The sequence below is a fragment of the Micromonospora sp. WMMD708 genome, from assembly GCF_049315245.1.
Lineage (GTDB): Bacteria > Actinomycetota > Actinomycetes > Mycobacteriales > Micromonosporaceae > Micromonospora > Micromonospora wenchangensis.
Window position 1 is genome coordinate 3189497 of record NZ_CP186060.1, and the last position, 57671, is coordinate 3247167.

General features: G+C 73.7%; 50 protein-coding genes (1 of these 50 cut by a window edge). 19 read left to right on the forward strand and 31 right to left on the reverse strand.

From position 1 onward, the window contains the following. Positions 1–132: 132 nt before the first annotated feature. The 6 genes from ACN260_RS14115 to ACN260_RS14140 are packed head-to-tail and all read right to left on the reverse strand — an operon-like array spanning position 133 to position 6852. On the reverse strand, positions 133–1479 hold the full coding sequence (locus tag ACN260_RS14115; protein WP_422756400.1) for a glutamate mutase L: 1347 nt from the start codon (positions 1477–1479) through the stop codon (positions 133–135). After that, the gene (locus ACN260_RS14120) at positions 1476–1868 is read right to left on the reverse strand and encodes a hotdog domain-containing protein (RefSeq protein WP_422756401.1); all 393 of its coding nucleotides are present in this window, start codon (positions 1866–1868) and stop codon (positions 1476–1478) included. The genes ACN260_RS14115 and ACN260_RS14120 overlap by 4 nt, the downstream gene beginning before the upstream one ends. Beyond that, the gene (locus tag ACN260_RS14125; RefSeq protein WP_422756402.1) at positions 1865–2617 is read right to left on the reverse strand and encodes an OAM dimerization domain-containing protein; all 753 of its coding nucleotides are present in this window, start codon (positions 2615–2617) and stop codon (positions 1865–1867) included. Before ACN260_RS14125 ends, ACN260_RS14120 begins: the two co-directional genes overlap by 4 nt. Next, positions 2614–4173 carry a lysine 5,6-aminomutase subunit alpha gene (locus tag ACN260_RS14130; protein WP_422756403.1) on the reverse strand — a complete coding sequence of 520 codons (1560 nt, stop codon included), beginning with the start codon at positions 4171–4173 and terminating at the stop codon, positions 2614–2616. Before ACN260_RS14130 ends, ACN260_RS14125 begins: the two co-directional genes overlap by 4 nt. A 58-nt stretch (positions 4174–4231) precedes the next feature. After that, the gene (locus ACN260_RS14135) at positions 4232–5797 is read right to left on the reverse strand and encodes an amidohydrolase (RefSeq protein ID WP_422756404.1); all 1566 of its coding nucleotides are present in this window, start codon (positions 5795–5797) and stop codon (positions 4232–4234) included. Between the two features lie 5 nt (positions 5798–5802). Next, entirely contained in the window at positions 5803–6852 is a 1050-nt protein-coding gene (locus ACN260_RS14140; RefSeq protein ID WP_422756711.1) for a zinc-binding alcohol dehydrogenase, read from the reverse strand. Positions 6853–7026: 174 nt separating this feature from the next. Between ACN260_RS14140 and ACN260_RS14145 the strand changes: the two genes are divergently transcribed. After that, positions 7027–8433, forward strand: coding sequence for a KamA family radical SAM protein (locus tag ACN260_RS14145; RefSeq protein ID WP_422756405.1), 1407 nt, complete (start codon positions 7027–7029; stop codon positions 8431–8433). A gap of 55 nt (positions 8434–8488) precedes the next feature. Here the strand turns inward: ACN260_RS14145 and ACN260_RS14150 are convergent, their stop codons facing one another. Continuing rightward, the gene (locus ACN260_RS14150; protein WP_421482056.1) at positions 8489–8824 is read right to left on the reverse strand and encodes a YnfA family protein; all 336 of its coding nucleotides are present in this window, start codon (positions 8822–8824) and stop codon (positions 8489–8491) included. A gap of 64 nt (positions 8825–8888) precedes the next feature. Continuing rightward, a complete protein-coding gene (locus ACN260_RS14155; protein WP_088647084.1) occupies positions 8889–9080 on the reverse strand; it encodes a CsbD family protein in 192 nt (63 codons plus the stop codon). 190 nt (positions 9081–9270) lie between these two features. On the opposite strand from ACN260_RS14155, the gene ACN260_RS14160 reads away from it, so the two are divergent. Further along, on the forward strand, positions 9271–9837 hold the full coding sequence (locus tag ACN260_RS14160) for a histidine phosphatase family protein (protein WP_422756406.1): 567 nt from the start codon (positions 9271–9273) through the stop codon (positions 9835–9837). A gap of 7 nt (positions 9838–9844) precedes the next feature. Here ACN260_RS14160 and ACN260_RS14165 read toward each other — a convergent pair whose 3' ends face one another. The 3 genes from ACN260_RS14165 to ACN260_RS14175 are packed head-to-tail and all read right to left on the reverse strand — an operon-like array spanning position 9845 to position 11763. After that, the gene (locus ACN260_RS14165) at positions 9845–10336 is read right to left on the reverse strand and encodes an Lrp/AsnC family transcriptional regulator (protein ID WP_422756407.1); all 492 of its coding nucleotides are present in this window, start codon (positions 10334–10336) and stop codon (positions 9845–9847) included. Between the two features lie 59 nt (positions 10337–10395). Further along, positions 10396–10611, reverse strand: a complete 216-nt coding sequence (locus ACN260_RS14170) for a DUF433 domain-containing protein (RefSeq protein ID WP_088647100.1) — start codon at positions 10609–10611, stop codon at positions 10396–10398. Between the two features lie 9 nt (positions 10612–10620). Beyond that, entirely contained in the window at positions 10621–11763 is a 1143-nt protein-coding gene (locus tag ACN260_RS14175; RefSeq protein WP_422756408.1) for an acyl-CoA dehydrogenase family protein, read from the reverse strand. A gap of 188 nt (positions 11764–11951) precedes the next feature. Here ACN260_RS14175 and ACN260_RS14180 point away from each other — a divergent pair, with 188 nt between their 5' ends. Continuing rightward, entirely contained in the window at positions 11952–13094 is a 1143-nt protein-coding gene (locus ACN260_RS14180) for a glycoside hydrolase family 5 protein (protein WP_422756409.1), read from the forward strand. A gap of 16 nt (positions 13095–13110) precedes the next feature. Here ACN260_RS14180 and ACN260_RS14185 read toward each other — a convergent pair whose 3' ends face one another. Together ACN260_RS14185 and ACN260_RS14190 are read right to left on the reverse strand one after the other, a co-directional pair. Continuing rightward, the gene (locus ACN260_RS14185) at positions 13111–14178 is read right to left on the reverse strand and encodes a DUF4037 domain-containing protein (protein ID WP_422756410.1); all 1068 of its coding nucleotides are present in this window, start codon (positions 14176–14178) and stop codon (positions 13111–13113) included. A 157-nt stretch (positions 14179–14335) separates the two neighbouring features. After that, the gene (locus tag ACN260_RS14190) at positions 14336–15328 is read right to left on the reverse strand and encodes a TerC family protein (RefSeq protein ID WP_422756411.1); all 993 of its coding nucleotides are present in this window, start codon (positions 15326–15328) and stop codon (positions 14336–14338) included. A 319-nt stretch (positions 15329–15647) separates the two neighbouring features. Here ACN260_RS14190 and ACN260_RS14195 point away from each other — a divergent pair, with 319 nt between their 5' ends. Continuing rightward, positions 15648–16598, forward strand: coding sequence for a 5'-3' exonuclease (locus tag ACN260_RS14195; protein WP_422756412.1), 951 nt, complete (start codon positions 15648–15650; stop codon positions 16596–16598). A gap of 89 nt (positions 16599–16687) precedes the next feature. Here the strand turns inward: ACN260_RS14195 and ACN260_RS14200 are convergent, their stop codons facing one another. Both ACN260_RS14200 and ACN260_RS14205 read right to left on the reverse strand, forming a co-directional pair. After that, entirely contained in the window at positions 16688–17581 is an 894-nt protein-coding gene (locus ACN260_RS14200; RefSeq protein WP_422756413.1) for an MHYT domain-containing protein, read from the reverse strand. Positions 17582–17748: 167 nt separating this feature from the next. Next, positions 17749–20559, reverse strand: a complete 2811-nt coding sequence (locus tag ACN260_RS14205; RefSeq protein WP_422756414.1) for a DEAD/DEAH box helicase — start codon at positions 20557–20559, stop codon at positions 17749–17751. 85 nt (positions 20560–20644) lie between these two features. On the opposite strand from ACN260_RS14205, the gene ACN260_RS14210 reads away from it, so the two are divergent. Both ACN260_RS14210 and ACN260_RS14215 read left to right on the forward strand, forming a co-directional pair. After that, on the forward strand, positions 20645–21412 hold the full coding sequence (locus ACN260_RS14210) for an HAD family hydrolase (RefSeq protein ID WP_422756415.1): 768 nt from the start codon (positions 20645–20647) through the stop codon (positions 21410–21412). Further along, entirely contained in the window at positions 21409–22299 is an 891-nt protein-coding gene (locus tag ACN260_RS14215) for an EamA family transporter (protein WP_422756416.1), read from the forward strand. The genes ACN260_RS14210 and ACN260_RS14215 overlap by 4 nt, the downstream gene beginning before the upstream one ends. On the opposite strand, the gene ACN260_RS14220 is transcribed toward ACN260_RS14215, so the two are convergent. Both ACN260_RS14220 and ACN260_RS14225 read right to left on the reverse strand, forming a co-directional pair. Further along, a complete protein-coding gene (locus ACN260_RS14220) occupies positions 22262–23188 on the reverse strand; it encodes a diacylglycerol kinase family protein (protein WP_422756712.1) in 927 nt (308 codons plus the stop codon). The two genes, ACN260_RS14215 and ACN260_RS14220, sit on opposite strands and share 38 nt — an antisense overlap. A gap of 669 nt (positions 23189–23857) precedes the next feature. Then, complete coding sequence (locus tag ACN260_RS14225; RefSeq protein WP_422756417.1) at positions 23858–24181, reverse strand: TraR/DksA family transcriptional regulator; 324 nt, start codon at positions 24179–24181, stop codon at positions 23858–23860. A gap of 314 nt (positions 24182–24495) precedes the next feature. On the opposite strand from ACN260_RS14225, the gene ACN260_RS14230 reads away from it, so the two are divergent. The 3 genes from ACN260_RS14230 to ACN260_RS14240 all read left to right on the forward strand — a co-directional run bounded on the left by ACN260_RS14230 (position 24496) and on the right by ACN260_RS14240 (position 28558). Further along, a complete protein-coding gene (locus tag ACN260_RS14230) occupies positions 24496–26154 on the forward strand; it encodes an FAD-dependent oxidoreductase (RefSeq protein WP_422756418.1) in 1659 nt (552 codons plus the stop codon). Further along, entirely contained in the window at positions 26151–27602 is a 1452-nt protein-coding gene (locus ACN260_RS14235) for an ATP-binding protein (protein WP_422756419.1), read from the forward strand. The genes ACN260_RS14230 and ACN260_RS14235 overlap by 4 nt, the downstream gene beginning before the upstream one ends. A 200-nt stretch (positions 27603–27802) precedes the next feature. After that, complete coding sequence (locus tag ACN260_RS14240; RefSeq protein ID WP_422756420.1) at positions 27803–28558, forward strand: MerR family transcriptional regulator; 756 nt, start codon at positions 27803–27805, stop codon at positions 28556–28558. A gap of 34 nt (positions 28559–28592) precedes the next feature. On the opposite strand, the gene ACN260_RS14245 is transcribed toward ACN260_RS14240, so the two are convergent. The 8 genes from ACN260_RS14245 to ACN260_RS14280 all read right to left on the reverse strand — a co-directional run bounded on the left by ACN260_RS14245 (position 28593) and on the right by ACN260_RS14280 (position 37322). After that, complete coding sequence (locus ACN260_RS14245) at positions 28593–31436, reverse strand: ATP-binding protein (RefSeq protein ID WP_422756421.1); 2844 nt, start codon at positions 31434–31436, stop codon at positions 28593–28595. 180 nt (positions 31437–31616) lie between these two features. Beyond that, positions 31617–32150, reverse strand: a complete 534-nt coding sequence (locus tag ACN260_RS14250; RefSeq protein ID WP_422756422.1) for a DUF305 domain-containing protein — start codon at positions 32148–32150, stop codon at positions 31617–31619. A gap of 136 nt (positions 32151–32286) precedes the next feature. Then, positions 32287–33045, reverse strand: a complete 759-nt coding sequence (locus ACN260_RS14255) for a lytic polysaccharide monooxygenase (protein ID WP_422756423.1) — start codon at positions 33043–33045, stop codon at positions 32287–32289. 86 nt (positions 33046–33131) lie between these two features. After that, a complete protein-coding gene (locus tag ACN260_RS14260; RefSeq protein WP_422756424.1) occupies positions 33132–34124 on the reverse strand; it encodes a quinone oxidoreductase family protein in 993 nt (330 codons plus the stop codon). Beyond that, positions 34124–34486, reverse strand: coding sequence for a hypothetical protein (locus tag ACN260_RS14265; RefSeq protein WP_422756425.1), 363 nt, complete (start codon positions 34484–34486; stop codon positions 34124–34126). The genes ACN260_RS14260 and ACN260_RS14265 overlap by 1 nt, the downstream gene beginning before the upstream one ends. Beyond that, positions 34483–35346 carry an extradiol ring-cleavage dioxygenase gene (locus ACN260_RS14270; protein WP_145920058.1) on the reverse strand — a complete coding sequence of 288 codons (864 nt, stop codon included), beginning with the start codon at positions 35344–35346 and terminating at the stop codon, positions 34483–34485. Before ACN260_RS14270 ends, ACN260_RS14265 begins: the two co-directional genes overlap by 4 nt. A gap of 36 nt (positions 35347–35382) precedes the next feature. Further along, complete coding sequence (locus tag ACN260_RS14275; protein ID WP_422756426.1) at positions 35383–36180, reverse strand: citryl-CoA lyase; 798 nt, start codon at positions 36178–36180, stop codon at positions 35383–35385. Next, positions 36162–37322 carry a CaiB/BaiF CoA transferase family protein gene (locus tag ACN260_RS14280; RefSeq protein WP_422756427.1) on the reverse strand — a complete coding sequence of 387 codons (1161 nt, stop codon included), beginning with the start codon at positions 37320–37322 and terminating at the stop codon, positions 36162–36164. The genes ACN260_RS14275 and ACN260_RS14280 overlap by 19 nt, the downstream gene beginning before the upstream one ends. 247 nt (positions 37323–37569) lie before the next feature. Between ACN260_RS14280 and ACN260_RS14285 the strand changes: the two genes are divergently transcribed. Together ACN260_RS14285 and ACN260_RS14290 are read left to right on the forward strand one after the other, a co-directional pair. Beyond that, on the forward strand, positions 37570–39030 hold the full coding sequence (locus ACN260_RS14285; protein ID WP_422756428.1) for an amidohydrolase family protein: 1461 nt from the start codon (positions 37570–37572) through the stop codon (positions 39028–39030). A 62-nt stretch (positions 39031–39092) separates the two neighbouring features. Next, positions 39093–39911 carry an IclR family transcriptional regulator domain-containing protein gene (locus tag ACN260_RS14290; RefSeq protein ID WP_422756429.1) on the forward strand — a complete coding sequence of 273 codons (819 nt, stop codon included), beginning with the start codon at positions 39093–39095 and terminating at the stop codon, positions 39909–39911. Positions 39912–39971: 60 nt separating this feature from the next. On the opposite strand, the gene ACN260_RS14295 is transcribed toward ACN260_RS14290, so the two are convergent. Continuing rightward, positions 39972–40610, reverse strand: a complete 639-nt coding sequence (locus ACN260_RS14295; RefSeq protein ID WP_422756430.1) for a TetR/AcrR family transcriptional regulator — start codon at positions 40608–40610, stop codon at positions 39972–39974. 161 nt (positions 40611–40771) lie between these two features. Here ACN260_RS14295 and ACN260_RS14300 point away from each other — a divergent pair, with 161 nt between their 5' ends. Together ACN260_RS14300 and ACN260_RS14305 are read left to right on the forward strand one after the other, a co-directional pair. Then, positions 40772–41938: an acyl-CoA dehydrogenase family protein gene (locus tag ACN260_RS14300; protein WP_422756431.1), complete on the forward strand. Its 1167-nt coding sequence runs from the start codon at positions 40772–40774 to the stop codon at positions 41936–41938. Then, on the forward strand, positions 41928–43067 hold the full coding sequence (locus tag ACN260_RS14305) for a CaiB/BaiF CoA transferase family protein (protein WP_422756432.1): 1140 nt from the start codon (positions 41928–41930) through the stop codon (positions 43065–43067). The genes ACN260_RS14300 and ACN260_RS14305 overlap by 11 nt, the downstream gene beginning before the upstream one ends. Positions 43068–43163: 96 nt before the next feature. Here ACN260_RS14305 and ACN260_RS14310 read toward each other — a convergent pair whose 3' ends face one another. After that, the gene (locus tag ACN260_RS14310) at positions 43164–43811 is read right to left on the reverse strand and encodes a DUF2238 domain-containing protein (protein WP_422756433.1); all 648 of its coding nucleotides are present in this window, start codon (positions 43809–43811) and stop codon (positions 43164–43166) included. 201 nt (positions 43812–44012) lie between these two features. Between ACN260_RS14310 and ACN260_RS14315 the strand changes: the two genes are divergently transcribed. From ACN260_RS14315 to ACN260_RS14325, 3 genes are all read left to right on the forward strand, one after another. After that, positions 44013–45623, forward strand: coding sequence for an RICIN domain-containing protein (locus ACN260_RS14315; RefSeq protein ID WP_422756434.1), 1611 nt, complete (start codon positions 44013–44015; stop codon positions 45621–45623). 76 nt (positions 45624–45699) lie between these two features. Continuing rightward, positions 45700–46680: an ATP-binding cassette domain-containing protein gene (locus ACN260_RS14320; protein ID WP_422756435.1), complete on the forward strand. Its 981-nt coding sequence runs from the start codon at positions 45700–45702 to the stop codon at positions 46678–46680. Further along, positions 46677–47504: an ABC transporter permease gene (locus ACN260_RS14325; protein WP_422756436.1), complete on the forward strand. Its 828-nt coding sequence runs from the start codon at positions 46677–46679 to the stop codon at positions 47502–47504. The genes ACN260_RS14320 and ACN260_RS14325 overlap by 4 nt, the downstream gene beginning before the upstream one ends. Here ACN260_RS14325 and ACN260_RS14330 read toward each other — a convergent pair. Continuing rightward, a complete protein-coding gene (locus ACN260_RS14330; RefSeq protein WP_422756437.1) occupies positions 47464–50685 on the reverse strand; it encodes a BTAD domain-containing putative transcriptional regulator in 3222 nt (1073 codons plus the stop codon). The two genes, ACN260_RS14325 and ACN260_RS14330, sit on opposite strands and share 41 nt — an antisense overlap. A gap of 48 nt (positions 50686–50733) precedes the next feature. Then, positions 50734–51864, reverse strand: a complete 1131-nt coding sequence (locus tag ACN260_RS14335) for a hypothetical protein (protein ID WP_422756438.1) — start codon at positions 51862–51864, stop codon at positions 50734–50736. A 272-nt stretch (positions 51865–52136) separates the two neighbouring features. On the opposite strand from ACN260_RS14335, the gene ACN260_RS14340 reads away from it, so the two are divergent. From ACN260_RS14340 to ACN260_RS14350, 3 genes are all read left to right on the forward strand, one after another. Next, complete coding sequence (locus tag ACN260_RS14340; protein ID WP_422756713.1) at positions 52137–53783, forward strand: ABC transporter ATP-binding protein; 1647 nt, start codon at positions 52137–52139, stop codon at positions 53781–53783. Next, the gene (locus tag ACN260_RS14345) at positions 53780–55513 is read left to right on the forward strand and encodes an ABC transporter ATP-binding protein (protein ID WP_422756439.1); all 1734 of its coding nucleotides are present in this window, start codon (positions 53780–53782) and stop codon (positions 55511–55513) included. The genes ACN260_RS14340 and ACN260_RS14345 overlap by 4 nt, the downstream gene beginning before the upstream one ends. A gap of 67 nt (positions 55514–55580) precedes the next feature. Beyond that, positions 55581–56285 carry a VOC family protein gene (locus ACN260_RS14350; protein ID WP_422756440.1) on the forward strand — a complete coding sequence of 235 codons (705 nt, stop codon included), beginning with the start codon at positions 55581–55583 and terminating at the stop codon, positions 56283–56285. A gap of 45 nt (positions 56286–56330) precedes the next feature. Here the strand turns inward: ACN260_RS14350 and ACN260_RS14355 are convergent, their stop codons facing one another. Then, positions 56331–56630 (reverse strand): STAS domain-containing protein, encoded by a 300-nt coding sequence (locus tag ACN260_RS14355; protein ID WP_422756441.1) that lies wholly within the window; start codon positions 56628–56630, stop codon positions 56331–56333. Next, positions 56627–57671: the 3' portion of a SpoIIE family protein phosphatase gene (locus ACN260_RS14360; protein WP_422756442.1), read on the reverse strand. The gene runs 3065 nt beyond the window's last position; the window shows 1045 of its 4110 coding nt (coding positions 3066–4110); the start codon falls outside the window, past its right edge — the gene reads right to left on this strand; the stop codon is at positions 56627–56629. The genes ACN260_RS14355 and ACN260_RS14360 overlap by 4 nt, the downstream gene beginning before the upstream one ends.

Genomic DNA, 57671 nt, shown 5'->3' on the forward strand with positions numbered 1-57671 from the left:
ACGAAGGGACGAAGCGAACAACAGCCGCTTCCCGTAGTAGGACTCAAAGACGGTACGGCCTACACCCCCGCCGCTGTCAACCCACCCACGGCCAGTCGTCCCCACCGACCCGGCGTGTCGCGTCGGCAGGTCTCAATCCCCACCCAGATGCCGCCGCAGCAACGCCCCCGCCGCAGCCGGATGCTCCGCGGCGAGCAACCCACCGGCGGCCAGCACATAATCCACGTCCACCACCGGCCGCGCCGCCCGCGGCAACGGCCACCCCCCGGCATGATCGGTCAACACCCGCGTCAACACGCCCACCGCCGCCCCGGCGTCAGCGTGACGCAACACACCACCGGAACCCACCAGCAGCCGCACGTCCCGCAGATCCCGCCCCGCCCGCTCACCCGTCGCCGCACCCCGGGCGTGCCGCCGCAACGCCACCGTCGCCGCCAACCCCGCGATCCGCCCCTCCACCGCCCGGTCCCGGCCGTCGACCGGCAGGAACCCCGGATCGGCCGCCCGCGCCGCCGCCGCCACCCCCAACGTCTCCTGCTCCACCGCATCGAGCAGCCGCTCCTCCACCGCCGCCCGCACCACCCCCGGCGCACTCCACCGCATCCCCAGGTCACCCTCCACCGTGCGGGCCCGCCACAACGACCCCGCCACCTCCCGACCCGGCCCGTCGGCCCGCTCGTCGGGCGTCAACACCGAGTACACGTCGGTCGTCGCCCCACCCACGTCCACCACCACCAGGTCACCGCCCACCACATCGGCGAGGACCTCCACCCCCGTCAACACCGCGTCCGGGGTCGCCGCCCGCACCAACCGGCCGAACCGGGCCCCCCGCGACAACCGCTTCCCCCCGATCACGTGCCGCAGGAACACCTCCCGGATCGCCGCCCGCGCCGACGCCGGCGCCAACACCCCGATCCGGGGCAGCACGTTGTCCGCCACCGTCACCGGCACCCCCGCCGCCGCCAACACCCCCCGCAGCGTGTCACGCACCTCCACGTTGCCCGCCAACACCACCGGCACCCGCCACCGGGCCCGCGCCAACCGGGTCGCGTTGTGCGTCACCGTGTCGACGTCCCCACCGTCGGTGCCACCCACCAGCAACACCACGTCCGGGCGGGCCGCCCGCACCGCCGCCAACTCCGCCGCACCCAACCGGCCCGCCGCCACGTGCACCACGTTCGCGCCCGCCGACAACCCCACCCGCCGCCCCGCCTGCGCCGTCACCAACGGCTCGTAACCCACCACCGCCAGCCGCAACCCGCCCCCCGCCGACGAACACACGTACCACGGCAGCACCCCGGCCGGCCCCGCGCCGGCCCCGTCGGCCGCCGCGCCCACCGCCGCGTCCAACCCGTGCAGCACATCCGTACCGACCGACGTGGGCGCCGACGCCGCCCCCACCAACCGGCCCGCCTCCAGATCCACCACCGCCGCCTTCGTCCAGGTCGACCCGACGTCGGCGCAGACCGCCAGCCTCACGCCGCCGCCGCAACGACCACGGTGCCCGTCGCCGTCACCGCCACGAGCGGCTCCGCCAACACCTCCGCCGCCGACGCACCCCGCTCCGGCCGACCCCGGCACACCACCCGCGCCACGAAGTCGATCCCCCGACTGCGGGTACCCACCCGCACCACCGTCGCCGTCACCTCCACCACGTCACCCGCCCGCACCGACGACACGAACTGCACGTCCGAGTACGACGCGAACAAGCCCTCGTCACCATCGGTACGGATACACACCTCCGTCGCCACATCCCCGAACAACCCCAACACGTACGCCCCGTCCACCAGGTTCCCCGCATAGTGGGCATGCGCGTACGGCACGTACCGCCGGTGCGTCACCGTCAACCCCAACCGTGCACCACTCATCCCCGCGCCTCCCTGCTCGTCACCAACGCATGCACCAGGTACGACGCCACCTCACCCGGCGTGGTACCCCGACCGAAGATCCGGTCCACGCCCAGCTCCGCGGTCATCGTCTCGTCGAACCGCGGCCCACCCACGATCAGCAACGGCCGCTTCCCCGCCGGCATCGCCTCCCGGAACGCCGCCGACATCTCCCGCGTGTTGTGCAGATGCGCATCCCGCTGCGTCACCACCTGCGACACCAGCACCGCATCCGCCCGCTCCCGCCGGGCCGCCCCCACCAGCTCCGGCACACTCACCTGCGCACCCAGATTGGTGACCTTCAACTCCCGGTAGTACTCCAGCCCCTTCTCCCCGGCGATACCCTTCACGTTGAGGATCGCGTCGATGCCCACCGTGTGCGCGTCCGTGCCGATACACGCCCCCACCACCGACAGCTTGCGACGCAACCGCCGCTTCACCACCGCGTTGACCTCCTTGGCCGACAGCAGCGGATAATCCCGCTCCACCACCTGCACCGCCGACAGGTCCACCAGATGGTTCACCCGCCCGTACACCACGAAGAACGTGAACCCGTCACTCATCGGCTTCGCGTGCACCAGCATCGCCGGATCGATGCCCATCCTGTTCGCCAACTGCACCGCCGCACCCTCGGCCCGCTTGTCGTGCGACACCGGCAACGTGAACGACACCTGCACCATGCCGTCACCCGTGGTGTCCCCGTACGGCCGCACGATCGTCTTCTCACTCACGGGGTCTGCTCCAGGATCTCCGTGGCCGGGTTGTAGTAGTCCGCCTCGTGCCGCGCCACCCCGGACAGGCCCTTACCCCGGTCCGCCGGCCGCTTCATGATCCCGAACGTGCCCTCAGCGATCGCCGTCAACAACGACTGGTCACCGATCCGCTCCAGCAGATCCACCGCCTCACCCAGCACCCGGTGCGCCCGCTGCTGGATGAACCCACCCGGCGCCGGCACGAAATCCTCGTGCAACCCGCCCGCCGCACCCAACACGTACCGCACGTTCTGCAGGGCGATGTCCCGGTCCGACAACCACGGCGTCACCACCGCCTCGGTCATCATCCCCACCAGCAGGATCCCCTGCCCCGTCATCGTCCCCACCAGATTGAAGAACCCGTCCAGCAGATTCCCCCGGAACACGTCCCCCGTCATGTGCTTCGTCGGCGGCATCCACTTCAACGGCGCATCCGGGAACAACTCCCGCGCCAGCAACGCGTGCGCCAACTCCAACCGGAACGACTCCGGCACCTCCGGATTGATCTCGAACGCGTGCCCCAACCCCAACTGCGCGTCCGCCAACCCCGCCTCGTGCGCGAAGAACTCGTTCAACAACTGCGACACCGTCACCGTGTGCGCCTCATCCACCGCATCCGCCGTGGTCAGGTAATTGTCCTCACCGGTGTTGATAATGATCCCCGCCCGCGCATGCACCTGCCGCGAGAACCGCTGATCCACGAACGTCCGAATCGGGTTGATGTCCCGGAACAGAATCCCGTACATCGAATCGTTGAGCATCATGTCCAGCCGCTCCAGACCGGCCAACGTCGCCATCTCCGGCATGCACAACCCCGACGCGTAGTTCGTCAACCGCACGTACCGACCCAACTCCCTCGACGTCTCGTCCAACGCCGCCCGCATCAACCGGAAGTTCTCCTGCGTCGCGTACGTACCCGCGAAACCCTCCCGGGTCGCCCCCTCCGGCACGTAGTCCAACAACGACTGCCCCGTCGACCGGATCACCGCGATCACATCCGCGCCCGCCCGCGCCGCCGCCTGCGCCTGCGGAATGTCCTCGTAGATGTCCCCCGTCGCCACGATCAGATAGATCCACGGCCGCTGCTTCGGATCCCCGTACCGCTTCACGAGGCGCTCCCGCTCCACCCGCCGCCTGTCGATCCGCCGCACACCCGCACCGACCGCCTTACGGGCCGCCCTCCGGGCCGCCGTCGCCGCCCTACCGGTGGGCTGCGTGAACCGCACCGACCCCGCCGCCGCCTTCTGCGCCAGCAACGTCACGTCGTCCAACTGCTCCCGCACCAACGCGTCGAACACCGACACCGCCACCCCGTGCCCCAACCCCACATCCGCGACCACCGCGTCCACCAGACGGTTCACCCACGGAATACCGTCCGGGTCCGCACCCGCCACCCCCGCCAGGCGCAGCACCGCCCGCTCCACCGACACCGTGGTGTGGGTACGCGCCAACTCCACCACCGGCTGCCCGGCCCGCCGCGCCAACTCCCGCGCCCGCGCCACCAGCACCGGATCCAGGTCGAGCTTCCCGCTCACCACGTCAACCCGCCGCACCCGACGACGACGCCGACCCGCACCTCAATGGTCCGCTCGCTCACGACACGCCTTCCTCATAGATGACCTCACCACGCAGCACCGTCGCCCGACACACCGGCAACGGCGTCGGATCCTGCGGACCCCGCGCCTCCGGATCCTCGGCCTGCAACACCGGCAGACCCCGCTCCACCCCCGCAGGGGTGTCCCACACCGCGAACGTCGCCGGAGCGCCCTTGGCGATCACACCCTCGTTGTCCAGATGCACCGCCCGCCAGCCGCCCCGGGTGTGCGCCGCGAACGCCGCCCGCACACTCATCCGCTGCGCCGGATTGTGGTGCGCCGCCGCAGCCCGCACCGAACCCCACGGATCCAACGGCGTCACCGGCGAATCAGACCCGAACGCCAACGCCACCCCGACCGAGTGCATCGCCCCCATCGGGTTCGACTCCCACGACCGGTCCAACCCCAACCGCGACTCGTACATCCGACCCGCACCACCCCACAACCGGTCGAACGCCGGCTGCATGCTCGCCACGATCCCGTACTCCACGAACCCGGCGATCAACCGCTTGCTCATGATCTCCGCGTGCTCCACCCGGTGCCGCGCCGCCCGCACCCGATCCGTGCCCAACCGCGCCACCGCCCCCGCGAAGCCCGCAAGCACCGTCGCGATCGCCGCGTCACCGATCGCGTGGAACCCGCCCTGCACCCCGTGCGCCGCACAGTCCACCAGATGATCACGCACCTGATCAGCGCTCAGATACCCGTGCCCACACCCCTCACCATCGCGGTACGGCCCCGACAGATGCGCCGTGCGCGACCCCAACGCCCCGTCCGCGAACAGATCACCACCCGCCCCCACCGCCCCCAACTCCCGCGCCCGCGCCGCCCCCGACAACTCACCCCAGTACCCGTACACCTCCGGCCCACCGGCACCAGACAGACCCAACAGACCCGTGAAATCCTCCTCGTCGGAGATCTCCGGCCCACCACACTCGTGCACCGCCGCGATCCCCAACGACGCCGCCCGCGCCAACGCCACCCGCTGCGCCGCCACCCGCTGCCCCCGCGTCACCCCGGCCCGCGCCGCCGCCCGCACCACATGGTGCGCGTCCCGCCGCAACCACCCCGACGCGTCAAAACCCGGCAAACCCACCACCTGCGGACACGCCGCCAACAACGCCTGCGACACCAACGCCGAATGGATCGACGCCTGCGACAGATACACCCGCCGGCCACCCGCCGCCCGGTCCAACCCCGCCGCGTCCGGCAACGCCGCATCCACCCAACCCGACTCGTCCCAGCCGTGCCCCAACACCACCGCGTCCGACGGCAGACCCGCCGCGAACACCGCCACCGCGTCCAGCAACCCAGCCGCCGACCGCACCGACGACAGATCCAGACCCGACAACACCAACCCGGTGTCCGTCGCGTGCACGTGCGCGTCCACGAACGCCGGCGTCACCAGCGCCCCACCCAGCTCCACCACCCGGTCCGCGACCGGCGCGTCCGCGTCCACACCCAACCAGGCGATCTGCCCGTCCCGCACCAACAGCGCCGTCGCGCTCGGCTCCGCCGGACAGTGCAGCACTCCACCGCGGTACAACGTCGAGGGGTTCGTCATGGCACTCAGTCTGCCGCCAACCGGGACGCGAAGAGACCACGTACCCCCGGCTCCGACCGCACCAACCCCAACGCCAACTCCGCGTGCCCCGGCACGTAACCGTTGCCCACCAGCATCGTCACGTCCGCCGCCAACCCCTCCGCACCCAGGGCCGCCGCCGCGAAACTCGTCGCCATCGAGAAGAAGATCACCGTGCCGCCGTCCGCCGTGGCCAACACCGCGCCGTGCTCACACCCCGGCACGTCCACGCACACCACCGTCACGTCCGCCGGCCCACCCAACGCCGTCGTCACCGCCGACGACACCCCTACCGGATCCCGGGCGTCGGCCAACGCCACCACCGACGCCAGGTCGGCCGCCACCAGCGCGTCCCGCTCCCCCGCCACCGGCACCACCCCCACCGTACGACCGGCACCCGCCCGCCGCGCCGCCGCCAACGACAACGACCCGCTCTTGCCCGCCCCACCGATCACCGCCACCGTCACCGGCGACCCGTCACCGGCCCGCTCCCGCCGCGCCACCTGCTCGGCGACCACCCGGGCCGTCAACGCCGGCGCACCGCACACGTCCAGCACCGCCAACGCCAACTCCGGATGCAGATCCGCCGGCAGCACCGCCGCGATCGACCGGGCGAACAGGATCGCGTACCCGTCACACGGCACCTGCTCGCTACGCCCGTCCCAACGGGCCAGCCCGTCGAGGATCGCCAGCGGGGTCAGCGTCAACGACACCAACGTCGCCACCCGGTCACCCACCGCCAACCCCAACGGCGACCGCCGGCCGACCTCCTCCACGGTGCCGATAAGCATCCCACCCGACCCGGTCACCGGATTCTGCATCTTGCCCCGCGCCGACACGATCTCCAGCACCTCGGCACGGACCTTCTCCCCGTCCCCGCCGTGCTTCTGCGCCAGCTGCCGGAAACTCGCCGCGTCCAGGTTCAGCCGCTCCACCCGGATCCGCACCTCGTTGGGGGCGATCCGCGGGTCGGTGTCCAACCGCCGGGCCGCCTGCGGCAGCACCCCCGCCGGTTCCACGACGCGGTGCAGACCCACCGGTGACGTCACGCCGACCTCCCCCTCTCCACCGCCCGAAGCCCCGACCAGGACTCGCATCGCGGGAAAACTTACGGCAGACTAATTTCTTCGCCGGATATTTTCCAGTAGCCTTCGGATCCACCGATCATCGCCCGCCGGTCACCCCGGCCACACGCACCACGAGGAGGGGCCGTGACCCAGACCCAACCGATCGCGACCATCCCCGGGCCCCGCCCCGCCCCCGCCGCCGCACCCACCGCCGGGCAGCCCTACGAATACCGCCGCAGCCCCCTGGTCGAACCCGACTGGACCCGCTTCCCCGGCTGGCGGGACGTCACCCGCGAACAGTGGGAGAACGCCCAGTGGCAACGCGTCAACTGCGTCAAGAACATCAAGCAGCTACGCGCCGTCCTCGGCGACACCGTCGACGAGAGCTTCTACACCGACCTCGCCGCCGACCAGCAGGCCCTGGCCACCATGTCGATGCTGGTGCCACCCCAGATGATCAACACGATGGTGCCGTTCGCCCCGATGACCACCGAGGCGTTCCGCGCCGACCCCATCCGCCGCTACATGATCCCCGTCACCGCCGACCGGCGCACCGACTGGCCCTCGCACCCCTACGCCAGCCGCGACTCCCTGCACGAGCACGACATGTGGGTCGCCGAGGGCCTCACCCACCGCTACCCCACCAAGGTCCTCGCCGAACTGCTCTCCACCTGCCCCCAGTACTGCGGGCACTGCACCCGGATGGACCTGGTCGGCAACTCCACCCCCGCCGTCGACAAACTCAAGCTCACCCTCAAGCCCGTCGACCGCTACGACGCCCACATCGCCTACCTCAAGGCCCACCCCGGCGTCCGCGACGTGGTCGTCTCCGGCGGCGACGTGGCCAACGTCCCGTGGCGCAATCTCGAGTCGTACCTGATGCGGCTGCTCGAACTGGAAACCGTCCGCGACATCCGGCTCGCCACCAAGGCCCTGATGGGCCTGCCCCAGCACTGGCTCAAGAACGACGTCGTCGAGGGGCTGGAGCGGGTCGCCCGCACCGCCGCCCGACGCGGCGTCAACCTGGCCATCCACACCCACGTCAACCACGCCCAGTCGATCACCCCGCTGGTCGCGAAGGCCGCCCAGACCGCCCTCGACGTCGGCGTCCGCGACGTGCGCAACCAGGGCGTGCTCATGCGCGGCGTCAACGCCACCAGCGAGGACCTGCTCGACCTGTGCTTCGCCCTGCAGGGTGAGGCCGGCATCCTGCCGTACTACTTCTACATGTGCGACATGATCCCCAACGCCGAGCACTGGCGGGTCCCCGTCTGGCACGCCCAGCAGCTCCAGCACGACATCATGGGCTACCTGCCCGGCTACGCCACCCCCCGGATCGTCTGCGACGTGCCCTTCGTCGGCAAGCGCTGGGTGCACATGCTCACCGAGTACGACCGGGAACGCGGCATCTCCTACTGGACCAAGAACTACCGCACCTCCATCGAGTCGGCCGACCTGGAGGCGCTCAACAAGCGCTACGCCTACTACGACCCGATCGACACCCTCCCCGAGGCCGGCCAGCAGTGGTGGGCCGCCCACCGCGACGACTGACCCGCACCACCCCGTCGCCCCCGTGACCCGGACCTGGTCGCGGGGGCGACGGGCGTCACGCCCCGCGCGGGGCGTACATGATCACGGCGACCCCGAGCAGGCAGATCGCCGCGCCCGCCAGGTCCCACCGGTCCGGCCGGAAACCGTCGACCAGCACCCCCCACGCCAGCGACCCCGCCACGAACACCCCGCCGTACGCGGCCAGGATGCGCCCGAAGTTCGCCTCCGGCTGGAACGTCGCCACGAACCCGTAGACACCCAACGCGAGCACCCCGGCGGCAACCCACCACAGGCCCCGGTGCTCCCGCCAGCCCTGCCAGATCAGCCACGCCCCACCGATCTCGGCGAGCGCGGCCAGGACGAACAACACCAGCGAACGGGCGACCAGCATGCCCGCACGCTAACCCGGATGGCCCCCGCACCGTCCCCAGGGGCCACCCGGTGAGCGCGGATCGTCAGCGCATGGCGTCCCGGACGTCCCGACCGGCGTCCTTGACGTGCTCGCCGGCCTGCCGGGCCCGCGCCTCGCTCTGCTCGGTGGCGCCCTCGGCCCGCATCCGCTCGTTGTCGGTCATGTCGCCGAGCCGCTCCTTCGCGGCGCCGGTCAGCTCCTGGGCCTTGTTCTTCGCCTTGTCGGTGAAGCTCATGTCGCCTCCTGTCGCTGCGGCGGTCACGGGGCCGTCGCCCCGTACCTGTGGCGTCCCCGATCCGGCCGACCCGAAACAAACCGCGCCGTAGGCGCTCATCAGAAGGGGTGCGCCGGGGCGCACCATCTCTAAGGCATCCTAGGACAATAGGTGGTCGGCTGGGACCGGCGGATGCTGGTTGACTGGGCGGATGAGCGAGATCATCCTGATCCGGCACGGCGAGACGACGTGGAGCGCCAGCCGACGGCACACCTCGTACACCGACCTGGAGCTGACCCCCGACGGCGAACGGCAGGCCCGCGCCCTGGCCGGGGTGCTGGCCGGGCAGCGCTTCGCCACCGTGCTCGCCAGCCCCCGACGCCGGGCGCTGCGCACCGCGCAGCTCGCCGGCCTCACCGTCGACGACACCGACGACGACCTCACCGAGTGGAACTACGGCCGGTACGAGGGCCGCACCACCGCCGACATCCACACCGGGCGCCCCGACTGGGACCTCTGGACCGACGGCTGCCCCGGCGGGGAGGCCCCCGACCAGGTCGGGGCCCGGGTCGACCGGATACTCGCCCGGCTCACACCGCTGCTGGCCCAGGGCGACGTCGGGCTGGTCGGACACGCCCACCTGCTCCGGGTGGTCGGTGCCCGGTGGATCGGCCTGCCCCCCGCCGGCGGCGGCAAACTACGCCTGGACACCGCCACCGTCAGCGTGCTCGGCTACGAACACGGCCGCCCGGTGATCCTGCGCTGGAACGGCCGCTGAGCGGCAGCTACGCCGGGGCCTCCGGGCCGCTGCGGGTACGGCCCCGCAGCTCCCCCACCGCCACCTTCGGCGGACGCCCCTCGTACGGGGTGGACAGCACCACCGTCGTGCGGGTGGTGACGTTCGCGGCGGTGCGGATCTCCTGGAGCACCCGTTCCAGGTCGGCCGGCCCGGCCACCCGAACCAGCAGCAGGTAGAAGTCCTCCCCCGCCACCGAGTAGCAGGAGTCGATCTCGGGCAGGTGGGCCAGCCGCTCCGGCGCGTCGTCCGGCTGCGACGGGTCGAACGGCCGGATCGCCACGAACGCGGTCATCGGCAGGTCCAACGCCTCGAACGACACCCGGGCGGTGTACCCGTTGATCACGCCGCGCTGTTCCAGCCGGCGGACCCGCTGGTGCACGGCCGAGACCGACAGGCCGACCCGCTCCGCCAGATCCGTGTACGACAGACGGCCGTCGGCGGTCAGCGCGGCGACGATGGCACGGTCGATCTCCTCCACCCGTGCAACCTACCCGGTGGAGCGCTCCCCTGGCGACGACGTCCCGCCCGATGTGACGCTCAGCGGGCCGCCCGGTCGCGCACCGCGTCGGCCGCGAAGTTGAGCACCTCGGCCAGATCCTCCTCGTCGAGGAAGGGCAGATCGGTGAGGATGTCCGTCACCGACATGCCCTCCGCCATCATCGCCAGCAGGGTCGCCACCGGGACACGGGACTGCCGCACGCAGGGTGCGCCGCCCATCACCTCGGGGTCGATGGTGATCCGGGGAAACGTCACCGGCACAGGTTAGTCCCTCGCCAGCGCCCGGGAGATCACCAGCCGCTGGATCTGGTTGGTGCCCTCGACGATCTGGAGCACCTTCGCCTCGCGCATGTACCGCTCGACCGGGTGGTCAGCCACGTAGCCGGCCCCGCCGAGCACCTGCACCGCGTCGGTGGTCACCCGCATCGCCACGTCGGTGGCGAACAGCTTCGCCTTGGCCGCCTCGATCGAGTACGGCCGGCCGGCGTCGCGCAGCCGGGCCGCGGCCAGGGTCAGCGCCCGCGCGGCGGAGATCTGGGTGGCCGCGTCGGCCAGCAGGAACCCCACCCCCTGGAAGTCGACGATGGCCCGGCCGAACTGCTGCCGCTGGCGGGCGTAGCCCACGGCGTAGTCCAGCGCCGCCTGGGCCAGACCGACCGCGCAGGCGGCGATGCCCAGCCGCCCCGAATCCAGCGCGGACATCGCGATGGTGAAGCCCGCGCCCTCCCCGCCGATCAGCCGCTCGGCCGGCACCCGGGCGTCGTCGAAGGCGATCTGCGCCACCGGCGACGAACGCAGCCCCATCGTCCGCTCGGCCGCCTGCGGGGCGATGCCCGGCGTGCCCCGGTCGGCCAGCAGGCAGGAGATGCCCTTCGGGCCCGGCCCGCCCGTCCGGCAGAACACGTTGTAGAAGTCCGCCACCCGGGCGTGCGTGATCCACGCCTTGACCCCGGTGACCCGGTAGTCGTCGCCGTCGCGGACCGCCCGGGTGGTCAACCCGGCGGCGTCCGAGCCGCCCTGCGGCTCCGACAGGCAGTACGCCCCGAGCAGCTCCCCACCCACCAGCTCCGGCAGCAGCTTGCGCTGGGCGTCGGTGCCGAACTCGGCGAGCGGGTAGCAGGACAGGGTGTGCACGCTGACCGCCTCGGCGACCGCGAGCCACCGGCCGGCGAGGATCTCCAGCACCTGGAGGTATACCTCGTACGGCTGGGCCGCGCCGCCGTGCTCCTCGGCGTACGGCAGGCCCAGCAGGCCGGCCCGGCCCAGGGTGCGCAGCACGTCGCGGGGGAACTCGGCGCGCTCCTCGAAACCGGCGGCCCGGGGCGCGAGTTCCCGGTCGGCCAGTTCGGTGGCGAGGTCGAGCAGGTCGTGGGCCTCGTCGGTGGGGAGGATGCGGTCGACAGTCATAGCGCGATGAGCTCCAGAGGTGGGTGAGCCGCCGCCCGTCGTCCGTCGGGCGCCACCCCGCAAGCTTAACGGTCGTTCGGGTTCCGGCCCAGTCCGGCGGGGGCCGACGCCTCCGGTGAACCGCGCCCGCCGCGGCTACGTACCACCGGACGCCTTCCCCGGTCCCGACGAGCCCGACCGGAGTCCCCATGCACCGACGCGCAGCACTGACCTCGACGGCGGTGGCCCTCGCCGCGCTCGTCGCCGGCTGGGCGGCCCTGACCGTCCCCACCGCGAACGCCGAGACCGACACCGCACCACCGGCCGCCACCGGCCCGGCCCGCACCCGGGCGGCCGACCCGCCACCGGCCACCGCCGACGCCACGACCCCGGCCACGATCCCCGCCACCGGGGCACCGGCCGCCGCGCCCGTCGGGTCCCCGGTGGACCGGCACGGCCCGCTGCGGGTGTGCGGGGTGCACCTGTGCGACGCGGCCGGCGAGCCGGTCCAGTTGCGCGGGATGAGCAGCCACGGCCTGCAGTTCTTCCCGGACTGCCTCAACCCCGGCTCGCTGGCCGCGCTGCGCACCGACTGGCGGGCCGACTTCGTCCGGGTGGCGATGTACGTCCAGGAGGGAGGATTCGAGACCGACCCGGCCGGCTTCACCCGCCGGGTCGACGAGGCGGTGGAGACCGCCAGCGCGCTCGGCCTCTACGTGGTGGTCGACTTCCACGTCCTGACCCCCGGCGACCCGCTGGTCAACCTGGACCGGGCCCGGTCGTTCTTCGCCGAGGTCGCCGCCCGGCACGCCGCACGGACCAATGTGCTCTGGGAGATCGCCAACGAACCCAACGGGGTCGCCTGGGCCACCATCAAGAGCTACGCCGAGCAGGTCATCCCGGTGATCCGGGCCGCCGACCCGGACAGCGTGGTGCTGGTCGGCACCCGGGGCTTCTCCTCCCTCGGCGTCTCCGAGGGCGCCGACGAGACCGAGGTGACCGACGACCCGGTCGAGGCCGGGAACATCATGTACACGTTCCACTTCTACGCCGCGTCCCACCGGGACCTGCAACGCGAGACGGTGGCCCGGGCCGCCCGGAGCCTGCCGCTGTTCGTCAGCGAGTTCGGCACCCAGACCTTCACCGGCGACGGCCCCAACGATCTGGCCAGCGCCACCACCTGGCTGGACCTGCTGCAACGCCTGAAGATCAGCTACTCGATGTGGAGCTGGTCCGACGGCCCGGAGAGCAACTCGGTGTTCCGCCGGGGCACCTGCGCCGGCACCGACTTCACCGGCACCGCCGTGCTGACCGAGTCGGGAGCGTTCATCCGCTCCCGGCTGCGGGGCTGACCGGCCGCCGGGTCCGTCAGCCGGTGACGGCGGCACCGACCCGGCGGACCCGGTCGGCGTGGGTCAGCACGTCCACGCTGTCGACGTACTGGTCCACCGCGCCGACCAGGGGACGGTCCCGCAGGGACGGGTCGACGATCGAGTTGCGCAGCGCGGTGGCCAGGCGGGGCGCGTCGAGCACCAGGAAGGGCCGCCCGTGGAAGGGCCGGACCGTGACGTCGACCGGCCCGGCCAGCCCGGTGTCGTCGGTCCACCCGGCGACCGTCTCCAGCGCCCGCACCAGCCCCGCCTGCCGGTGCGGCCAGTCACCCGGACCGAGCGTGTCCGCCAGCGCCGCCACCACCGGGCCGGCGTCCGGTAGCGCGGCGAACACGCTGCCGAGCCACTTGTCGTACGGCGGCCAGCGGCGACGGGCCAGCAGACCGAGCCGCATCAGGTCCCGGGCGACGCGGGCGGCCACCAGCCGGCTGCCCAGCGCGTCGCCCACCTCGGCACACCGACCGACGAGATGCTCGGCCTGCCCCACCCGGGTCCACCCGGCGGCCAGCACGTGCCGCCACACGTCGTCCGGATACCAGGCCAGGGCGGCCCGGACCGCGCCGAGGGCACCGTGCAGCCCGTCGTGGAAGACCGCACCGCCGGTCAGCTCGGCCAACCGCTGGGTCGGCACGGCGAGCCAGTCGTCGGTGGTGACCGCGACGGTCGGATCGAAACCGAGCCGGTCCCGCAGCCAGTCCCGCAACAGGAACACCTGCACCCCGCTGCGGTCCCCGGCGACGTCGGGCACCCCCAGCCGGGCGGTCGGCCAACTGAGGAACCGGGTCGGCCGGCCCAGGAACGAGGCCGGCAGGTCGGCCAGTGCCGCGCGCACCGGTGCCGCGTCGGCCGGGTCGGCGACGAAGACCTGGGCCCGTGGCCCCCAGTCGTGGTCGGTGGAGCGCTCGGTGTCCAGACCCAGCAGCTCCGAACCGCCGTCGAGCAGTCCGGCGGAGTACCGCAGGCCGGGCAGGCGGTCCACCAGCAGCGGCGCGACCGCCTCGTCGTGGAAGCGGCGGCACAGGACAAGACCGGGCACGAACTCCATGCCCGGCAGTCTCACCCGGCGGCCACCGTGCCGTCACGCCGGTTCCCGACCGGCGCCCACCCCGGCGCGGGCGTTGGGGAGGACCGGCCCACGATGGCGGTGGCAGGTGGGTCGCGGTCACCGGTGTCCCTGTCGGGGTGGGCCCTCCGGACGTGGCTCAACGGCGTGAGGTGGGCGTGTTCGACGAGGTGGCCGGGTCGCCGGTGCCGGGAGCCGGGCCGTCGATCGCAGCGGTGCTGCCGCGGGTGGAACGCAGGCTCCACCCGATCGACACGGTGATCGTCACGACGATCACGCCGAGGGTGACCGGGATGGGCAGTTTCCCGACCGGGGTCTCGGACAGGATGAGCTTGACGCCGGCGAAGGCGAGCAGGACGGCGAGGCCGTAGTGCAGGTGGACGAAGCGGCGAAGCAGCCCGGCGAGGCAGAAGTACAGGCTGCGCAGGCCCAGGATGGCGAACGCGTTGGCGGTCCACACGATGAAGGTGCTGGTGGTGATGGCCAGGATTGCGGCCACGGAGTCGATGGCGAAGATCAGGTCGGTGGCCTCGATCGCGATGAGCACCACGAACAGCAGGGTGGCGACGCGCTTGCCGGAGACGCGGGTGAAGAACTTGTCGCCGTGGTAGGCGGCGTCGGTGGGGATGATCTTACGGACCAGGCGCACGACCGGGTTGCGGTCGGGTGATGTCTGCCCGCCGTGCCGGAAGGCCATCTTGTAGCCGGTGTAGATGAGGAAGACGCCGAACACGTAAGCGGTCCAGAAGAAGGTCTCCAGCAGTTCGGCCCCGACGAAGATGAACACCAGGCGGAAGACCAGGGCGCCGATGACGCCCCAGAACAGCACCTTGTGCTGGAACGCGGGCGGTACGGCGAAATAGGTGAAGATCAGCGCGAAGACGAAGACGTTGTCGATCGACAGGGCCTTCTCGATCAGGTAGCCGGCGTAGTAGGTGCCGGCCGCGTCGCTGCCCTGCCACGCCCACAGGATCACGCCGAACAGCAGCCCGGCGGTGATCCAGATGCCCGACCAGACTGCGGCCTCACGAAAGCCGATGACGTGGTTGTCGCGGTGCAGGAACAGATCGACGGCGAGCATCGCGGCCACCGCGACCATGAGCAGGGCCCAGATCCACCAGGAGACGGCCATCGGGATACCTTTCCGACCAGCCGAACCCGCGACCGCGGGCCGGCGTGCTGGTCGAAGGTCTCCCCGAGCCACCGCACCGGTGGCCTGGCCGCCGGAACCCGGATGGGCCGGATCCGTACTGACGACGGCGCATTGAGCGTCTGGGTACTCCCCCTCGAACTACGATCAATGATTCACGAAACGAGAATCGCGTGTCAACCGGATCCGGCTGACAGAACACTGTGAATTCGCAGCACCCCGGCAAGGCGCTGCCGACCTACGACCTCGGCGCGGGAGGCCATGCGCCCGTGACAGTGGAGACCGGGCCGACACGGTCCCCATGTCGTCGGTGGCATGTGCCAGGCTGTCGGGCGTGGCAGACCAACAGCCGATCCTGCTGATCGACGCCCCCAGCCTCTACTTCCGGGCCTACTTCGGGGTGCCCGAGTCGGCGGCGCGGACCGACGACGGCCAGCCGGTCAACGCCGTGCGCGGGTTCCTCGACATGCTCGCCCAACTGGTCCGCACCCGCCGGCCCGACCGGATGGTCTGCGCACTCGACCACGACTGGCGGCCCGCCTGGCGGGTGGAGCTGCTGCCGTCGTACAAGGCGCACCGGGTCGCCCCGGCCGGCGGCGAGGAGGTGCCGGACACCCTCTCCCCGCAGGTGCCGGTCATCCTCGACGTGCTGGCCGCGATCGGCATCACCGCCGTCGGCGCGACCGGCTACGAGGCCGACGACGTGCTGGGCACCCTGTCGGTCACCCAGCCCGGCCCGGTGGAGGTGGTCTCCGGCGACCGCGACCTGTTCCAGCTCGTCGACGACGACCGCCGGGTCCGGCTGCTCTACATCGGTCGCGGGGTGGCCAAGCTCGACGACTGCGACGACGCCGCCGTCCGGGCCCGCTACGGCGTACCCGCCGACCGGTACGCCGACTTCGCCGCCCTGCGCGGTGACCCGAGCGACGGGCTGCCCGGCGTGCCCGGGGTGGGCGAGAAGACGGCCGCCCGGCTCATCGACCGCTACGGCGGCCTGCCCGGCATCCTCGCCGCGCTCGACGACCCCGGCTCCGGGTTCGCCCCGGGGCTGCGCGCCAAGCTCGACGGTGCCCGCGACTACCTGGCGGTGGCCCCGAAGGTGGTGCGGGTCGCCACCGACGTCCCGCTGCCGGCGCTGCCGACCGCCCTGCCGGCCGCGCCCGCCGACCCCGACCGGCTGCTGGAGCTGGCCCAACGGTGGAACCTGGCCGGCTCGTGCCGGCGGCTGGTCGACGCCCTCGCCCAGCACTGACCGCGCGGAGACGGAGCGGGCGGCTCGTCCACCGGTCCGCCCGCACCACCGACCGGGCGGTCGGGTCCCGCCGTCGGAGCGCGCGGCGGTCAGCGCGACGACGGGGGTGGGGCGTCCCGGCGGGACGGGAACGGGGTGCCCGGCCGGCCCAGGGTGCTCGACCGGGCGCGCAGGCCCACCGGGTCCGGGGCCGTCTGCGGTTCGACGGCCGGCGCGTTGACCTGCCGGGCCTGCAGGTAGGCGGCGGCGGCCCGGTCGTCGTCGGTGGGCGCGGCCAGCAGCGCGTAGACCAGCCCCACCACCACGAAGATCACCGCGAGGACGATCGGCACCAGCAGGGTGCTCACCCCCGCGCCGGTCACCTCGCCGCGCTGCCCGTGCAGGTGCACCGACAGGGCGCTCATCCCGGTGAAGTGCATGCCGTTGACCGCCACCCCCATCAGCAGGGCGGACCCGACGATCGCCAGGCCCCGGCGGACGGTCATCGCCAGCCACAGGGCCACGGTGGCCGCGACGATGGCGATGGCCACCGACAGCCCGACCCGGATGGCGTCGTAGTTCAGGTCACCGTTGAGCCGCATCGCGGCCATCCCGGTGTAGTGCATGGCCGCGACGCCGATCCCGGTGAACAGGCCACCGCCGAGGACCTTCGCGGCGCTGAGCCGGCCGGTGCCGACGATGGCCAGGCCGATCCCGACGGCGGTGACGGCGATCACCGTGCTCGCGGCGGTCAGCGGCACGTCGTACCGGATGCGGGTGCCGGTGACCGCGAACCCGAGCATGGCCATGAAGTGCATCGCCCAGATCGCGGTGCCACCGATCGCCCAGGCTGCCAGCAGACCCCACCAGAACCGCTGACCGGACCCGGTTGCGGTACGGATCCGCCCGGCGCAGACCAGACCGAGGAACGAACCGAGCACGGACAGCGCGTAACTCAGCGCCGGTGTGATCCACCCGTACTCAAAGTGATTGATCTCCGCCACGGCGGTCTTCCCCCCACTCATTACCGGCGCGTAGGCGACCGCGCCCGAGCAATGATCGGGGAGCCTGCGAGCAGGCGCAACAGCGGCCCCCCGGCAATCCGCGGGGTGCCGTCACGGTGACCGTCCGATGCGTCGATTCACCGCCCGACGGTGACCGAAAGTGATAATCAGGCGGAGGTGTAATGGGCGAGTACGCCCCGGTTCACGGCGGCGATCGCCTGTCGTGCGGTAGCCCGCAACTCGACCGACGCCCCACCGGAGTCGGATAGTTGACCGAGCAGGTCGGCGACCTGTCGGGCCCAGCGGACGAAATCCCCGGCCGGCATCTCCCCGTCGAACTGGTGCCCGCTGGCGAGCACCTTGGCCAGGGTCTCCCCCCGCGCCCACCGGTAGATCGGCCAGGCGAACCCGAGATCCGGCTCCCGGGTGGCGGTCAGGCCCCGCTGCGCCTCGTCGGCCTCGATCTCGCTCCACAGCTTGAGCGTCTCGTCGACCGCATCGGCGACCGGCCCCCGCGGCAGCGACGCCCGCTCGTCGACGTCCCGCCGGGCCTCGAACACCACCACCGAGACGGCGGCGGCCAATTCCGCCGGGGACAGGCCGTCCCAGACGCCCCGCCGCAGACACTCGGCGACCAGCAGGTCGGCCTCCGTCCAGATCCGGCCCAGCATCCGACCTGCGTCGGTCACCCCACCGTCGGCGGACAGGTAACCCCGCGCCGTCAGCAGGGCCACGATCCGGTCGAAGGTCCGGGCCAGCGAGCCGGTGCGCCCCGACACCCGCTGCCGCAGTTCGTCGGTGTCCTTCTCCAGCCGCCGACGCCGCTCCGCCCACCGGGCGTGGTCCTCCCGCTCCGGGCAGGCGTGACAGGGATGCCGCCGCAGCTCGGTGCGGAGCTGGCTGAGCCGGTGGTCCTCACCGGCGGCCTGCCGGGACCGGCCACCCCGCCGGCCACCCCGCCGGCCACCGTGCCGGTCCAGCCCGGTACCGCTGACCTCGGCGGCGAGATCCCGCCGTGCGGCCGGCGAGCGGTGGTTGAAGTGCTTGGGCACCCGGATGCGGGCCAGCACCTCGGCCGGGGTGGTGAAGTCACCGGGACTGATCCGACCCGCCCAACGGTCCTGGGTGAGCACCAGCGGCCGGGGCTCACCGAACCCCCCGGTCGCCGGATCGAGGACGACCGCGAGCCCGGCCCGCCGCCCGGACGGCACCCGGATCACGTCACCGACCCGCAACCGCTCCAACGCCGCCACCGCGGCCGCCTTGCGCTGGGTCTGCCCCTGCCGGGCGATGGCCCGCTCCCGGTCGGCGATGGCCACCCGCAGCGCGAAGTACTCGTCGAAGTCACCCTGGTGACAGGCCGCCTCCGCGCCGTACGCGTCGATGGTCTCGGTGTTGCGCTGCACCTGGCGGGCCAGCCCGACCACCGACCGGTCCGCCTGGAACTGGGCGAACGACGACTCCAGCAGCGCGCGGGCCGGCTCGGCGCCCACGCTGCCGACCAGGTTGACCGCCATGTTGTACGACGGCCGGAAGCTCGACCGCAGCGGATAGGTGCGGGTGGAGGCCAGGCCCGCCACGTGCCGGGGATCGGTCTCGGGCGACCACACCACCACGGCGTGCCCCTCCACGTCGATGCCCCGCCGACCGGCCCGCCCGGTGAGCTGCGTGTACTCGCCCGGGGTGAGATCGACGTGGGCCTCGCCGTTGAACTTGACCAGCCGCTCCAGCACCACGCACCGGGCCGGCATGTTGATGCCCAGGGCCAGGGTCTCGGTGGCGAACACCGCCTTGACCAGCCCCCGGACGAACAACTCCTCGACGACCTCCTTGAACACCGGCAGCATCCCGGCGTGGTGGGCGGCCAGCCCACGCTCCAGGCCGTCGAGCCACTCCCAGTAGCCCAGCACGCTCAGGTCCTCGCCGGGGATCGCGGTGACCCGGGACTCCACCACCCGCCGGATCTCGGCGCGTTCCTCCGCCGAGGTCAGCCGCAGACCGGCCGCCAGGCACTGCTGCACGGCGGCGGCGCAGCCGGCCCGGCTGAAGATGAACAGGATCGCCGGGAGCAGCCCCTCCCGGTCGAGCCGGTCGACGATGTCCGGACGCAGCGGCCCCCGCCAGCGCGGGCCACGCCGACCGCCACCGGGGCCGGCGCCGCGCCCCTCCCCCAGCTCCAGCCGGCGGGTCTGCTCCCGGGTGTAGCGCAGCAACTCCGGGTGCACGTCGTGCTTGCGGGCCGCGTCGGCGTCGTGGAACAGGTCGAACATCCGGCGGCCGACCAGCATGTGCTGCCACAACGGCACCGGCCGGTGCTCGCTGACCACCACCGCCGTCTCACCGCGCACCGTGACCAACCAGTCGGCGAACTCCTCGGCGTTGGAGACCGTCGCCGACAGCGACACCAGGGTGACCGAGGACGGCAGGTGGATGATCACCTCTTCCCAGACCCCGCCCCGGAACCGGTCGGCCAGGTAGTGCACCTCGTCCATCACCACGTAGGCCAGGCCGGCCAGGGTGGCCGAACCGGCGTAGAGCATGTTGCGCAGCACCTCGGTGGTCATCACCACCACCGGGGCGTCCCCGTTGATCGCGTTGTCGCCGGTGAGCAGCCCGACCTGCGTGGCGCCGTAACGCTGCACCAGGTCGTGGTACTTCTGGTTGGACAGCGCCTTGATCGGCGTGGTGTAGAAGCACTTGCGCCGGGCGGCGGGTGGCGCGTCCCCGCCCGGCGACGCCGCACCGGGCACCCCCCGCAACGCCAGGTGCACGGCGAACTCACCGACCACCGTCTTGCCCGCCCCGGTCGGGGCGCAGACCAGCACCCCGCTGCCCCGCTCCAGCGACTGGCAGGCCTCCCGCTGGAAGTCGTCGAGATCGAACCCCAGGTCGAGGGTGAACTCTTCCAGGGCCGGGAACTGGGCGGCCTGGGCAGCCCGGCGACGGGCCTCGGCGTACCGCTCGGCGGGGCTCGACATGTCAGCAAGATTAATCGGTGCCACCGACACCCACCCCCAAGGCCGTCCGGCACGGCCGTCGGAGCGGGTCGGTAGGGTGCACGACGTGCCGGATCATGCCGAACCGTCCCCGACCCCGAAGGGCGTCACGCACGCCACCCGGGCGGGCGCGTCCCGTCATCGCGTCCAGGCGGTGCTCTTCGACTTCCACGGCACCCTCGCCCAGGTCGAACCGGCCCACGACTGGGTGGTCGCCGCCGCCGCGACGTGCGGGGTCGAACTGGAACGGATGCGGGCCACGGCGCTTGCCGACCGGCTGCTCACCGCCGGCCGGGCCGGCGGCCCGCTGCCGGCCCGGGTACCGCCCCGGCTCGCCGAACTCTGGGCCGACCGGGACCTCTACGAACACGCCCACCGGGCCGCGTACACCGGGCTGGCCGAGACGGTCGACACCGGGATCGAGGGCTTCGCCGAGGCGCTCTACGAGCGGGTGCTGGCCCCGGACGGCTGGGTGCCCTACCCGGACACCGCGCCGGTGCTCACCGCGCTCCGCGACGCCGGGATCCCGGTGGCGGTGGTCAGCAACATCGGCTTCGACATCCGGCCCCTCTTCGACGCCTGGGGCCTGGCCGACCTGGTCGACGCGTACGCCCTGTCGTACGAGGTCGGGCGGTGCAAGCCGGACCCGGGCATCTTCCTGCGCGCCTGCGGGATGCTACGGGTGGACCCGGAGCGGACGCTGATGGTCGGCGACACCCCGGCCGATGCCGGGGCGGTCGCCGCCGGCTGCGGGGTGCTGGTGCTGCCGGCCGCCGGACCCGGCCGCCCCAGCGGCCTCGGCACCGTGCTCGACCTGGCCCTGCCCTCCCCGTGACCGGCTCGTCCGGCCGGGCGACGGCGGTCGGGCTGGTGCTCGGCGGGGCGTTGTCGGTGCACTTCGGCTCCGCCGTGGCCGCGCTGCTGTTCCCCCGGGTCGGCGTCCCCGGCACGGTCACCCTGCGGCTGGCCATCGGGGCGGTGCTGATGCTCCTGGTGTGCCGCCCCCGGCTGCGCGGGCACGACCGGGCCGACTGGCTGGCCGTGGGCGCGTTCGGGCTCGCCCTGGCCGGCATGAACTCGGTCTTCTATCAGGCCATCGAACGTATCCCGCTCGGCCCGGCGGTGACCCTGGAGGTACTCGGGCCGCTCACCCTGTCGGTGCTTACCGCCCGCCGGTGGACGGCCTGGTGCTGGGCGGGTCTCGCCCTGGCCGGGGTGGCGCTGCTGGGCCAGGGCGGCTTCGACCGGCTGCACCCCGTCGGCGTCGGCCTCGCACTGACGGCGGGCGCGCTGTGGGCCGCGTACATCGTCTGTTCGGCGCGGGTCGGCGGCCGGTTCCCCCGGGCCGACGGGCTGGCCCTCGCCCTGGCCCTGGCCGCGCTGCTGTCCCTGCCGTTCGGCCTGGCCGACGCCGGGGCCCGGCTGTGGCATCCGGGGGTGCTGGCCCTCGGGGCCGGGCTGGCGCTGCTCGCCTCGGTGCTGCCCTACACGCTGGAACTGCTGGCCCTGCGCCGGCTGGCCACCCCGACCTTCGCCGTGCTGATGAGCCTCGGTCCGGCGCTCGCCGCGCTCGCCGGCTGGCTGATCCTGGGGCAGGACCTGCACCCGGTCGAGGTGCTGGCGATCGGCCTGGTGGTAGTCGCCAGCATCGGCGCGGTCCGCGCCGCCACCCCCCGGGGGCCGCTCACCGCAGCAGACGCACCGCCCGAGGTACCGCGCTGATCCGCACCGGCAGGTCCAGGGACCGTTCCCCGTCGGCGTACGTGGTGATGCCCTCGGCGGCCAGTTCCACGGTGCGGGCCCGGAAGCTGCTCGCCAGCGGATGCGTCACGTGGGTGCCGGCGTAGATGCGCGGTTTGACCCGGATCAGCGTGCGCCTGTCGAAGCGGCCGCCGACCACCACGTCCAGCAGGCCGTCGGTGAGGTCGGCGGCGGGGCAGATCCGCATGCCGCCCCCGTAACGGGCACCGTTGCCCACCGCCACCAGCACCGCGTCCATCTCGTGCGCGACGCCGTCGAGGCGCAGCGTGTAGCGGCGCGGGCGCAACCGGGCCAGCTCGACGAGGATGGCCAGGTCGTACCGGCGGGGGCCGCGCGGCCAGCGCATCCGGTTTGCCCGCTCGTTGACGATCGCGTCGAAGCCGGCGGCGAGGACCGCCCCGTACCACCGTTGCGTGCCGTCGCCGCCGGTCATCCGGGCCAGATCGACCGCACGGGTACGGCCGGCCCGCAGCGCGTCGGTGATCACCGCGACGGCGGCGAGTGGATCGGCCGGGAACCCCGCGTCGGCGGCGAAGTCGTTGCCGGTGCCGACCGGCACCGGGGCGAACGGCACCGGCGTACCGCCGACCGCCTGTAGGGCCCGGTGGACGGTGCCGTCGCCACCGACCGCGACCAGCGCGGACACCCCGGCGGCGACCGCCGCGTGGCAGGCCGCCTCGGCCCCGCCGGCACCGCGCGCGGTGAGCAGTTCCACCGGGTGACCGGCGGCGGCGAGGCCGTCGAGGACCCGGGGCAGCAGGGCCCGGTGCCGACCCCGGCCAGCGACGGGGTTGGCGAGCACGGCGACCGGGCCGGGCGTCCGACGATCGTCTGCGGTCACGGCGAGCACCGTACCGGCCCGACCGGCCTGCGGGTTGACCCCGATCCCCCTCGATGGGTCGGGGTGGGTCACCACCCCTAGGGCATCCTAGGCTGCTAGGTGGGTGGTCGCCCGTCGTTTCCCCTCAGCTACGGCCTGCTCCGCAGGGCAGGTGCTGCACCGCTGGCACCTGTCATCCGACCGTACGGGGCAAGGATGGTCGGTGCGCGTCCTTTCGATCTGACGACGACAACGACTCGGCTCCCGGCCGGGACCACCGCGGCGGGGTCCCCGCCCCTGGGCATCGACGACACCGGTGTGCCCCGGTCCTGCGGTGGCCAGCCCGCAGCCCGCGCGTCGGCGCTGCCGACCGACGGTTCCCGTGGGGCCGCCGGTCGGCAGGCTGCCCGACCGGCGGCCGACTCAAGGCGCTCGGGGCACCGGTCGGCCGATATCGTCCGGCACGGAGGTGTGACGCCGGCGGCGGGTGTGATGACCTGTGGCGGAGTGTGGCATCCCGTGGCGGGTGACGCGTCGACGTCATCAGCTCGAAAGGACCCGGACCACCCACCGGCCCCGCCCGCCGGTCCGGGTCCCGCCGGCCGCTCCCCGTCGCCACCGTCGGCTCCGCCCGACCACCCCGCCGGCCGGAGCCGACGGTGGCGCACGCCACCGCCGCGCCGGGTCGGGTCGGACGGGTCAGCCGTGGGCCTTCTGCTGGCAGGGGACGCAGAAGCGGGCCTGCGGCAGCACCTCCAGCCGTTCGGCGGGGATCGCCACCTGGCAGCGTTCGCAGCGGCCGTAGCTCCCCTCGGCGATCCTGCGCAGCGCGCCGGCCAGGTGGTCCAGGCTCTGCCGGGTGGCGGCGATCAGCGCGCCCCGGGTGTGCGCCTCGGCCGGGTCGCCGGTGTCGGCGGTCAACTCGGTCAACCGGGCGGTCTGCGACGCGAACTGGTCGGTGAGGCTCTGGCGGAGCATGGTCAACCGGTGCTGGTCGGCCTGATGGTGCAGATCGGTGCTCATGGACGGGTCCTTTCGGGAAAAAGAAAAAGGGCCGAAGCCTGCTGGCTTCGCCCTGGGTGGCCGTTTGCGGAGGATGCTCGGTCTCCGGGTGGGCCACGCCCGGCGGGGATCGGGCTCGGCCGCCCCCGGCCGACCACGACCACCGCCACCGGGACACCGGTGGCGGTCGGGCGGGGGCTGACGGCCGGGAACATGCGGCCCACCATAGGCCGTGTCCGGGAGAAAACCAACGGATAACCACGTCGGGCCGCCCACCCCGGGCCACCGTCGGCGGCCCGGACGCCCGGCCCGACGGCTGTGCTTACATGGGCACCATGGCACAGCCGGTGATCCTCACCATCGACGACGACCCCGCCGTCTCCCGGGCGGTCGCCCGCGACATCCGCCGCCGGTACGGCGACCGCTACCGGGTGGTCCGGGCCGACTCCGGCCCCGGCGGGTTGGAGGCGCTGCGGGAGATCAAGCTGCGGGGCGAACGGGTGGCGGTGATGCTGGCCGACTACCGGATGCCCGAGATGAACGGCATCCAGTTTCTGGAGGCCGCGATGGACCTCTTCCCCGCCGCCCGCCGGGTGCTGCTGACCGCGTACGCCGACACCGAGGCGGCGATCGACGCGATCAACGTGGTCGACCTCGACCACTACCTGCTCAAGCCGTGGCACCCGCCGGAGGAGAAGCTCTACCCGGTGGTGGACACCCTGCTGGAGGCCTGGGCGGCCAGCCCCGACCAGGCCAGCGACGAGATCCGGGTGGTCGGGCACCGCTGGTCGGCCCCGTCGTTCGCGGTCCGTGACTTCCTCGCCCGCAACCTGGTGCCCTACCGCTGGCTGCTCACCGACGACCCGGAGGGTGGCCGGCTGCTCGCCGCCGCCGGGGCCGACGCCACCGACGTACCGCTGGTGGTCACCCCGGACGGCAAGGCGCTGGTCGCCCCGACGGAGGCGGAACTGGCGGCGGTGGCCGGGCTCACCGTCGCCCCGTCCGCCGACTTCTACGACCTGGTGGTGGTCGGTGGCGGGCCGGCCGGGCTCGGCGCCGCCGTCTACGGGGCGTCGGAGGGGCTGCGCACCGTGCTGGTGGAGCGGCGGGCCACCGGCGGCCAGGCCGGGCAGAGCAGCCGGATCGAGAACTACCTCGGTTTCCCCGACGGGGTCTCCGGGGCCCAACTCACCGACCGGGCCCGCCGGCAGGCGCTGAAGTTCGGCGCGGAGCTGCTCAGCACCCGCGAGGTGGTGGGGCTGGAGAGCGCCGGGACGGCCCGGCTGCTGCACTTCGGCGACGGCAGCACCATCGCCGCGCACACGGTGGTGCTGGCCACCGGGGTGTCCTACCGGGTGCTCGACGCGCCCGGCCTGGCCGACCTGACCGGGCGCGGAGTGTTCTACGGTGCCGCGTCGACCGAGGCGCCCAGCTGCGTCGACCAGGACGTCTGGATCGTCGGCGGGGCCAACTCCGCCGGCCAGGCCGCGGTGCACTTCTCCCGGTACGCCAGCCGGGTGCACCTGCTGATCCGGGGCGCCGACCTGACCGCGTCGATGTCGTCGTACCTGATCCAGCAGCTGGAGCGCAACGACCGGATCGTGGTGCACCCGCACACCGAGGTGGTCGGCGGTGAAGGCGACGACCACCTGGAGCGGCTGCGGCTGCGGGACACCCGCAGCGGTGACGTCCGCGAGGTGGACGCCTCGTGGCTGTTCATCTTCATCGGCGCGGAGCCGCGCACCGAATGGCTGGACGGGGTGCTGGTCCGCGACGGGCGGGGCTTCATCGTCGCCGGCCCGGACCTGACGGCGGGTGGCCGCAAACCACCGGGGTGGACCCTCGCCCGCGACCCGTACCACCTGGAGTCGAGCCTGCCGGGGGTGTTCGCGGCAGGTGACGTGCGGGCCGCCTCGGTCAAGCGGGTCGCCTCGGCGGTAGGTGAGGGTGCGATGGCCGTCTCGCTGGTACACCGCTATCTGGAGGCACAGTGAGCGACTCCGACGAACGACTCACCCCGGACCAGCTGCGGGAGCTGTTCCTGTTCGCCGCCCTCGACCCGGACCAGCTCGACTGGCTGGCCGAACACGGCCGGGTCGAGCACCGGGCCGCCGGCACCGTGGTCTACGCCGAGGGTGAGGAGGCGACCTGCTTCTTCACCCTGCTGTCCGGCACGGTGTCGATGAGCCGGCGGGTGCACGGCGACGACCTGGAGGTCACCCGTACCGACCAGCGTGGCGTGTACGGCGGGGCCACCCAGGCGTACCTCGGTGGGCAGGTCGACCAGGTCTACCTGAACACGCTGCGGGCGGTCACCGACGCCGACTTCCTGGTGCTGCCCGCCGAGACGTTCGCCCACGCGGTGCGGACCTGGTTCCCGATGGCCATGCACCTGCTGGAGGGGCTGTTCTTCGGGATGCGCGACACCCAGACCATCATCGGCGAGCGGGAACGGCTGCTCGCCCTGGGTTCGCTGTCGGCCGGGCTCACCCACGAGCTGAACAACCCGGCCGGCGCGGCGGTCCGGGCCACCTCGGCGCTGCGCGACCGGGTCGCCGGGATGCGGCACAAGCTGGCGATGATCGCCGACGGCCGGCTCGACGGGCGGCGGCTGCACACCCTGGTGGAGTTGCAGGAGGAGGCGGTGAAGCGGGCCGCCCGCGCACCGCAGCTGTCCCCGATGGCGGCCAGCGACGCCGAGGACGCGTTGGCCGACTGGCTGGACGAGCAGCGGGTCACCGCCGGCTGGGACCTGGCGCCGACGCTGGTCGCCGCCGGCCTGGACACCGCCTGGCTGGAGCAGGTCCGCGAGGTGGTCGGCCCGCAGGACCTGGAGTCGGCGGTGCGGTGGCTGTCGTACACGTTGGACACCGAGCAGTTGATGGCCGAGATCGACGACGCGGTCACCCGGATCTCCACCCTGGTCGGTGCGGCCAAGCAGTACTCGCAGCTCGACCGGGCCCCGCACCAGGTGGTGGACGTGCACGACCTGCTCGACGCCACCCTGGTCATGTTCAAGGCCAAGGTCCCGCCGGGGGTGCGGGTGGTCCGGGCGTACGACCGGGGCCTGCCCCCCATTCCGGCGTACGCGGCCGAACTGAACCAGGTGTGGACGAACCTGATCGACAACGCGCTGTCGGCGATGGGCCCGGAGGGCACCCTGACGCTGCGCACCGGTCGGTCGGGCGACCTGCTGACCGTCGAGATCGTCGACACCGGGCCGGGGATCTCCGAGGCGGTCCGGCCGCGTATCTTCGAACCGTTCTTCACCACCAAGGCCGTCGGTGAGGGCACCGGGCTGGGGCTGGACATCTCGTACCGGATCGTGGTCAACAAGCACCACGGCGACATCCGGGTGGACAGTGTGCCCGGGTCCACCGTGTTCCGGGTGCTGCTGCCGTTGACCGCACCGGCGCGCGCCACCGACGCCCCGGGACGCTGACAGCGAACCGTTCCGTCCAGGACCACCGTGATCGCGCGGTCACGGAGGATAATGGTTGGTCGCCGTCGGGGGCAAGTAGTGGTTCCCCTTCTGTCGCCCGGGAGTGGCCCGGCCATACGCTCGGCCCCGGGGGGTCTGCCGTCCGCCGCAACCGGCCGGCAGGTCGCCGTACCCCGTCCCCGACGCAGGCGGAGGCTACCGTGACCATCGACCGGGTGACGACCGGGCCGGCGAGCGCCGGAACCGCGGTCGGCTACACCGTGGAGGAACTTGCCCGCAAGGTGGGCATGTCGGCGCGGAACATCCGCGCCCACCAGGCCCGGCGGCTGCTGGCACCCCCGGTGCGCCGGGGGCGGGTCGCGCTCTACGACGACTCCCACGTCCGCCGGCTGGAGGCCATCCTGACCCTGCAACGGCAGGGTTTCAACCTGGTCTCCATCGAGGCGATGCTCGGCGTGCGGGGCGGCGACGACACGCCCGACGGGCTGACCGCGATGCTGCAACGGCTGGCTGCCGAACGGCCCGCGTTGACCCACGCGTTGACCCGGCACGGGGTGATCGGGCGGGCGCCGGACGGCACGGTGTGCACGGTGCGGCCCCGGCCGTTGCGTGCCGCCCTGGACCTGCACCGGGTCCGGATGGGCACGGTGCCGGCGTTGCAGGCGCTCAGTGAGGTGCTCGACAGCGTCCGGCCCCTCGCCGACGAACTGGTCGCGGAGGTCACCGCCCGGATGTTGACGCTCGCCCCCGAACTGGGTGGCGGCGGGCCCCGGCCGTCGTGGTCCGACGGGGACCGGGAGACGATCCTGCTGACCCAGGGGGTGGTCAACGTGCTCACCGAGGCGTTCCGGTTGGCGGTGGAGCACCAGGCCGAGGCGCACATCGCGGGCCTGCTGGACACCAACGGTCCACCGCCGACGCCCGTCGGGGACGGCGTCCTGGCCGACAAGGGCTGACGTCGCCGGAGCCGGTGCCGGTGCCGGTGCCGGGTCAGCGGTCGGTGTCGTCGAACCGGGACACCCAGGCGACCAGACCGGAGCGGGACTCCACGCCCGCCTTGCGGTAGATCCGGGTCAGGTGCGCCTCCACCGTACGGGGGCTGATGTGCAGCTGACGGCCGATCATCCGGTTGGTGACGCCGGTGCTGGCCAGCCGCGCGATGTGCCACTCCCGGTCGGTCAGGGCGGTCTCGGCGAGCGCCCGCACCGGCCGGGCCAGTCGCAGGCCGACCCGTTCGGTGCCGCACCGGGCGGCCAGTTCCTCTGCCCGGCGGCGGGCCCGGCCGGCGGGGCCGTGCTGGTCCACCGCCTCGGAGGCGCGGGCGATGGCGACCAGGGCGAGGCTGTGCCGCAGCGTCATGCCGGCGGCCCGGAACCGGTCCGCCGCGGTGCGCAGGTACGGCAGCGCCGTCAGCACCTCGCCCCGGGCGAGCAGCACCTCCCCGTACGCCGACTCGGCGAAGGCGTGCTGACCGGGCAGGCCGAGCCGGTCGGCGGCGGCCAACGCGGCGCGGGCCCGCCGGTACGCCTCGGGCAGGTCCCCGGTGGCCAGGGCGGCGGCGCAGAGCAGTTCGTGCCACATCGGTCGCAGGGAGGCCTGCAGACGGGTCAGCCGGCTGTCGCCACCGGCGTCGGTGAGCATCTCCACGCAGGTGTCGGGATCCCCGGCGAGCAGTGTCGCGGTGGCCAGCGCGGTCGCCGCGGTCCGTCCCGACCAGCTGTCGAGGTCGTTGGCGAGCTCCACGGCGGTACGGGCCAGGGCCACCGCGCGATCGTCGTCACGCGGGCCACCCCGCCACGCGGTGGCCTGTGCCTCGAAGGCGAGGGCGAAGCTGAGCAGGGAACGGCTGCCGATCCGACGGGCGATGCCGCCGGCCTCGGTGGTCAATCCGATCACGGTGCCGAGCTGGCCCCGGTGGTAGGCGACCTGGCTACGGCCGAGCAGCAGTTGGCAGAGCCCGTCGTCGCGGTGGGCGTCCCGGACCAGGGTGATCCCCCGGTCGAGGTGCCGGGTGGCGTCGGCGGGACGTTCGAGGAACAGCTCGGCGAGCCCGACCGCCAGCAGGCAGTCGGGGCGTTCGCGCAGGTCCCGGTCGGGCAGCGCGTCGACGATCGGCGTGCCGGCGGCGAGCAGTTCCCGGGCGATCCGCACCTCGCCGTCGTGGGCGGCGGCGAGTCCGCGGACGGCGAGCAGGCCGGCCCGGTCGATGCCGCTGGCCTCGCCGTCGGGGGCGCCGCCCGGCACCGGTGCCGGGTGACCGGACAGGATGCCGATCGCGCCGAGTTCGGTGGCGAGTTGGAACGCCCCGGCGGTCGGCGTCGGCGTCCCGACCAGTTCCCGGCGGCTGATCGCGGCGGCCTCGGCGTAGTTGCCGAGCAGGCGTTCCACCCGTACCCACTGGGCGACGGCGGCGGTCCGGCGGCCGGGCGGGTGGACGGGCAGTTCGGGGACGACCTCCCGCAGCAGGCTGCGGCTCTCGGCGAGGTTGCCCATCTCGCCGGTGATCCGGGCCAGCAGCAGGGTGACGTCGTGCCGGCTGTCCGGGGAGCCGGCCGGCGGGCGTACCGCGCGCAACGCCGTACGCAGCCAGCGGACGGCCGCCTCCGGGGCTTCGCCGCGGATCTCCTCGGCGGCCCGGCAGAGCACGTCGACGTAGGGTTCGACCGGCCGGCCGTGGGGCAGCCCGAGCAGGTGTTCGGCCTGCGCCGCCCGCTCGGCCGGTGGGGCCTGCCGGGCGAGCAGCACGGTCAACGCCCGGTGGTGCGCCTCCGCCCGCCAGGCCGGGTCGGTGTCCTGCGCGACCGCCGCGCGTAGCACCGGGTGCCGGAAGGTGAACCGTGCCGTGGTCGGGACGACCCGCAACAGGTCCCGGCGGACCAGGCGCCAGGCGGACTCGGTCACCTGCCGGGCCGGCAGCCCGGCGACCTCGGCGAGCAGGTCCACCCCGCACGGTGTGCCGTGCACGGCCGCGGCGCGCAGGCAGGTCGCGTCGACCGGGGACAGGCCGGCCCACTCGGCGCGCAGGGTGGCCACGGCCCGGTCGGTGAGCCGGAGCCCGGTGCCCGGCGGGGGGTCCCGGTCGCCGTCGGCCGACCCGACGCCGTCCAGCGCGGCGAGGTAGCCGGGGTTGCCGGCGGCCCGGTCGTGGCGACGGCCCAGGTCGGCCGGGTCCTCGTCCGGGTACAGCGCGACGGTTTCGGCGAGGCTGAGTGGTCCCAGTTCGATCCGCTCCCGGCGCCGGCCGCCGGGGACGCCGGTCTCGGGCGGACCGAACGGCATCGCGGTGTCGAGCTGGCGGGGCCGGTAGACCAGGATCAGCAGCAGCGGCGCGGACACCGGGTAGCGCAGCAGGTGGGCGACGAGCCCGGTGGACGAGGTGTCGGCCCAGTGCAGGTCGTCCAGGACGAGGGCCAGCCCGTCGCTGGCGGCCAGGGTGAGCAGCCGGCGGGCCAGTTGGTAGGTGCGGAACTGGCGTACGTCGAGCGGAGCGACGGCGGGCCGGGTCGGCAGAGCGTCGGGCACGGCGGTGGGGTGCTGCGGATCGACGCTTACGGGGTGGGGAGCGCCGAAGGCGTGCCGGAAGACGTGGAACGGGATGTCCCGCTCGGCTTCCACGCAGGTGCCGACGGCCCGGGGCAGGGCCGGGACGCAGCCGTCGAGGGCGGCGTGGACGAGGCGGGTCTTGCCGATTCCCGGGTCGCCGACCACCTCGCACACCACCTGGGTGCCGGTGCGGACGCTGTCGGCGTGGGCGGCGCGGATGCGGGCGACCTCCGGCCGCCGTCCGACGAATGGTGAGCCGGACAGCGCATCCTCCAGCCCAGCTGCCGTCACGCAGATCACGTGTATTCCCTGCGATCCTCCAATGGGGATTGCCGGGACTATACCGGTGGCCGGAAACACGAGGAACATCGATGTCGCGGGGGTGACCGAACGATTCGGCCAGCTGACCGTACGGATGGGGGAATCGGCCGTTTCCGGTGTGGCGTCGGGCAGGGCCGCGGCGGTCGGTGGTCAGCGGGTGGGTGGGGTGACCGGCAGCGTGGCGATCAGTCGGATCTGTGCGGTACGGGATTCGTCGATGCGCCGGGCCAGGTCGCGGACGGCCGGGGCGACCGCCACCGAAAGGTGCGCCCGGGCCAGCGCGGCGGCCTGCCGCTGCTGCGGCACCAGCACCGCCACCAGGGCGGCGTCGTAGCCGGCGTCCGGGGTGCCACGCAGCAGTGCCACCGGGTCGGCGGTGTCGCCCGGGTCGGGGTGGGTGTGCCGGTGGTGGCCGGTGTCCGGGCCGGCGGCACTGATCCACCGGCGGGCCTGGGCCACCTCGTCGGTCTCGGTGGCGTCGATCGCCGCGACGAGGGTCCGCAACCGGGGTTCCCGGACCCGCTGCGGCGCGGCCCGGACGATGGCCAGGGTCCGTTCCTGGTGGGCGGTCATGGTGTGCAGGAACGCCAGGTCGGTGCCGTCGACCACGGTCGTGGTGCCCGACGGCACGGGGGCGGCCGGGGGCGGGGTGGGCGCGCATCCGGCGAGCAGCAGGGCCGCCACGGCGACCACGGTGCCCCGGCCTCGGCGGGTGGTCCGGCCGACGGTCGCGGGTGGCCGGCCGCCGCCGGCCCGTCGGGGGCCGGCGGCGGGTGGGGACGTGACGCCCGGTCGACGTGGTGGCATCTCGACGGCCGGGTCAGATCCGGGTCCACAGGGCGGGCACGTACGGCGGTTCCCAGCCCGGCAGGGCGGTGTGCGCCTGCCGGCACCGGTAGCTCACCGCCTGGTAGGTGACCACGTCGTTGACCTGGTAGCTGCGGCCGGCCGTCCAACTGCCACCGGCGGTCGGGCCGGGCGTGGGGGTGAGGGTCGGCGTGGGGGTACGGGTCGGTGTGGGGGTGGGGGTCCGGGTCGGCGACGGGCTCGGCGTGGGGGTGGGGCCGGTTCCGCCGATCTGCACGTCCACGCAGGAGTAGAAGGCGTTGGCGGTGTCGGCGATGTTCCAGACGGCGAGGATCTTCTGCCGACCGGTGAAGCCGCCGAGGTTGACGGTGTGCGAGACGGTGGCGTCGGGTTGCCGGCCGCCGCCGTCGACGACGCCGACCCGGGTGCCGCCGATGAAGTACTCCCAGGTGCTGGTGGCGTGCCGGGCGGTGTTCACCCAGGTGAAGGTGACGGTGCTGCCGACCGGGGTGGCCGGCCAGCCCCGGTTGTCGTCGTTCAGGACGTCGAACTGGGTGATGCCGGCGTTGCAGCTGCGCAGACCCTTGACGCCTTCGACGCTCTGTGGTTCGTAGCGGATCTGCCCGCAGTCGGGCACCTTGCCCTGGGCGCAGAGGGCCTGGCGGCTGGGCGGGGCGGAGACGTAACCGTGGGCCTGGGCGGGCGCGGCGAGACCCAGGGAGGTGACGACGGCACCTGTCGCCACCAGGGGGACGGTGATCGTACGGCGCATGGGGCACTCCTCACGGGGGGATTGCCACCACGGTAAATTAAAGTTTGTTAACAGTAAAGACGTCTTCCGGTCGGCGTCGCCGCCGGTCAGTCCGGAGGCACCAGGACGAGACGACCGGCGGTGGTACCGGCCCGCTGGTCGGCCCAGGCCTCGACCGCCTCGGCCAGGGGTCGCACCTGGTGGGTGACGGTCAGCCGGCCGGCGGCGGCGTGCCCGGCGACCAGTGTCACCGCTGTGGCCCGTTCGGCGGGGGTCAGCTCGTTGTTGGTGTAGCCCAACAGGCGCAGCGACCCGCCGCGCAGGGTCGCCGAGTCGATCGTCGCGCTCGGCGCGGCCGACCCACCGAGGTTGACCAGCCGGCCGCCCGGGGCCAGGGCCCGCAGGGCGGCCACGGCGGGCACCCCGAACAGCGGGTCCAGCACCAGGTCCACCGGGCCGTCGGCGGCCTGCCGGAACCGCCGGGCGAGGGTCCCCGGTTCGTCGGTGGCGGTGAACCGGACCACCGCGTCCGCGCCGCAGCGGCGGGCGGAGTAGGCGGCGGCGTCGGAACGGCAGGCGGCGACCACCCGTCCCGCCCCGGCGAGCCGGGCGAGTTGCACGGCGGCCTGCCCGACCGTGCCACCGGCGGCGAGCACCAGCACCACCTCCCCCGGGCGTAGGCCACCGCGCAGGGTCAACGCCGCCCAGGCGGCGACCGCCGAGAGCCCGAGGGCCGCCACCAGGTGGTGGTCGGCGTCCGGCGGCAGCGGGACCGGGTCGGCGGCGGGGACCACCGCGTACCCGGCGAGGCCGCCGTCGCCCGGTGCCATCCCCGCCCGGGTGGGGAACCAGACCGGGGTGCCGTCGTCGAGGGTGCCCACGCCCTGCACCCCGGGCACGTACGGCAGCGCCGGTGCGCCCAGGTAGGAGGTGCCCGAGGCGCAGAGCAGGTCCAACGGGGTCAGCGGGGCGGCGGTGACGCGTACCCGCACCTCGCCGTCGGCCGGCACCGGTCGGGGGCGGGTGACCACCTCGGGTGGCGCGCCGTGACCGGTGACGACGACGGCGGGCATCGACGCGGGGTCGGATCCGGCGGTCATCAGGTGGCGATGTCGGGATAGGGCAGCGAGAAGTGGGCCAGCCGCAGGCCGTACTGCTTCTGGTAGGCCATCGGCTCGTCGTGGTCCCGTTCGAACATGGCGATGAACAGGGTCAGGGTGAGGAACGGGTGCGCACCGAGGGCGAAGAGCCGGACGTGGTCGTGGCTGGCCAGCGCGTCGCGCTCCTCGTCGGTGAAGCGCAGCCAGGTGCTCGCCTCGCCGGTGTGGCAGTTGAGGACGGCGTTGGCGCGTTCGGCCTCCCACCAGGCCACCGTGCCCTGCGGGTCGGTACGGTAGCGCTCGACCAGTTCCGGATCGCGGTCGACGGTGTAGAGGAACTTGTCGACCAGGTAGCGGCTCATGCCGGCGCTCCGTTCGGGTACCAGGTGAAGTACGCCTCCATGGTGTGGAACAGGTCGAGGGTGTCCACGTGGTCGGCCTTGGCGCCCGCGCCGGCCACGCCCATCATCAGCATGAAGTCCATGAAGCCGTGGGTGGCGTTGCCGGGGGCGTGCAGGCTGTCCAGGGTCACCTCGGACAGGCAGCCGTCGAGGTCGCCGTTGGCGATCCATTCCACCGCCCGACGGTCGAACTCGGGGTCGGGGCCCTGCGGGCCGAACTGGCGGGGCCCGCCCAGTTCCAGCGACAGGTGGCCGGTGCCGATGACGGCCACCCGCAGGTGGCTGGGCCAGCTCTCGACGATCTCCCGGATGGCCGCGCCGAGCTGCACGAACCGTTTCGGCTGCGGCAGCGGCGGGGCGAAGATGTTGGTGTAGATGGGCACGATCGGCAGGTCCGCCTCGGGCCGCAGCGTGATGATCGGGCAGGTGATGCTGTGGTCGATCCGCAGCTCGTTGCTGAAGGCCAGGTCGAACCCGGCGTCCAGGCCGGCGCGCAGCACGTGGGCCGACAGGTCCTCCTGACCACGCAGCAGCATCCGGGGCAGCCCGAACTCGCGTTCCTCGTTGTACCAGTTGGCGTCGTAGAACGGGGCCTTGCCGACCAGGAACTGCGGCATGTTGTCCAGCCAGAGCTGGTGGAAGTGGTCGGAGCCGACCATCACCAGCACGTCCGGCCTGGCCCGGGTGAGGGTCTCCCGGAACGCGAGGATCTTGCGGGCCCACTCGTCGGCGAACGGGGGCCGGTCCTCGCCGGTGGCGGTGGTGGCGCGGTAGTAGAACGGGTGGTGGGTGGAGGCGATGACCGCGACGACCTGGGCCATGGCCGCTCCTCTCGCAGACGGTGGTGGAGTGGGGGATCAGTCGGCGTCGTCCGGCACGTACCGGGCGTTGCGGTCGACGGTGCGGTAGATGTCCATACCGAGCGGGCGGCGGCGTTCCTCGGCGAGGTGGCCGAGCAGGCCGGCGGTGCGGGCCAGCAGGGCGAAGCCGCGCAGCAGGTCGATGGGCAGGCCGAGGTCGGCCAGGGCCGCGCCGCACACCCCCGCGCCGTTGAGCGGCAGGGTACGGCCGAGCACCTGCGGGTGGACCCGGCCGATCGCCTCGAACAGCCGCAGGTGCGGACCGCGCAGCCCCTCCTGCTCGGCGATCGCGACCAGCACCGGGGTGCGCGGGTCGGTCTCCTTGTGCACCGGGTGGCCGAGCCCCGGCACCAGACGCCTGTCGGCGCGGGCGGCGCGGACCGCGTCCAGGGCGACGGCGTCCCAGCCGGCGTCGTCGGTGGGCGGCCCGGGAAGACCGGCGAGGGTGTCGGCGAGGAACCGGCCGCAGTCCTCGGTGACGCCGAGGAAGCGGGAGCCGCCACCGAGCAGGCCGGCGGCGATCGCCCCCTGCAACGCCTCCGGCGCGCTGAGGTACGTCAGTCGGGCGGCGATCGCGGTGGGCGTGAAGCCGTGGTCGGCCAGGGCCACCAGGACGGCCTCGAACACACGGACCTCGCCGGGGCCGGGGCGACGCCCGGCGACCAGCCAGAAGGCCAGTTCACCGAAGCCCACCCGGCCCATCAGGTCGCCGGCCAGGTCCTGACCGAGCAGCCGGATGGTGGTCGGGTCGGAGGTGCCGATCGAGGTCGGGAAGTCTAGCTGCCGGTCAGCCACGCGCGGATCTCCTCGCCGTGTTCGTCGAGCGCGGGCGGCGGGGCGCCGTACCGCGCGGGGGTGTCCGAAAGGGTGATCGGGTGCCGGATGCCGGGGACCGCGGCGGCGCCCTCGCCGACGGTGACCACCGGGTCCAGCCCGAGGCGTTCGGCGAGCGCGACCCCGCCGTCGATGGTGTTGATCGGGGCGCAGGGCACCCCGGCGGCCATCAGGTCGGTGAACCACTCGTCGCGGGTGCGCCGGCGCAGCCGCTCGACCAGCAGCGGGCGCAGTTCCTCCCGGTTGGCGGTGCGGTCCTGGTTGCGGGTGAACCGGGGGTCGTCGACGAGTTCCGGCAGGTCGAGCACCTGGCAGAGCTTGCGGAACTGCCCGTCGTTGCCGGCGATGACGATCAGCTCGCCGTCGGCGACGGGCAGCGGCTCGTACGGGAAGAGGCTGGGGTGGGCGTTGCCCATCCGGTAGGGCACCACCCCGCCCGCGACGTAGCCGCTGCTGTGGTTGACCAGCCCGGACAGCGCCGAGGAGAGCAGGTTGACCTCGACGTGCTGGCCACGGCCGGAGTCGTGCCGGTGGTGCAGGGCCGCGAGGATGCCGATCGACGCGTGCAGGCCGGCCATCACGTCGAACACGGAGATGCCGGCCCGGTAGGGCGGGCCGTCGGGGTCGCCGGTGAGGCTCATCAGCCCGGAGATGGCCTGCACCATCAGGTCGTAGCCGGGGTAGGCGGCACCCGCGCCGGTGCCGAAGCCGCTGATCGAGGCGTAGACCACCCGGGGGTTGCCGGCGGCCACGGTGTCGTAGTCCAGCGCGAAGCGGCGTAGCCCGCCGGGCTTGAAGTTCTCGATCAGCACGTCGGCGCGGGCGGCCAGCTTGTGTGCCACGGCCAGGTCGTCGGGGTCGGTGAGGTCGAGTGCGATGGACCGTTTGTTGCGGTTGATGCCCAGGTAGTAGGTGGCCACCCCGTCGCGGACCGGGGGCATCCAGGTGCGGGTGTCGTCGCCGCCGGGCCCCTCCACCTTGATCACCTCGGCGCCGAGGTCGGCCAGCAGCATGGTGGCGTACGGCCCGGCGAGGATGCGGGAGAAGTCGGCCACCACGACGCCGTGCAGCGGCCCGGTCCTGTTCGGTGTCTCCTCCACCATGCCCCACCCCTCGCTGTGACCGCCTAGCGGACGAGTGTCCGCCAGGCCAGTTTCCCGACGCACCCGCCCGACGTCAACACCCCGAGGCAATTCCCGGGAAAATCCCAGGTCCACGCCGTCTGCAACGACCGGAAACAGTTCGGCAACTCGCTCTTGACATGGCCGGTGACCGGGAACACACTGGCGAAACTTGATCTGACCGTAGAGCGGACGATCGTCCGCAGACCTCGGAACGGAAGTGGCGGCGATGAGCGCGAACGAGGGGCGGACACCGGCGGCGGGCCGGCCGGTGGTCTTCCGCAACGGCCTGGTGCTGACCATGGACGACACCCACACGGTGCTCCCCCGCGCCGACGTGCTGGTCGTCGACGACCGGATCGCCGCCGTCGGCATGGGGCTCGACGTGCCCGAGGGCACCTGGGAGATCGACGCGGCCGGCGGCATCGTCATGCCCGGCATGATCGACACCCACCGGCACATGTGGCAGACCTCGATGCGCGGCTACGGTGCCGACTGGACACTCACCCAGTACTTCGTCTGGTACTACCTGGAATCCGGCAAGCTGTTCCGCCCCGAGGACGTCCACGCCGGCAACCTGCTCGCCGCCATCGAGGCGATCGACGCCGGGGTCACCACCACCGTGGACTGGTCGCACGGCCTGCAAACCCCGCAGCACGCTGACGCCGCCGTCGACGCCCTGGAGGCGGTGCCGGGCCGGTTCGTGCTCGCCTACGGCAACCTGCAACAGGGGCCGTGGGAGTGGGCCACCACCCCCGGGTTCCGCGACTTCGTCAACCGCCGCATCCACGGTCGCGGCGACCGGCTCGGCTTCCAGATGGCCTTCGACGTCACCGGCGACCCGGCCTTCCCCGAGCGGGCCGCCTTCGAGGTCGCCCGCGACCTCGGCGTGCCGGTCACCACCCACGCCGGGGTGTGGGGGGCCACCAACGACGACGGCATCCGGCTGATGCACGAGCACGGGTTCATGACCGAGTCGACCGTCTACGTGCACGCCGCCACCCTCAACCGCGACTCGTACCACCGGATCGCGGCCACCGGCGGCTCGGTCTCGGTGTCCACCGAGAGCGAGCAGAGCGCCGGCCAGGGCTACCCGCCCACCTGGCAGCTACGCCAGCACGACATCCCGGTCTCGCTGTCCATGGACACCAGCGTCTGGTGGAGCGGCGACCTGTTCTCCGCGATGCGCGCCACGCTGAGCGCCGACCGTTCCCGGGAACACCTCGAGGCACACGGTCGACAGGAGACGGTCACCCACTGCCACCTGCGCGCCGAGCAGGTGGTGGAGTGGGCCACCCGGGGCGGCGCCCGGGCGCTCGGCCTCGACCACCTCGTCGGCGCCCTCACCCCCGGCCGCAAGGCGGACGTGGTGCTGATCAAGAACGACCGCTCGCCGGTGATGTTCCCGATCCTGCACCCCTACGGCCACGTGGTGTTCCAGGCCCAACGCGGCGACGTGCACACGGTGCTGGTCGACGGCCGGGTGGTCAAGCACGAGCACCGGCTGGTCGACGTCGACCTCGCCGCCGCCCGCGCCGCGGTGGAACGCACCGTCGAGCACCTCACCGGCACGATGGGCGTCGACGCCTGGGAGAAGGGGATGAACCCGGACGTCCCCGAGACGGCGGTGCTGGACAACCCGTACACCTACACCGAGTGGGACGCCGGCTCGGCACAGTGGAAACATTAGCCATCCGACGCGCCCGGCGGGTGACCGCCCGCCGGGTGCGGGGCAGCCAGCGGAGGGACTCCATGGGGCGCGAGGCCGGAACCGACTTCATCGAGGCGCTGGCGCGCGGCCTCGACGTGCTGCGCTGCTTCCGTCCGGGCCAGCCGACGATGACGCTCAGCGAGATCGCCGCGGTGACCGGGCTGGCCCGCCCCACCGTCCGCCGCATCCTGCTCACCCTGGAGGAGCTGGGCTACGTGCGCGCCGCCGACCGGGGCTTCACGCTCACCCCCCGGGTGCTGGAGCTGGGCGTGGCGTACGTCAACTCGCTGAGCATCTGGGACGTCGCCCGCCCGCACATGCGCCAGCTCGTCGCCGAGACCGACGAGTCCACCTCGCTGGCCCAGCTCGACGGCAGCGACATCGTCTACGTGTCCCGGGTCGCCGTGCCCAAGATCGTCACGCTCGCGGTGACCATCGGCACCCGGTTCCCGGCCGTGGCCACCTCGATGGGCAAGGTGCTGCTGGCCGCCCTCACCCCGGCCGAACTCACCGCCGTGCTGGCCGTGCCGAGCCGCTCCGGCATCGCCGCCCGCTGGCAGCCCGACCGCGACGAGCTGGACCGGGAACTGCGCGAGGTGCGGGCACGCGGCTGGGCCCTGGCCGACCAGGACCTGGCCGCCGGCATCCGGTCGGTCGCCACCGGGGTACGCGACGGCGACGGCCGGGTGGTGGCCGCGCTCAACGTCACCGTGCACGCCGCCGAGACCTCACTGGAACGGCTCACCGACGAACACCTGCCCCGCCTGCTGCGCACCGCCGCCGAGATCAGCCGGGACTGGGCCCGGCTGGACACCGTGCCGATGACGGTGCAGCGGACCGCCCCGCACCACCCAGGCTGAGCCGTCGGTCGAGCCGCTTCGACGCGCGTCTCCCGCAGCCGGCACGGCCGCCGGTGACGATCAGGCCGGACGGGAGGCGGAGCGGCCGACGATGGTCGGGTAGACCTGCTCCACGATGGTCAGCAGGGTGGCGGTCAGCAGCAGGTGCACCTGGTCGCGGTCCAGCGCGCCCCGCTGGAGCCACTCCCGGGCGGTCGAGGTGGCCAGCCCCCCGTACGCCCGGATCATGCCGCGCAGCTCGGCACGGCAGGCCGTGACGTCGGCCAGCCCCACCGCGACGAGCACGCTGTCCGCCGCGACCTCCTCGGCCTCGGTGAGCACCCGGGCCACGTCGGCGTCGTGGCCCATCCCACCGGCGGTCACGGCGGCCAGCCATGAGTCGCGGTGCCGGCAGACCACGTCGAGGAACCAGGTGACGCTGGCGTCGACCCGGGTGCGCAGGTCGCCGTCGGGCAGCCGCTCGACGGCGACCCCGGGCACCGTCGCCATCACCCGCACGACCTCCAGGTAGAGCTGCTTCTTGGTGCCGAAGTAGTGGTTGATCAGGCCCCGGGCCACCCCGGCCTCGCGGGCGACGTCGGTGGTCGACACGTCCGCGTACGGGCGCACGCCGAACAGCCGTACCGCGCAGGCGAGGATCTGCCCCCGCCGGGCGTCGGGCTCCAGCCGCCGTCGCCGGGGTTCGGTGTCAACGCTCATCCGCCGAACCCTATCGGCAGGTGGGCGCGCGTGTTCCGGGTCGGCGGGCCGGTCCCGTCAGCCGGGCGGCGGCGGGCTGCCGGCCGGCGGGGGCGGGAGGTGACGCCGGACGATGATCAAAGATTGTTGACACGTCGCCAACAGGGCGTGAGGGTGGACCCATGCCGACGCCTGGACTCGACACCTACACCCCGCCGTGGCGCGCGCCCGAACACGACGACCTCGCCGACCTGGCCCGCGACTTCTTCACCCGGGAGGTGCTGCCGCACACCGAACGGCTGCTGGCCCAGGGCCACCCGGACCGCGACCACTACCGGCGCGCCGGTGAGCTGGGCCTGCTCGGCCTCTCCGTGCCCGAGGAGTACGGCGGGGGCGGCGGCGACTTCACCCACGAGGCGGTCCTGCTGCACGAGCAGGCACACGTCGGGGAGAGCACCCTCGGGCTGGGGGTGCACAGCGGCATCGTCACCGGCTACCTGGTCGCCTACGGCAGCGCCGAGCAGAAGCGGCGCTGGCTGCCCGGACTGTGCCGGGGGGAACTGGTCGGGGCGATCGCGATGACCGAACCCGACGGCGGCTCCGACCTACAGGCGATCCGGACCCGGGCCGTGCGCGACGGCGACGACTACCTGGTCACCGGGGCCAAGACGTTCATCAGCAACGGCGGCCTCGCCGACCTGGTCGTCCTGGCCGTCAAGACCGACCCGACGCAGGGCGCCGCAGGCATCTCCCTGCTGGTCTGCGAGGTCGGCGACGAACCGGCCGGATTCCGGCGGGGCCGGCTGCTGTCCAAGATCGGGCTGCACGGCAACGACACCGCCGAGCTGTTCTTCGACGGGCTGCGGGTGCCGGCGGAGAACCTGCTCGGCGGGGCCGAGGGGCTCGGCTTCGGCCAGATGATGCGACAACTGCCCCAGGAACGCCTGGTCATCGGCATCGGCGCGGTGGCGGCGATGCAGCGGGCCGTCGAGCTGACCACCGCGTACGTCAAGGAACGCACCGCCTTCGGCAGGCCGCTGATCGGCCACCAGAACACCCGGATGGTGCTGGCCGAGTGCGTCACCCGGACCCGGGTCAGCCGGGTGTTCCTCGACGACTGCATCGGCCGGCACGACCGGGGCGAACTGGACGTGGCCACTGCGGCGATGGCGAAAGCCTGGCTCACCGAGGGACAGTGCGAGATCGTCGACAGGTGCCTGCAACTGTTCGGCGGCTACGGCTACACCACCGAGTACCCGATCGCCCGGATGTACGCCGACGCCCGGGTGCAGAAGATCTACGGCGGCACCAACGAGATCATGAAGGAGCTGATCGCCCGTGCCCTCTGACCCCGACGCGCCCACCGGCGGACCGCTGGCCGGGGTACGGGTCGTGGAGCTGGCCAGCCTCGCCCCGGCCCCGTTCGGTTGCATGGTGCTGGCCGACCTCGGCGCGGACGTGGTGCGCGTCGACCGGCCGGGCGGGGTCGGCCCGGGGCGGCTGAGCATCCCGACGACCGGCCCGCTGCACCGGGGACGGCGGGTCACCGCGCTGGACCTGAAGACCTCCGCCGGGGTGGCCGACCTGCTGCGCCTGGTCGAGCGGGCCGACGTGCTGGTCGAGGCGTACCGGCCGGGGGTGGCCGAGCGGCTCGGTTTCGGGCCGCGGGCCTGCCGGGACCGCAACCCCCGCCTGGTGTACGCCCGGATGACCGGCTGGGGGCAGGACGGCCCGCTGGCCACCCGCGCCGGGCACGACATCGACTACATCGCGCTGGCCGGCGCGCTGGAGCCACTGGGCCGGCCCGGGCACCGCCCGCACGCCCCGCTGAACCTGCTCGGCGACTTCGCCGGGGGTGGGATGCTGCTCGTCACCGGTGTGCTGGCCGCGCTGTTGGAACGGGAACGCTCCGGTCTCGGGCAGGTCGTCGACGCCGCGATGGTCGACGGGTCGGCGCTGCTCACCGCGTTCCTGCACGGAATGCTCGGCGCGGGCCGGTGGAGCGCGCCCCGGGGCGGCAACCTGCTCGACGGCGGCGCGCCGTTCTACGACACCTACCGCACGGCCGACGACCGGTTCGTGGCGGTGGGCGCGCTGGAGCCGGCGTTCTACGCCGCGCTGCTGACCGGCCTCGGCCTGGCCGACGACCCGACGCTACCCGCCCAGTACGACCCGGCCGGCTGGCCGGAACTGCGCCGCCGGTTCGCCGGCCGGTTCGCCGAACGCACCCGCGACGAGTGGACGGCGGTCTTTTCCGACCTCGACGCCTGCGTCGCACCGGTGCTCGCCCCCACCGAGGCGCACCGCCATCCGCACAACGCCGCCCGGGACACGTTCGTCACGGTGGACGGCGAGGTGCAGCCGGCGCCGGCGCCCCGGTTCGCCCGGACGCCCGCGCCGCCGCCCCGACCGGCACCGGACCCGGCCGACCGGCTGGACGTCGCCACGGTCCTCGACGCCTGGGCCGCCCGACCGTGACCTGCCGGCCGGCGGGAACCGGTCCGGCGCCGCACCGGGTGCGGCGGTGGCCGACCGGCGGTCCAGTCGGGCCGGAGCGGCGGCGGACCGGGCCGGTCAGCCCACCGCGACGGCGGGGGCCGGACGGGCGGGGGTGGTGGCCGGCAACTGGCGGTCGTGCCACCGGCTGAGCAGGGCCAGCGAGGTGAGCGCCCCGACCAGTGCGAGGAACATGTCCCACTGGGTGTCCCAGACGTCGCCCTGGGTGCCGAGGAAGTCGTCGGCGGCGGAGCCACCGGCGACCGAGGACCACCACTCGATCATCTCGAAGAAGGCGCTGAAGGCGAGGCAGGCGCAGACCACCAGCGGGGCGAGCCAGCGACTGCCGCGCAGCGGGGAGCGGCGCACGAGGATCTCGCGGACCAGGATCGCCGGGACGAAGCCCTGCACGAAGTGCCCGAGCCGGTCGTACGGGTTGCGGGAGAGGCCGAGCGCGTCGCGTACCCAGTCACCCGCCGGGACCCGCGCGTAGGTCCAGTGCCCGCCGATGACGAGGACCAGCGCGTGCGCCGCCAGCAGGCAGCACAGCAGGGTGGTCAGCGGGAAACGCCGCCACACCAGCAGCACCACCGGCAGGCCGACGATCACCCAGACCGTCTCCAGCAGCCAGGTCAGCCGGTCGTACGGCCGGATGCCGGACAGCACCAGCGCCACCACGACGAGGCCCAGCAGCACAGGCGGGACGAGGGTACGGGCCCGGGTCACGGCGACCACCTGTCCGATGTCGACGGGCGGCCCGGTCGCCGCCCGGCCGCCGACGATAACAGCGCACGCACCGGGTCGGGATCGTCGGGCCGGACGTCCCGGGCGACGGCGAACGGGGGAATTGCGGCCAATCCACATCCATCGATACCGTGCAGGCGGAGGTCGCCCGTCCCGGCATCCCACCTCCACGGAAGGAGCCCCATGCCACCCGCCACCCGCACCCGAGGTCCCCGTCCCCGGCGGCTCGGCCTGCTGGCCGTCACCACCCTCGCCCTGGTCGCCGCCGCCACCGCCCTCGCCCCGCCGGCCGCCTCGGCGGCCACCGTCGACACCGGCGTGAACTACGTGCTCGTCAACCGCAACAGCGGCAAGGCGATGGACCTGTACGACTGGTCCACCGCCGACGGCGCGCCCGTCAAGCAGTACACCCGCAACGACCTCGCCGTGCAGCAGTGGCGGTTCGTCGACGTCGGCGGCGGCTACTACCAGATCCGTTCGGCGCACAGCGGCAAGGTCCTCGAACTGCCCAACGCCCTCGACGGCACCGCCCTGGTGCAGAACCCGGCGGCCGGCGGCAACACCCGGCAGCACTTCCGGCTCGTCGACTCGGCCGGCGGCTACGTCCGGCTGCTCAACCGGCACTCCGGCAAGGCCCTCGACGTGTGGGAACGGTCCACCGCCGACGGGGCGACGATCTCCCAGTACCAGGACCTCGACGGAACCAACCAGCAGTGGCAGCTCGCCCGGGCCGGCGGCACGGCCGACTGCGGCAGCGGCGCGTTCCAGGCCGAGGCGGTGCTGGCCGGCGGCACCTGGACCGTCCGCAACGGGGGCACGACCGTGCACACCGGTACCGACCTGCGGGCCGCCGTGCAGGCCGCGGTGAACAGCCTCACCGCCGGGCGGACCAGCAAGCAGCGGGTGGTGGTGCGCGGCTCGGGCACGATGAGCGCCAACTCGCGCATCTCGCTGCCCAGCTACACCACCCTCGACGTGTGCGGGACGATCAACGTCACCGGCACCGGCTCCGGTGACCAGGCCCCCGTCTACTCCCGGGGAACCACCCAGGTCGAGGTGCAGCACCTCACCCTCACCGGCACCCCGCTGTACGGGGTCTTCCTGCGCAACGTCACCAACGTCGTGCTGGGGCAGCTCGACATGCGGCTCTCCGCCGGCCTCGGCGTGCGCATCGACAACCGGGGCGACACCAGCCAGTGGACCCGCAACGTGCGCATCGACAACGTGTACGTCTCGGGCGCCAGCTCGCACGCCGTCGAGACGTACGGCGTGGACGGGCTGACCGTGGGCACCGTCACCGCCCGCAACGTCGGCGAATCCGGTCTGCTGCTCAACCAGACCATCAACGCCACCGTCACCACCGTCGACGCCGAGAACGCCGGCACCGGCACCGGCTACGCCGCGTTCCGGATGGCCAACCGCAACGGCCGCATCGGCGACAGCTACCCGACCAACATCCGGGTCGGCACCGTCCGGGCCCGCGGCGGCGGCCGGGGCGTGTTCTGCGTCTCCGAGTCCGGCGGCGCGACGATCGACCGGGTCGACATCGCCAACACCGGCAACAACGCTGTGCTCATCGAGAACTGCTACGGGGTGAGCCTGGCCACCAGCGGCGGCACGATCAGCGGCGGCGGCGAGGTCCGGCTCGCCGAACGCACCGAGTTCCCCGGCAACCGGGACCTCACCCTGCGCAACTTCACCCTGGTCAACAACCGGATCGTGGAGAACCCCTGCGCCGACAACCTGACCATCAGCAACGTCACCCTGAACAACGCGACGATCGTCCGCTGCTGACCCCCGGGCGGGGGCGTCGGCGGCGTGTCGGTGGCATGTCGGCGCGGTGTCAGCCGGCCGGCACACGCTGGCCGGCATGACAGCTGAGTTGATGATCGAAGCCGAGGGCCTGGTCAAGACCTTCGGGTCCACCCGGGCGTTGCAGGGGGTGGACCTCGCCGTGCCCCGGGGCACCGTGCTCGGGGTGCTCGGCCCGAACGGGGCCGGCAAGACCACCGCCGTGCGCATCCTGTCCACGCTGCTGGTCCCCGACGCCGGCACCGCCCGGATCAACGGCCTCGACGTGGTACGCCAGGCCGAGCGGGTCCGCCAGTCCATCGGCCTCACCGGCCAGTACGCCTCGGTAGACGAGGACCTCACCGGGCGGCAGAACCTCGAACTGTTCGGGACGCTGCTGGAACTCGGCCGGGCCGGCGCGCGGCGGCGGGCGGCCGAACTGCTCGACTGGTTCGACCTGACCGCCGCCGCGAACCGGCCCGCCAAGACCTACTCCGGCGGGATGCGCCGCCGGCTGGACCTGGCCGCCAGCCTGGTCGGCTCACCGGACGTGATCTTCCTGGACGAGCCGACCACCGGCCTCGACCCGGCCAAACGCGAGGACATGTGGGACGTCGTCCGGTCGCTGGTGGGCAACGGGGCGACCGTGCTGCTCACCACGCAGTACCTGGAGGAGGCAGACGCGCTGGCCGACGCCATCACGGTGATCGACCACGGCCGGGTCATCGCCCACGACACCCCGGACGGGCTCAAGCGGGTCGTCGGCGGGCAGACCCTGGAGGTGCGGCCCACCGACCCGGGGCAGCTGGCCCCGACGGCGGCGATCCTGTCCCGGGTGGGCTCCGGCGCGCCCGCCGACGAGATCCGCAGGGGCGTGCTCGCGGTGCCGGTCACCGACGACTCCGCGTTGACCGAGAGCGTCGCCCGGCTGGCCGCCGCCGGCATCGCGGTCACCGAACTCTCGCTGCACCTGCCCAGCCTCGACGAGGTCTTCTTCACCCTCACCGGCCGGACCGCGGCCGACGACGACACCACCACCCGTACGGAGGTCGCCGCATGAGCACCCTGACCGGCACCCCGCCGCGCACCGCGCCGACGCTGTCCACGGTCGCGGCACAGCCCCGGCCGCTGCGCCTGCTGCGGCACTCGCTGGCACTGGCCAAACGCAGCCTGATCAAGACCTGGCGCACCCCGGAGGCGTTGATCGACGTCACCCTGCAACCGGTGCTGTTCCTGGTCATCTTCGTGTACGTCTTCGGCGGCGCGGTCGCCGGTTCCACCCACGACTACCTCCAGTACCTGCTGCCGGGCATCCTGGCGCAGACCATCGCCACCGGGTGCATCGCGATCGGCGTGAACCTCAACACCGACATCGCCAAGGGCATCTTCGACCGGTTCCGTTCGCTGCCCGTCCCCCGGTCCGCACCGCTGGTCGGCGCGGTGTTCGGCGACGTGGTGCGGTACGTGATCGTGACCGTGTCGACCCTGGCGATCGGCTACCTGCTCGGCTTCCGGGTCGAGTCCGGCCCACTGCGGGCCCTCGCCGGTTGCCTGCTCGCGGTGCTGTTCGCGCTCTGCCTGAGCTGGCTGCCGGTCTACGTCGGGATGAAGGTCCGCACCCCGGGCGCGGTGCAGGGGGTGATGTTCGCGCTGATCATGCCGTTGAGCTTCGCGTCCAACGTGTTCGTCGCGGCCGGCACCCTGCCGGGATGGATGCAGGCGGTGGTGACGGTGAACCCGCTGACCCACCTGGTGACGGCGATGCGCGGACTGTTCCTCGGCACCCCGGTCGGCAACCACGTGTGGTGGACGCTGCTGTGGTGCGCCGGCTTCGTGGCGGTGTTCATGCCACTGGCGCTGCGGGCGTACCGTCGGCGGGTCTGACCCGACCGAGCAGGTCGTCCATCAGCTCGCCGATGCGGGCGGCAGCCGCGGGGGCCGGCCGCGCCCGCCACCCGGCCAGCAACGGCTCCCGCCGCGCCTCGTCACCGAGCGCGGCGGTGAGCCGTTCCCCGATGCCCGACGGGAAGAACGCCGCCGAGTTGCTGCCCAGCCGGGTGCCGAGCGCGAACAACTCCCGGGCGGTCCCGACGTCGTCGCGCCAGGCGGCCAGTTCCGCGCCCCCCAACGCCCAGGTCCCGATCACCGGCAGGTCCCGCGACGACAGCGCCTCCGCACCGGCGGCGGCCAGCAGGTCGGTGGCCCGGAGGTCGACGTCGCGCCGGGCGGCCGGCCAGGCCTCGGCGATCCGCAGGCGCAGCACCGCCACCGCGACCCGCAGCACCACCCGGGGCTGCGGCGGCGGACCGGTCCAGCCGGCCAGCGTGCGGACCACCGCGTCGGCGTGGTCGAGCGCCTCGGCGTGCCGCCCGCGCTGCCAGGCGAGGCGGGCCAACCCCAGGCCCGCCTGCGCGGTCTCCACCTCCTCCCCCTGGCCGGGTGTGGCCGTGTCGACCAACCGCCGCTCGGCCGCCGGGTCACCGCGCAACGCGAGCTGCACGTCCAGCACCACCCGGGCGGCGCGGACGTCCTGGGTGGCGCCGATCAGCTCCATGTGGTGCACTCCGCGCGCCAGCCACTCGGTGGACCTGCCGTCGGTAGGGGTCAGGCCGTGCCCGACGACCTGCGCCGCCATCGCCATCCCCCAGTGGTCGCCGGCCGTCTCGAACCGGCGGTACGCCTGCTCGGCGTCGGCCACCGAGGCCGTCGGCAGACCCCCGCTGTCCCCGATCGCCGCGCGGGCGAACAGGCCGAAGCCCTGCACGTACGGGTCGGGATGCTCGATCAGGGTGGTGGTGCCCGGCAGCGCCTGCTCCGGGTCGAGCTGGTCGAACGCCGGCAGCACCGAGGCGAGCACCGCGTGCCGGGAGGAGACCTCCCGGGGCCGCTCGGTCAGCAGCCGGCGCAGGGCCCGGCGGGCGAGCACGGCGAGCCGGAGCGGGCCGGTGATGCCGGCGTTGACCACCACCAGCAGGCACATCCAGGCCAGCCGGTCGGCGTCGGGCAACGGCCGACCGCCGGCCCGGCCGGAGACGACCGCCGAGCCGCCCCGCCGCTCGGGGGCGTCGAGGTGCAGCAGGCCCCGGGACCAGCCGGAGACCTCCAGGTGCAGGCCCCGCACCGCCCACAGGTGGAACAGCGGGGTGGCGATGTCCACCACCGCCGGTTCGTCGTCGTGCCCGGCCGCCCACCGCAGACCGGCGACGAGATTGTCCTGCTCGGCGGCGCACCGGTCGAACGCGTCGAGCTGGTCGGGGCCGATGAACCGGTCGAGCAGCGCGACCGCCTGCCGCCGGGCCCAGCCGACCAGGCCGGCCATGGCCGGGGCGCGGTCACCGGCCGCGTCGAGCCGGGCCTCGCCGTGCTCGCGGACGGTCTCCAGCATCCGGTAGCGGGGTGGGCCGTCGCCCTCGACGAGGGTCAGCAGGGACTGTTCGACCAGCCGCGCCAGCCCACGCCGGACGTCGGGGACACCGGCGACGGCGGCGGCGAGGTCGGCGGTGAACGGGGCGGGAACCACCGCGACCCGCTGGAGCAAGTCCCGGTCGGCGGGGGCGAGCAGTTCCCGGCTCCAGTCGACCATCGCCCACAGGCTCGCGTGCCGCTCCGGCAGGCCGCGCAGCGCGGCGTCGAGCAGCGCGAACCGGTCGGTCAGCCCGGCGAGCACGTCGTCGATCGGCATGTGCCGCAGCCGGGCGGCGGCCAGTTCGAGAGCCAGCGGCAGGTTGTCCAGCCGGTGGCACAGGGCCAACGCCCGGTCGGCGTCCCAGGTGGGCACCGCACCTCCCGCGCGCGCCCGGGACTCCACCAGCGCCACCGCGTCGGCGTCGGGCAGCACGGTCAACCGGTGCACCCGTTCGGCGGCCAGGCCCAGCGGCGCCCGGCTGGTCGCCAGCACGGCCACCTCCGGTGGGCTCACCGCGAGCAGGTCCGCGACGACCGCCGCCACCGGGTCCAGGAGGTGTTCACAGTTGTCCAGCACCACCAGGCCGTCGAGATCCGGTGCCAGGGCACGCAGCCGCTCCGGCGGGGTGAGCACCCGACGGTCGCGGCCCAGGGTGCCGCCGCCGGCCGTCGTGGTGTCCGCCCCGCCGAGGGCCGCCAGGACGGTGGGCAGCACCTCCTCCGCGGCCCGCAGGCCGGCCAGTTCGACCACCCGGGTCGGCCGTCCGGCCGCCACCGCCCGGCGTACCACCTCCGCGGCGAGCCGGGTCTTGCCCGCGCCGCCGGTGGCCACGACGGTCACCAGGGCCGCCTCGGCCAGCGCCGTCTCCACCGCCTCGACCTCACGGTCCCGGCCGACGAGCGCGGTCACCGGCCGCCGCCACCCGGACGGCAGCGCGGTCCGGGTCGACCCGACCGGCGACGCCGGGCCGGCCGGGGCGGTCAGTTCACCCCGCAGCAACGCCAGGTGGACCTCGCTGATCACCGGTGACGGGTCGCTGCCGTAGCGGTCGGCCAGTTCGGTGCGCAACCGCGCGACCACCTCCAGGGCCTCGGCGTCGCGCCCCTGGGCGGCGAGCATCCGCACCAGCAGGGCGGCCGACGGCTCGTCCGGCGGGGTCCGCGCGACGAGCCGCCGCAGGTCGCTGTCGTCGTACGGGCCGGGGCCGGTCAGTGCCGCCTCGGCGCGCAACACGACGACGTCGGCGAACAGCCGGCGGGTCTGCTCGGTGTCCCACTCCGGGACCTCGGGGAACAGCGCCCGGGCCGCGTCGGCGGCGTCGCGGGCGGCCGGCCCGGCACCGTCGCGCAGGGCGGCCCGGCCCCGCTCCAGCAGCGACCGGGCCCGGACGGCGTCGACGGTGACCTGATCGGCGGGCAACCGGTAACCACCCGGTACGGCGACCACCGGCAGTCCGAGCCGACGTACCCGGGAGACCAGGGCCTGCACCGCGCCGGTCGCGTCGTCCGGCGGTGCGCCGTCCCACACCGCGTCCACCAGCAGCGGGGTGGAGACCGCCCGACCCCGCGCGTCGACCAGCGTGCGGATCACGGCGGCGAGCCGTTCACCCCGGACCGGCCGGCCGTCGACGGCGAGCGGGCCGAGGATGCTGATCTGCACGCGTCCAGCATCCCCCACCGGCGCATCCCGCCGACGCCGTCCCCCGGTTCAGCGGCGGGTCCGCCGCGACCTGACCACCCCGACCAGCGCCGCCAGCAGCAGGCCGACACCGATCACCCCGACCCCCAGCAGCAGCGACCGGGTTGCGCCGACGTCGCCCCGGGGCGCCGGGGCGGGGGCCGCGCCCGGGGACGCCGCCGCCGGTGCTCCGCTGGACGCCGTCGGTGCCCGGTCGGACGCCGTCGGGGCGGGCGGGGACGACCCGGCCGGCGTGGCGGTCGACCCGGCCGACGGGCGGGCGTAGCGCAGCACCGTCGGCAGGGTGCCGGGCGGCTGGCCGGCGGTCTCGGAGACGGTGAGCAGGAAGCGGCCGTCGCGGCTGTAGCTGACCGACTCGCCCTGCGGCTCGTCGGGCAGCGGCACGGTCCGGGGTGTGCCGCCGGTCAGCGCGGCCACCACGTCACCGTCGGTCACCTCGTACTCGAAGGCGTCGGCGTAGGTGCGCAGCACCACCCGGCGGCCGTCCGGGGCGACGGCCCCGCCGGTGACCAGCCGGCGGCCGAAGAACGAGTACGGGTTCGGGGTCGTGGTGAGCGGCAACCGGACCTGCCCGGCCAGCGTCAACGGCACCGTCGCGCCGACCCGCAGCGGCCCGGCCGGCAGGTAGACGCCGGCGCTGCCGCCCTGCTTGGTCACCACCACCGGGCGGCCCGCCCCGTCGAGCAGCAGCGCCTCCGCGTCGTGCGCCCCGTCGGGGTACGTCAGGCGGTGCAGCACCGGCCGACGGGTTCCGGGGGCGAGCTTCCACAGTGCCACCGTCGACCGGGTCCGGTCGTTGTCGCCGGTGTCGGCGACCCAGACCGTGCCGTCCGCGCCGAGCGCCAGGTCCTCGGTGTCGCGGGGCCGCGACGGGTAGGCCACCGTGCGCACCACCGCGCACCGGGCGTCGAGGAAGAAGATGCGCCGCCGGGACGCGTCGTCGGCGCCGTCGTTGACCATCACGAACCCGGAGTCGGTGGCGACCATGCCGGAGATCTCGGTCAGCCGCCCGTCGCGGACCCGGCACACCGTGGCCGGGGCCGCCGCACGGGCCGGATCGGGGACGGCCACCGTCGCCGTGCCGACGACGAGCAGCGCGGTGAGCAGCGTCGATACGCGGATGGCCGGCCGCCGCGTCATCGACCCTCCCCCGCCGTGGCCGGCGACGCCCGCCGCCGACGATCCGAGCACAGGAGCTTGCCGGTCGTCGTACGCCGCGTCAATCCCGCCACCCGGCCGGACACTGAGGGGTACGCCACCGCGTCACGGCCACCTACGGGCCGGTACGGGCGGCGGCCGGTGACTAGCCTGGGTCGGTGCCTCCACGCCTGCCCCACCCGGACCCGGGCACGCCGGACACGGCGGGGCCGCTGCGGTACATCTGGTGGCTGGTCCGTTGCCAGCCGTGGCGGGTGCTGCGCGGGTCGCTGTTCGGCACGGTCTGGATGGTGGGGCTGTCGGTGCGGCCGTTCCTCGTCGCCCGCGCCGTCGACGACGGGCTGCGGACCGGCGACACCACCGCGTTGCTCGGCTGGGTCGCCGCGATCATGGTCGCCGGGGCCGCGCTGGCCTGGGCGGGCATCATGCGGCACCGGACCATGACGTTCATCCGCGAGGACGCCAGCGCCCGCTCGGCCGCCGTCCTGCTGCGCCAGCTCGCCCGGGTCGGGGCGGTGCTGCCCCGCCGGCTCGCCGCCGGGGACGTCGCCACCGTCGGCGGGTACGACATCGTGCGCACCTCACAGGTGCTCACCCTGACCGGCCCCGGCGTGGGCGCGGTGCTGGCGTACGCGGTCGCGGCCGTGGTGCTCTGGTCGATCGACCCGGTGTTGGCGCTGGTGACACTGCTCGGGGTGCCGGTGATCGCCGTGGTGGTCGGCCCGCTGCTGCGCCGGCTGGAGCGGGCCGAGGCGGCCTACCGGCAGCAGCAGGGCGAGCTGACCACCCGGGCCGACGACATCGTCGCCGGCCTGCGGGTACTCGCCGGGGTGGGCGGCAGGCACCTGTTCGCCCGCCGGTACGCCGCCCGGTCGCAACGGCTGCGGGCCGAGGGCTACCGGGTGGGTGCCGTACTCAGCTGGGTCGACGCGCTGACCGCCGTCATCCCCGGGCTGTTCCTCGCCGTGGTGGTGTGGCTGGCCGCCCGCACGGCCGTGACGGGCGGGATCACCGTCGGGCAACTGGTGGCCGTCTACGGCTACGTGGCGGTGCTCATCGTGCCGGTCTGGTTCCTGCTGGAGGGCAGCTACCAGTTGATCCAGGGCCGGGTCGCCGCCCGACGGATCGTCGACCTGCTCCGGCTCGCCCCCGACCCGGTGGGTGGCCCGGGGACCCGTCCCGCCCCGGCCGGCCCGGCTCCGCTGCACGACCCCGACAGCGGGTTGACCGTCCCGGTGGGCCGGTTGGTCGGCGTCGCCGCCGACGACCCGGCCGACGCGGCGACCCTGGCCGACAGGCTGGGCCGGTACGTCACCGGCGCCGTCACCTGGGGCGGGGTTCCGTTGACCAGCGTCGACCTCGACGAGGTACGCTCCCGCATCCTCGTCGCCGACCACGACGGGTACCTCTTCGCCGGGACGCTGCGGCAGGTCCTCGCCGGCCCGCACGGCAGCGTCGACGACGCCCGGATCGACGCGGCGTTGCACGTGGCGTCGGCCCGTGACGTCGTCGAGGGGCTCCCCGACGGCCTCGACGCCCCGGTCGGCGACCGGGCCCGCACCCTCTCCGGCGGCCAGCGGCAGCGGGTCCGGCTGGCCCGTGCCCTGCTCGCCGACCCGGAGGTGCTGATCCTGGTCGACCCGACGTCGGCGGTCGACGCGCACACCGAGGCCCGGGTGGCGCAGCGCCTGCGACAGGCCCGTACGGGTCGCACGACGGTGCTGCTGAGCACCTCACCGGTGCTGCTCGGGCACGCCGACACGGTCGTCCACCTGCGCGGTGGCCGGGTCACCGGCACCGGGACGCACGCCGCGCTGCTGGCCGCCGACCCGGACTACCGGCGGCTGGTCTCGCGGACCAGCGGCACCGACGACACGCCGGTGGGGCGGCCCGGACGATGACGAAGCTCCCGGTCGCGAGTGCGGCGGTGGTCCGGCGGGCCGCCCGCGACATGCTCGCCGGTGACCGGTGGGCGGTCGCCGGGGTCCTGGCGTTGCACAGCGCCGCCGCCCTCGCCGGGCTGGCCGCACCGTGGCTGATCGGGCGGATCGTCGACCAGGTCACCGCCGGGGCCGGGACGGGCGCGGTGGACCGGTTGGCGCTGGCCATCGGCGGTTGCGTGCTGGTGCAGGGGCTGCTCGCCCGCTACGCCCAGTACGCCGGACACCGGTTCGGTGAGCGGGCCGTGGCCCGGCTCCGCGAGGACTTCGTGACCCGCCTGCTCGGCCTGCCCGTCTCGGTGGTCGAGCACGCCGGCACCGGTGACCTGGCCACCCGGAGTTCGGTGGACGTGTCCACGGTGGGCACCATGCTGCGTGACGTGGTGCCGGTGGTGGTCATCGCGGGCACCCAGTTGACGCTGCTGTTCGGCGCGGTGTTCTTGCTGGACCCGCTGCTCGGCCTGGTCGCGCTCGCCGGGCTGCCGTCGATCGCGGCGGTGGTGCGCTGGTACCTGCGCCGGGCCGCCCCGGCCTACCTGGCCGAGGGGGCGGCGACGGCGGAGCTGACCGAGACGCTGACCACGACCGCCGAGGGCGCCCGCACCGTGGAGGCGCTGCGGTTGGGCGGTGACCGGGTCGCCCACGGCACCGCCCGGATCGGCGCGGTGTGGACCACCCGACGGGCCACCCTCGCCCTGCGGTCGGTGTTCTTCCCGGTGGTGGAGGGCAGCTACCCGATCCCGATCGCCGCCGTGCTGCTCACCGGGGGTGTCCTGCTGTCGCGGGGGCGGGTCAGCCTGGGCGAGGTGGTCGCCGCCGCGCTCTACCTGCAACAGGCGATCGACCCGCTGGACCGGCTGCTGCTGTGGGTGGAGCAGGCGCAGCGCGGTGTCGCCTCGTACGCCCGGGTGCTCGGGGTGGGACAGGTGCCGCCGGAGCCCCGGGGCCGGGCGGCCCTGCCCACGGGGCGCGTGGTGCAGGTACGCGGGGCGACGTTCCGGTACGCGGACGGCCCGCAGGTGCTGCACGGCATCGACCTGACGGTCGCGGCGGGGGAACGGCTGGCCGTGGTCGGCCCGTCCGGGGCGGGCAAGTCCACCCTGGCCCGGTTGCTCGCCGGCATCGACGTGCCCGCCCGGGGGGTGGTGAGCCTCGGCGGGGTCCCGGTCACCGATCTCGACCCGGCCGAACGCCGCCGCCGGATCGCCCTGGTCACCCAGGAGCACCACGTCTTCCTCGGTACGCTGCGGGACAATCTGGCGTTCGCCGCGCCGGGGAGCACCGATGCGCAGTTGCGGGCCGCCCTGGCGGCGGTGGGGGCCGACTGGTACGCCGACCTGCCGGACGGTCTCGACACCCCGCTCGGGGCCGGGGTGCGCGAGCTGGGCCCGGCCGAGGCCCAGCAGCTCGCCCTGGCCCGGCTCGTCCTGGCCGACCCGGACATCCTGATCCTCGACGAGGCGACCGCCGCGCTGGACCCGACGACCGCCCGGCGCACCGAGCAGGCGCTCGGTGCGGTGCTGGCCGGCCGGACGGTGATCGCCATCGCGCACCGGCTCAACACCGCGCACGACGCCGACCGGGTGGCGGTGCTGGAGGACGGCCGGATCACCGAGATCGGCAGGCACGACGAACTCGTCGCCGCCGACGGCGTCTACGCGTCGCTGTGGCGGTCCTGGCACGGCCACTGATCCGGCCCAGGGATTGGCCCGACGCAATCGCCTTGTTGCCCCACCGGTCGGCGTCTACTGTGCGGTGATGCTCTCGGGACCCCTGACGTTGACCCTCGATGCGCGAAATCCGGCCCGACTCGCGCGCTTCTGGGCCGGCCTGCTCCACCGGGAGGTCGTCGAGGACGCCACCGGTGGTGCGCTCCTGCCCGGCACGACCACCCAGCTCGGTCTCCGGTTCGTCCCGAGCCCCACGGAGAAGCGCGGGCCGAACCGGATGCACCTGCACCTGACCAGCACCAGCCCCGACGACCAGCGGCGGCAGGTGGCGACCGCGCTGGACCTCGGCGGCAGCCACCTCGACGTCGGGCAGCGTCCCGAGGAGGGGCACATCGTGCTGGCCGACCCCGAGGGCAACGAGTTCTGCGTCATCGAGGCGGGCAACGGTTTCCTCGCCGGGTGCGGTCCGCTCGGCGAGATCGCCTGCGACGGCACCCGGGAGGTCGGCCTGTTCTGGAGCGAGGCGTTGGGCTGGCCGCTGGTCTGGGACCAGGACCAGGAGACCGCCGTCCAGTCACCGCACGGCGGCACGAAGGTCGCCTGGGGCGGCCCGCCCCTGGCCCCGAAGCAGGGCCGCAACCGGCAACGCCTGGACCTCGCCCCCGCGGGTGACCAGCAGGCGGAGGTCGACCGACTGGTCGCCCTCGGAGCCACCCGGCTCGGGATCGGCGCGGACGACGAGATCGTGCTCGCCGATCCGGACGGCAACGAGTTCTGCGTGACGGCGAGCTGATCGCCCGACCGATCGCGACCCGTGCCGGCCGGTCGGTCGGTCGGTTCAGTCGAGGATCGTGACCGTGGTCAGCTCGGTCAGGCCGGAGATGGTCAGGACGCTGCCCAGCAGCGGGTTCGCCACCACCCGCAACCGGTCGACGTGGGCGAACAACGCGGCCAGCGCGGCGCTGTCCAGGTATTCCACCCCGGTCAGGTCCACGGTCAGCAGGTGCCCGTCGGCCATCGCGTCGGCGATCGCGGTCCGGAACCGGTCGGCGTTGCTCATGTCGATCTCGCCGGTGACGGTCAGCACCGGCGCGCCGCCGGCCTGCCGGCCGGTGGCCAGGCCCAGGGGCGTGTTCATGCGGGAATCCTCGTGTGCAGCTCGACGGTGGTGCCGGCATCGGTGGTCCGGATGTCCACGTGCGACATCAACGCGCGCATCAGGTTGATGCCGCGCCCCCGCTCGTGGTCTGTCTCGGGCACCTTCCACCGTCCGGAGTCGACCACCCTGACGAACAGGTCGGTGCCGGCGGCCACCGCGAGCAGACGGATCAGCCCGGGACGGGCGTCGCGGTGGCCGTGCTCGACCGCGTTGGCGCAGGCCTCACCGGCTGCCACCAGCACGTCCTGGGCCAGGTGCGGGTCGGCGCCGGTCCGGCGCAACCACTGGCGCAGGGTGGAACGCACCGGGGCCATCTGCGAGCGGTCGGCGGGGAACGACAACTCCAGCGGCGCCGGGTGGCGGTAGAGCAGCAGGGCGATGTCGTCGTACCCGCCCTGCGGGGTCATCCGCCGCATCACCCGGTCGGCGAGCTGCTCCACCCCGGCGGTGTGGTCCTCCCGGACGGCGGAGGCGGCCTGCGCGATCCCGGTGTCGAGGGACTGGCGGCGGCGTTCCACCAGGCCGTCGGTGTAGAGCAGCAGCACGGCCCGGGGCGGGACGATACTGGTCGCGTCGGGGCGGCCACCGCGCGACGGGATGCCCAGCGGGCTGCCCCGGCCGGCGGCCAGCAGTTCGGTGTGGCCGTCGGGGTGGGTGAGGATCGCCGGCGGATGCCCGGCGCTGCTGTAGGTCAGCTTCCCGGTCTGCGGGTCGAGGATGCCGCAGAACACGGTGGTGCAGGCCGCGCCGGGCAGCATCCGGGCGAACCGGTCCAGGGCGGTGAGCACCTGCGCCGGGCCGGACGCCTCCAGCAGCAGGGCCCGGCAGGCGCTGCGCAGTTGCCCCATCACGGCGGCGGCGGGCAGGCCCCGGCCCACGCAGTCGCCGACGACGATGCCGATCCGGCCGTCGGGCAGGGTCACCGCGTCGTACCAGTCGCCGCCGACCTCGAGGGGGCGGGTCGCCGGCTCGTAGCGGACGGCGAACCCGGCGGGGAGTTCGGCCGGGCCGAGGATGGAG

What these genes read in the sequence shown, in the direction of transcription:
- ACN260_RS14120 (WP_422756401.1), bottom strand. Translation starts at nt 1,868, where the DNA reads ATGAGTGGTGCACGGTTGGGGTTGACGGTGACGCACCGGCGGTACGTG.
- ACN260_RS14135 (WP_422756404.1), bottom strand. Translation starts at nt 5,797, where the DNA reads ATGACGAACCCCTCGACGTTGTACCGCGGTGGAGTGCTGCACTGTCCG.
- ACN260_RS14150 (WP_421482056.1), bottom strand. Translation starts at nt 8,824, where the DNA reads ATGCTGGTCGCCCGTTCGCTGGTGTTGTTCGTCCTGGCCGCGCTCGCC.
- ACN260_RS14155 (WP_088647084.1), bottom strand. Translation starts at nt 9,080, where the DNA reads ATGAGCTTCACCGACAAGGCGAAGAACAAGGCCCAGGAGCTGACCGGC.
- ACN260_RS14160 (WP_422756406.1), top strand. Translation starts at nt 9,271, where the DNA reads ATGAGCGAGATCATCCTGATCCGGCACGGCGAGACGACGTGGAGCGCC.
- ACN260_RS14175 (WP_422756408.1), bottom strand. Translation starts at nt 11,763, where the DNA reads ATGACTGTCGACCGCATCCTCCCCACCGACGAGGCCCACGACCTGCTC.
- ACN260_RS14180 (WP_422756409.1), top strand. Translation starts at nt 11,952, where the DNA reads ATGCACCGACGCGCAGCACTGACCTCGACGGCGGTGGCCCTCGCCGCG.
- ACN260_RS14185 (WP_422756410.1), bottom strand. Translation starts at nt 14,178, where the DNA reads ATGGAGTTCGTGCCCGGTCTTGTCCTGTGCCGCCGCTTCCACGACGAG.
- ACN260_RS14190 (WP_422756411.1), bottom strand. Translation starts at nt 15,328, where the DNA reads ATGGCCGTCTCCTGGTGGATCTGGGCCCTGCTCATGGTCGCGGTGGCC.
- ACN260_RS14195 (WP_422756412.1), top strand. Translation starts at nt 15,648, where the DNA reads ATGTCGTCGGTGGCATGTGCCAGGCTGTCGGGCGTGGCAGACCAACAG.
- ACN260_RS14205 (WP_422756414.1), bottom strand. Translation starts at nt 20,559, where the DNA reads ATGTCGAGCCCCGCCGAGCGGTACGCCGAGGCCCGTCGCCGGGCTGCC.
- ACN260_RS14225 (WP_422756417.1), bottom strand. Translation starts at nt 24,181, where the DNA reads ATGAGCACCGATCTGCACCATCAGGCCGACCAGCACCGGTTGACCATG.
- ACN260_RS14230 (WP_422756418.1), top strand. Translation starts at nt 24,496, where the DNA reads ATGGCACAGCCGGTGATCCTCACCATCGACGACGACCCCGCCGTCTCC.
- ACN260_RS14255 (WP_422756423.1), bottom strand. Translation starts at nt 33,045, where the DNA reads ATGCGCCGTACGATCACCGTCCCCCTGGTGGCGACAGGTGCCGTCGTC.
- ACN260_RS14260 (WP_422756424.1), bottom strand. Translation starts at nt 34,124, where the DNA reads ATGACCGCCGGATCCGACCCCGCGTCGATGCCCGCCGTCGTCGTCACC.
- ACN260_RS14265 (WP_422756425.1), bottom strand. Translation starts at nt 34,486, where the DNA reads ATGAGCCGCTACCTGGTCGACAAGTTCCTCTACACCGTCGACCGCGAT.
- ACN260_RS14270 (WP_145920058.1), bottom strand. Translation starts at nt 35,346, where the DNA reads ATGGCCCAGGTCGTCGCGGTCATCGCCTCCACCCACCACCCGTTCTAC.
- ACN260_RS14280 (WP_422756427.1), bottom strand. Translation starts at nt 37,322, where the DNA reads ATGGTGGAGGAGACACCGAACAGGACCGGGCCGCTGCACGGCGTCGTG.
- ACN260_RS14285 (WP_422756428.1), top strand. Translation starts at nt 37,570, where the DNA reads ATGAGCGCGAACGAGGGGCGGACACCGGCGGCGGGCCGGCCGGTGGTC.
- ACN260_RS14290 (WP_422756429.1), top strand. Translation starts at nt 39,093, where the DNA reads ATGGGGCGCGAGGCCGGAACCGACTTCATCGAGGCGCTGGCGCGCGGC.
- ACN260_RS14295 (WP_422756430.1), bottom strand. Translation starts at nt 40,610, where the DNA reads ATGAGCGTTGACACCGAACCCCGGCGACGGCGGCTGGAGCCCGACGCC.
- ACN260_RS14300 (WP_422756431.1), top strand. Translation starts at nt 40,772, where the DNA reads ATGCCGACGCCTGGACTCGACACCTACACCCCGCCGTGGCGCGCGCCC.
- ACN260_RS14315 (WP_422756434.1), top strand. Translation starts at nt 44,013, where the DNA reads ATGCCACCCGCCACCCGCACCCGAGGTCCCCGTCCCCGGCGGCTCGGC.
- ACN260_RS14320 (WP_422756435.1), top strand. Translation starts at nt 45,700, where the DNA reads ATGACAGCTGAGTTGATGATCGAAGCCGAGGGCCTGGTCAAGACCTTC.
- ACN260_RS14325 (WP_422756436.1), top strand. Translation starts at nt 46,677, where the DNA reads ATGAGCACCCTGACCGGCACCCCGCCGCGCACCGCGCCGACGCTGTCC.
- ACN260_RS14335 (WP_422756438.1), bottom strand. Translation starts at nt 51,864, where the DNA reads ATGACGCGGCGGCCGGCCATCCGCGTATCGACGCTGCTCACCGCGCTG.
- ACN260_RS14345 (WP_422756439.1), top strand. Translation starts at nt 53,780, where the DNA reads ATGACGAAGCTCCCGGTCGCGAGTGCGGCGGTGGTCCGGCGGGCCGCC.
- ACN260_RS14350 (WP_422756440.1), top strand. Translation starts at nt 55,581, where the DNA reads ATGCTCTCGGGACCCCTGACGTTGACCCTCGATGCGCGAAATCCGGCC.
- ACN260_RS14355 (WP_422756441.1), bottom strand. Translation starts at nt 56,630, where the DNA reads ATGAACACGCCCCTGGGCCTGGCCACCGGCCGGCAGGCCGGCGGCGCG.